The 57,671-nt window shown below is 58.5% G+C and carries 47 protein-coding genes and 7 pseudogenes (1 of these 54 running past the window's edge); 19 read left to right on the forward strand and 35 right to left on the reverse strand.

Features of this window, described 5'->3' with window-relative positions:
* The 5 genes from AC07Y2_RS00795 to AC07Y2_RS00815 form a co-directional block, all read right to left on the reverse strand.
* On the reverse strand, positions 1-255 hold the 5' portion of the coding sequence (locus tag AC07Y2_RS00795; protein ID WP_103385225.1) for a PqiC family protein. Its footprint begins 297 nt before the window's first position; 255 of the gene's 552 nt are visible here — the first part of the coding sequence; the start codon lies at positions 253-255; its stop codon lies off the left edge, out of view.
* Positions 256-271: 16 nt separating this feature from the next.
* Positions 272-1,927 carry a PqiB family protein gene (locus AC07Y2_RS00800; RefSeq protein ID WP_103385226.1) on the reverse strand — a complete coding sequence of 552 codons (1,656 nt, stop codon included), beginning with the start codon at positions 1,925-1,927 and terminating at the stop codon, positions 272-274.
* A gap of 113 nt (positions 1,928-2,040) precedes the next feature.
* Positions 2,041-3,342 (reverse strand): NAD(P)/FAD-dependent oxidoreductase, encoded by a 1,302-nt coding sequence (locus AC07Y2_RS00805; RefSeq protein ID WP_103385227.1) that lies wholly within the window; start codon positions 3,340-3,342, stop codon positions 2,041-2,043.
* Positions 3,339-4,427, reverse strand: a complete 1,089-nt coding sequence (locus tag AC07Y2_RS00810) for a polyamine ABC transporter substrate-binding protein (protein ID WP_039768596.1) — start codon at positions 4,425-4,427, stop codon at positions 3,339-3,341. The genes AC07Y2_RS00805 and AC07Y2_RS00810 overlap by 4 nt, the downstream gene beginning before the upstream one ends.
* A gap of 165 nt (positions 4,428-4,592) precedes the next feature.
* The gene (locus AC07Y2_RS00815) at positions 4,593-5,951 is read right to left on the reverse strand and encodes a glutamine synthetase family protein (RefSeq protein ID WP_007951306.1); all 1,359 of its coding nucleotides are present in this window, start codon (positions 5,949-5,951) and stop codon (positions 4,593-4,595) included.
* 161 nt (positions 5,952-6,112) lie between these two features.
* On the opposite strand from AC07Y2_RS00815, the gene AC07Y2_RS00820 reads away from it, so the two are divergent.
* Positions 6,113-7,021 (forward strand): helix-turn-helix domain-containing protein, encoded by a 909-nt coding sequence (locus AC07Y2_RS00820; RefSeq protein WP_103385228.1) that lies wholly within the window; start codon positions 6,113-6,115, stop codon positions 7,019-7,021.
* Positions 7,022-7,132: 111 nt separating this feature from the next.
* On the opposite strand, the gene AC07Y2_RS00825 is transcribed toward AC07Y2_RS00820, so the two are convergent.
* From AC07Y2_RS00825 to rfaH, 15 genes are all read right to left on the reverse strand, one after another.
* Positions 7,133-8,182 (reverse strand): acyltransferase family protein, encoded by a 1,050-nt coding sequence (locus tag AC07Y2_RS00825; protein ID WP_103385229.1) that lies wholly within the window; start codon positions 8,180-8,182, stop codon positions 7,133-7,135.
* A gap of 127 nt (positions 8,183-8,309) precedes the next feature.
* Complete coding sequence (locus AC07Y2_RS00830; protein WP_103385230.1) at positions 8,310-9,788, reverse strand: family 16 glycosylhydrolase; 1,479 nt, start codon at positions 9,786-9,788, stop codon at positions 8,310-8,312.
* Complete coding sequence (gene galE, locus AC07Y2_RS00835) at positions 9,788-10,843, reverse strand: UDP-glucose 4-epimerase GalE (protein WP_103385231.1); 1,056 nt, start codon at positions 10,841-10,843, stop codon at positions 9,788-9,790. The genes AC07Y2_RS00830 and galE overlap by 1 nt, the downstream gene beginning before the upstream one ends.
* A 29-nt stretch (positions 10,844-10,872) precedes the next feature.
* Positions 10,873-12,291 carry an oligosaccharide flippase family protein gene (locus AC07Y2_RS00840; protein ID WP_103385232.1) on the reverse strand — a complete coding sequence of 473 codons (1,419 nt, stop codon included), beginning with the start codon at positions 12,289-12,291 and terminating at the stop codon, positions 10,873-10,875.
* Between the two features lie 13 nt (positions 12,292-12,304).
* Positions 12,305-13,258: a glycosyltransferase family 2 protein gene (locus AC07Y2_RS00845; protein ID WP_074690534.1), complete on the reverse strand. Its 954-nt coding sequence runs from the start codon at positions 13,256-13,258 to the stop codon at positions 12,305-12,307.
* A 16-nt stretch (positions 13,259-13,274) separates the two neighbouring features.
* Entirely contained in the window at positions 13,275-14,588 is a 1,314-nt protein-coding gene (locus tag AC07Y2_RS00850; RefSeq protein WP_103385233.1) for an O-antigen ligase family protein, read from the reverse strand.
* A complete protein-coding gene (locus AC07Y2_RS00855) occupies positions 14,585-15,697 on the reverse strand; it encodes a glycosyltransferase (protein ID WP_103385234.1) in 1,113 nt (370 codons plus the stop codon). Before AC07Y2_RS00855 ends, AC07Y2_RS00850 begins: the two co-directional genes overlap by 4 nt.
* Entirely contained in the window at positions 15,694-16,773 is a 1,080-nt protein-coding gene (locus tag AC07Y2_RS00860) for a glycosyltransferase (RefSeq protein ID WP_103385308.1), read from the reverse strand. Before AC07Y2_RS00860 ends, AC07Y2_RS00855 begins: the two co-directional genes overlap by 4 nt.
* Before the next feature lie 2 nt (positions 16,774-16,775).
* Positions 16,776-17,480, reverse strand: coding sequence for a WecB/TagA/CpsF family glycosyltransferase (locus AC07Y2_RS00865; protein ID WP_103385235.1), 705 nt, complete (start codon positions 17,478-17,480; stop codon positions 16,776-16,778).
* Positions 17,481-17,493: 13 nt separating this feature from the next.
* Positions 17,494-18,834 (reverse strand): UDP-glucose dehydrogenase family protein, encoded by a 1,341-nt coding sequence (locus AC07Y2_RS00870; RefSeq protein ID WP_103385236.1) that lies wholly within the window; start codon positions 18,832-18,834, stop codon positions 17,494-17,496.
* A gap of 67 nt (positions 18,835-18,901) precedes the next feature.
* Positions 18,902-20,293: an undecaprenyl-phosphate glucose phosphotransferase gene (locus AC07Y2_RS00875; RefSeq protein WP_103385237.1), complete on the reverse strand. Its 1,392-nt coding sequence runs from the start codon at positions 20,291-20,293 to the stop codon at positions 18,902-18,904.
* 148 nt (positions 20,294-20,441) lie between these two features.
* Positions 20,442-22,754 carry a GumC family protein gene (locus AC07Y2_RS00880; RefSeq protein WP_039768574.1) on the reverse strand — a complete coding sequence of 771 codons (2,313 nt, stop codon included), beginning with the start codon at positions 22,752-22,754 and terminating at the stop codon, positions 20,442-20,444.
* 2 nt (positions 22,755-22,756) lie between these two features.
* Positions 22,757-23,290 carry a polysaccharide biosynthesis/export family protein gene (locus AC07Y2_RS00885; protein WP_039768572.1) on the reverse strand — a complete coding sequence of 178 codons (534 nt, stop codon included), beginning with the start codon at positions 23,288-23,290 and terminating at the stop codon, positions 22,757-22,759.
* A gap of 12 nt (positions 23,291-23,302) precedes the next feature.
* The gene (locus AC07Y2_RS00890; protein ID WP_039768571.1) at positions 23,303-24,463 is read right to left on the reverse strand and encodes an outer membrane beta-barrel protein; all 1,161 of its coding nucleotides are present in this window, start codon (positions 24,461-24,463) and stop codon (positions 23,303-23,305) included.
* Between the two features lie 37 nt (positions 24,464-24,500).
* Positions 24,501-25,037 (reverse strand): transcription/translation regulatory transformer protein RfaH, encoded by a 537-nt coding sequence (gene rfaH / locus AC07Y2_RS00895; RefSeq protein ID WP_039768569.1) that lies wholly within the window; start codon positions 25,035-25,037, stop codon positions 24,501-24,503.
* Positions 25,038-25,641: 604 nt separating this feature from the next.
* Here rfaH and AC07Y2_RS00900 point away from each other — a divergent pair.
* A complete protein-coding gene (locus tag AC07Y2_RS00900) occupies positions 25,642-26,619 on the forward strand; it encodes an NAD-dependent epimerase (RefSeq protein WP_103385238.1) in 978 nt (325 codons plus the stop codon).
* Positions 26,620-26,646: 27 nt separating this feature from the next.
* Here the strand turns inward: AC07Y2_RS00900 and tspO are convergent, their stop codons facing one another.
* The 7 genes and pseudogenes from tspO to AC07Y2_RS00935 form a co-directional block, all read right to left on the reverse strand.
* Positions 26,647-27,102: a tryptophan-rich sensory protein TspO gene (gene tspO, locus AC07Y2_RS00905; protein ID WP_103385309.1), complete on the reverse strand. Its 456-nt coding sequence runs from the start codon at positions 27,100-27,102 to the stop codon at positions 26,647-26,649.
* A 58-nt stretch (positions 27,103-27,160) separates the two neighbouring features.
* Complete coding sequence (locus tag AC07Y2_RS00910; protein ID WP_103385239.1) at positions 27,161-30,106, reverse strand: PAS domain-containing hybrid sensor histidine kinase/response regulator; 2,946 nt, start codon at positions 30,104-30,106, stop codon at positions 27,161-27,163.
* Positions 30,107-30,264: 158 nt separating this feature from the next.
* Positions 30,265-31,803: a cryptochrome/photolyase family protein gene (locus AC07Y2_RS00915; protein ID WP_103385240.1), complete on the reverse strand. Its 1,539-nt coding sequence runs from the start codon at positions 31,801-31,803 to the stop codon at positions 30,265-30,267.
* Between the two features lie 10 nt (positions 31,804-31,813).
* Positions 31,814-32,356 (reverse strand): DUF3833 domain-containing protein, encoded by a 543-nt coding sequence (locus AC07Y2_RS00920; protein ID WP_103385241.1) that lies wholly within the window; start codon positions 32,354-32,356, stop codon positions 31,814-31,816.
* A gap of 460 nt (positions 32,357-32,816) precedes the next feature.
* Positions 32,817-33,801: pseudogene (locus AC07Y2_RS00925) on the reverse strand (LLM class oxidoreductase).
* 508 nt (positions 33,802-34,309) lie between these two features.
* Complete coding sequence (locus AC07Y2_RS00930) at positions 34,310-34,672, reverse strand: response regulator (RefSeq protein WP_074690543.1); 363 nt, start codon at positions 34,670-34,672, stop codon at positions 34,310-34,312.
* 24 nt (positions 34,673-34,696) lie between these two features.
* Entirely contained in the window at positions 34,697-36,142 is a 1,446-nt protein-coding gene (locus tag AC07Y2_RS00935) for an ATPase domain-containing protein (RefSeq protein ID WP_166742306.1), read from the reverse strand.
* Positions 36,143-36,663: 521 nt separating this feature from the next.
* Between AC07Y2_RS00935 and AC07Y2_RS00940 the strand changes: the two genes are divergently transcribed.
* The 4 genes and pseudogenes from AC07Y2_RS00940 to AC07Y2_RS00955 form a co-directional block, all read left to right on the forward strand.
* The gene (locus tag AC07Y2_RS00940; RefSeq protein ID WP_039768560.1) at positions 36,664-37,485 is read left to right on the forward strand and encodes an ABC transporter substrate-binding protein; all 822 of its coding nucleotides are present in this window, start codon (positions 36,664-36,666) and stop codon (positions 37,483-37,485) included.
* The gene (locus AC07Y2_RS00945) at positions 37,482-38,327 is read left to right on the forward strand and encodes an amino acid ABC transporter permease (RefSeq protein ID WP_039768558.1); all 846 of its coding nucleotides are present in this window, start codon (positions 37,482-37,484) and stop codon (positions 38,325-38,327) included. Before AC07Y2_RS00940 ends, AC07Y2_RS00945 begins: the two co-directional genes overlap by 4 nt.
* Before the next feature lie 35 nt (positions 38,328-38,362).
* Positions 38,363-39,751, forward strand: coding sequence for an LLM class flavin-dependent oxidoreductase (locus AC07Y2_RS00950; protein WP_103385242.1), 1,389 nt, complete (start codon positions 38,363-38,365; stop codon positions 39,749-39,751).
* A gap of 345 nt (positions 39,752-40,096) precedes the next feature.
* Positions 40,097-40,174 (forward strand): annotated as a pseudogene (locus AC07Y2_RS00955) (transcriptional regulator); the annotation flags it as partial.
* A gap of 102 nt (positions 40,175-40,276) precedes the next feature.
* Here AC07Y2_RS00955 and AC07Y2_RS00960 read toward each other — a convergent pair.
* From AC07Y2_RS00960 to AC07Y2_RS00975, 4 genes and pseudogenes are all read right to left on the reverse strand, one after another.
* Positions 40,277-41,377 (reverse strand): low temperature requirement protein A, encoded by a 1,101-nt coding sequence (locus AC07Y2_RS00960; RefSeq protein WP_103385243.1) that lies wholly within the window; start codon positions 41,375-41,377, stop codon positions 40,277-40,279.
* Between the two features lie 158 nt (positions 41,378-41,535).
* Positions 41,536-42,063 carry a DsbA family protein gene (locus AC07Y2_RS00965; RefSeq protein ID WP_103385244.1) on the reverse strand — a complete coding sequence of 176 codons (528 nt, stop codon included), beginning with the start codon at positions 42,061-42,063 and terminating at the stop codon, positions 41,536-41,538.
* An 11-nt stretch (positions 42,064-42,074) separates the two neighbouring features.
* Positions 42,075-42,617: a redoxin domain-containing protein gene (locus AC07Y2_RS00970; protein WP_103385245.1), complete on the reverse strand. Its 543-nt coding sequence runs from the start codon at positions 42,615-42,617 to the stop codon at positions 42,075-42,077.
* A 36-nt stretch (positions 42,618-42,653) separates the two neighbouring features.
* Positions 42,654-42,932 (reverse strand): annotated as a pseudogene (locus tag AC07Y2_RS00975) (TolC family protein); the annotation flags it as partial.
* A 348-nt stretch (positions 42,933-43,280) separates the two neighbouring features.
* Here AC07Y2_RS00975 and AC07Y2_RS00980 point away from each other — a divergent pair.
* The 3 genes and pseudogenes from AC07Y2_RS00980 to AC07Y2_RS00990 form a co-directional block, all read left to right on the forward strand.
* The gene (locus AC07Y2_RS00980) at positions 43,281-43,580 is read left to right on the forward strand and encodes a hypothetical protein (RefSeq protein WP_039768521.1); all 300 of its coding nucleotides are present in this window, start codon (positions 43,281-43,283) and stop codon (positions 43,578-43,580) included.
* 128 nt (positions 43,581-43,708) lie between these two features.
* The gene (locus tag AC07Y2_RS00985) at positions 43,709-44,074 is read left to right on the forward strand and encodes a histone-like nucleoid-structuring protein, MvaT/MvaU family (protein WP_039768520.1); all 366 of its coding nucleotides are present in this window, start codon (positions 43,709-43,711) and stop codon (positions 44,072-44,074) included.
* 195 nt (positions 44,075-44,269) lie between these two features.
* Positions 44,270-44,776 (forward strand): annotated as a pseudogene (locus AC07Y2_RS00990) (amino acid permease); the annotation flags it as partial.
* Positions 44,777-44,928: 152 nt separating this feature from the next.
* Here AC07Y2_RS00990 and AC07Y2_RS00995 read toward each other — a convergent pair.
* Together AC07Y2_RS00995 and AC07Y2_RS01000 are read right to left on the reverse strand one after the other, a co-directional pair.
* The gene (locus AC07Y2_RS00995; RefSeq protein ID WP_103385246.1) at positions 44,929-45,249 is read right to left on the reverse strand and encodes a hypothetical protein; all 321 of its coding nucleotides are present in this window, start codon (positions 45,247-45,249) and stop codon (positions 44,929-44,931) included.
* Between the two features lie 291 nt (positions 45,250-45,540).
* Positions 45,541-45,799, reverse strand: a pseudogene (locus tag AC07Y2_RS01000) (short chain dehydrogenase); the annotation flags it as partial.
* 149 nt (positions 45,800-45,948) lie between these two features.
* On the opposite strand from AC07Y2_RS01000, the gene AC07Y2_RS01005 reads away from it, so the two are divergent.
* The 5 genes from AC07Y2_RS01005 to AC07Y2_RS01025 all read left to right on the forward strand — a co-directional run bounded on the left by AC07Y2_RS01005 (position 45,949) and on the right by AC07Y2_RS01025 (position 49,782).
* A complete protein-coding gene (locus AC07Y2_RS01005; protein WP_178082835.1) occupies positions 45,949-46,197 on the forward strand; it encodes a hypothetical protein in 249 nt (82 codons plus the stop codon).
* Between the two features lie 12 nt (positions 46,198-46,209).
* Positions 46,210-46,725 (forward strand): CinA family protein, encoded by a 516-nt coding sequence (locus AC07Y2_RS01010; RefSeq protein WP_011334202.1) that lies wholly within the window; start codon positions 46,210-46,212, stop codon positions 46,723-46,725.
* A gap of 260 nt (positions 46,726-46,985) precedes the next feature.
* Entirely contained in the window at positions 46,986-47,870 is an 885-nt protein-coding gene (locus AC07Y2_RS01015; RefSeq protein WP_064596678.1) for a manganese catalase family protein, read from the forward strand.
* Positions 47,871-47,931: 61 nt separating this feature from the next.
* Positions 47,932-48,861: a ZIP family metal transporter gene (locus AC07Y2_RS01020; RefSeq protein ID WP_011334200.1), complete on the forward strand. Its 930-nt coding sequence runs from the start codon at positions 47,932-47,934 to the stop codon at positions 48,859-48,861.
* Between the two features lie 120 nt (positions 48,862-48,981).
* Complete coding sequence (locus tag AC07Y2_RS01025) at positions 48,982-49,782, forward strand: alpha/beta fold hydrolase (protein ID WP_103385249.1); 801 nt, start codon at positions 48,982-48,984, stop codon at positions 49,780-49,782.
* Between the two features lie 89 nt (positions 49,783-49,871).
* On the opposite strand, the gene AC07Y2_RS01030 is transcribed toward AC07Y2_RS01025, so the two are convergent.
* Together AC07Y2_RS01030 and AC07Y2_RS01035 are read right to left on the reverse strand one after the other, a co-directional pair.
* Complete coding sequence (locus AC07Y2_RS01030; RefSeq protein ID WP_039768508.1) at positions 49,872-50,774, reverse strand: bestrophin family protein; 903 nt, start codon at positions 50,772-50,774, stop codon at positions 49,872-49,874.
* Positions 50,775-50,947: 173 nt separating this feature from the next.
* Positions 50,948-51,484, reverse strand: a pseudogene (locus tag AC07Y2_RS01035) (Npt1/Npt2 family nucleotide transporter); the annotation flags it as partial.
* On the opposite strand from AC07Y2_RS01035, the pseudogene AC07Y2_RS01040 reads away from it, so the two are divergent.
* The 5 genes and pseudogenes from AC07Y2_RS01040 to msrA form a co-directional block, all read left to right on the forward strand.
* Positions 51,479-51,835: pseudogene (locus tag AC07Y2_RS01040) on the forward strand (LysR substrate-binding domain-containing protein); the annotation flags it as partial. The pseudogenes AC07Y2_RS01035 and AC07Y2_RS01040 overlap by 6 nt on opposite strands.
* A 385-nt stretch (positions 51,836-52,220) precedes the next feature.
* A complete protein-coding gene (locus AC07Y2_RS01045) occupies positions 52,221-54,281 on the forward strand; it encodes an ATP-binding cassette domain-containing protein (RefSeq protein ID WP_050761185.1) in 2,061 nt (686 codons plus the stop codon).
* 87 nt (positions 54,282-54,368) lie between these two features.
* On the forward strand, positions 54,369-55,346 hold the full coding sequence (locus AC07Y2_RS01050) for an ABC transporter substrate-binding protein (RefSeq protein ID WP_309475026.1): 978 nt from the start codon (positions 54,369-54,371) through the stop codon (positions 55,344-55,346).
* A complete protein-coding gene (locus tag AC07Y2_RS01055; RefSeq protein WP_103385252.1) occupies positions 55,343-56,269 on the forward strand; it encodes a homocysteine S-methyltransferase family protein in 927 nt (308 codons plus the stop codon). Before AC07Y2_RS01050 ends, AC07Y2_RS01055 begins: the two co-directional genes overlap by 4 nt.
* A complete protein-coding gene (msrA, locus tag AC07Y2_RS01060; RefSeq protein ID WP_103385253.1) occupies positions 56,262-56,729 on the forward strand; it encodes a peptide-methionine (S)-S-oxide reductase MsrA in 468 nt (155 codons plus the stop codon). The genes AC07Y2_RS01055 and msrA overlap by 8 nt, the downstream gene beginning before the upstream one ends.
* The last annotated feature ends 942 nt before the right edge of the window (positions 56,730-57,671 follow it).

A 57,671-nucleotide genomic window follows, 5' to 3' on the forward strand; every position in this document is an offset into this window, starting at 1 on the left:
GCGCAATTCGTCGCTGAGGCTGGCGCCCCACCATTCGGTCTCGAGAATCGCCAGGCCGCTGTTGCCTTGGCGGATCACGATTTGTGGCCGGTCGACCTGCGGCGGCACGCTGATGCCTTCGATGGTGATTTCCGAGCCGGCGCGGCCGGTCATCGGTTGCGTCGGTGTCAGGGTGTGAAAGCTGATCGGGGCGCTTTTACAGGCGCCCAGCAGCAGACCGATCGCTAGCACGGTGAACTTCAGCTTTAAAGCCATGGGACAGCTCCTGTGCTCAATTGCGCGGCGGCCCTTTGAGGTCCAGCGGCGGGGCGTTGTCGGGGCGGCCGCGAATCAACGATTCCGGATGCCGGCCCAGATAATCGGACAGCTCACGCAGCGAACGGGACATGCGCCCGAGCTCGTCGAGGGTCTCGGTCAGTTGTTCGCGTTGCGGCGAGTCTTCGGCCAGGGTCGAACTGGCCGACTGCAGGGTCTTGCTCAGGTCGGCGAGGGTGTTCTGCACGCCGGGCAGGGTCCTGGCATTGAACTGGGTCAGGCCTTTGCGCAATTCCACGAGGTTGCTGTCGAGGTTGCCGGCAATCCGTTCCACCGGCAGTTTGTTGAGCTTGTCGATCATCGCTTCGAGTTTTTCCTGCAACTGTTCGAGGCTGCCGGGGACGGTCGGAACGCTGATCGGGCGAGCGGTGGGGTCAAACGCGACTTTTTCGGCTTTGGGGAAGAAATCCAGCGCGATGTACAACTGGCCGGTCAGCAGGTTGCCGCTGCGGGCCTGGGCGCGCAGACCGTTGTCGATAAAGGTGCCGATCAGGCGCACGGCGGCGGCTTCGTCGTCTGGATTGTGCTCGAGTACCTTGAGCATCTTGACGTGAGCCTGGCCGAGGCGTTGCGGGTAGATCACGATGCCGACGTTGAGCGGGAAGCTGCGTTTTTTCGGATCGAAGTCCAGGTTGACGCTCACTACCCGGCCGATTTCGATGCCGAGAAACTCCACCGGTGCGCCGACTTTCAGCCCGCGCAGGGCCTGATCGAAACGCAGGGTCAGGTATTGCGCCTTGCCGTTGGGCGGGGCGAGGGCGGTTTGCTGGTCGTCGAACAGGTCGTAGGTTCTTTCTTCGGCGGCGGCGACATCGTTGGGGCTGTACTCCGGCGCGCGGAAGGCGATGCCGCCCACCAGCAAGGTCGACAGCGATTCGGTTTTCACCGCAAAGCCGTTGGCGCCGACGTTGACGTCAATCCCGCTGGCGTTCCAGAACCGGGTGTTTTCCGTGACGTAGGCGTCGTTCGGCGCATGGATGAACACCTCGATGTTCACTCCTTTGCCATCGGCATCCAGCGCGTAGGCCACCACCTGGCCCACCGGGATCTTGCGGTAGTAGACCGGCGAGCCGATATCCAGCGAGCCGAGGTCCGAGGCGTGCAGGTTGAAGCGTTTACCCGGCTCGCCGTAGGTGATCGGCGGTGGATTCTCCAGGCCTTTGAAGTTTTTCGAGCGCGAGTTGGACTGACCGATGTCGGCGCCGATGTAGTCACCGGACAGCAACGTGTCGATGCCCGAGACACCGCCCGCACCGATGCGCGGCCGGACGACCCAGAACTGCGAGTCTTCGCGGGTGAAGGTTTCGGCCTGCTTGGCCAGTTTGATGGTGGCGTTGACGCTTTTTTGGTCGTCGCTCAGCTCGACGTCCGTGACCTGGCCGATCACCACGTTGCGGTATTTGACTTCGGTCTTGTTGGCGGTCAGGCCGCTGCCGGTCTTGAAGGTGACGGTGATGGTGGGGCCTTCCTGCATCAGGTTGTGCACCACCAGCGAGAGGCCCACCAGCACCGCGACGATCGGCACGATCCACACCAGCGAAATGCTGAAACGGCGGGTCTTGACCGGCGCCTGGCCGGGCGCTCGCGGTTGATCGGCGGCTGACGACTCCATCCATGACCTCCAGGGTGTGTTGGGCACTGAGCGTCAGGAACGCAAAAGCACTTCATCAATATAGAAGTGCTTCGCGATAGAGCAAATGCGCAGGCCGCTTTAACCGGGAAGCGTCATCCCAGCAGTTCCCGCAGGCGATACCAGAACATGCCCAGTGCCAGCAGTGGCGAACGCAGCGCCGGGCCGCCGGGGAAGGTCATGTGCGGCACGCTGCTGAACACGTCCATGCCCTGACTGTGACCGGCATGAATTGCTTCGCCCAGCAGCTTGGCGCACCAGTGGGTGACGTTCAGGCCATGGCCGGAATAGCCCTGGGCGTAGAACACATTCGGGTGCTGTTTCAATCGACCGACCTGCGGGAAGCGATTGGCGGTGATGCCGATCTTGCCGCCCCATTGATAGTCAATGCGCACATCCGCCAGTAGCGGGAACACCTTGAGCATCTTCGGTCGCATGTAGGCAGCGATGTCTGCCGGATCCCGTCCCGAATAATGGCAGGCACCGCCGAACAGCAAGCGCCGGTCCGCCGAAAGCCGGTAGTAATCGAGGCCGACTTTCTGGTCGCACAACGCCAGGTTCTGCGGAATCAGCTCGGCGGCGCGTTCCGCCGACAGCGGTTCGGTGGCGATGATGTAGCTGCCGGCGGGCAGGACCTTGCCGCTGAGTTGCTGTTCGAGTTCGTCCAGATGCGCGTTGCAGCCGAGCACGAGACTGCCGGCGCGCACGCTGCCGCTCCGGGTGCGGACTTGAACGGTCGAACCGTGGAGGATTTCCAGCACCGGGCTCTGCTCGAAAATCCGCACCCCGAGGGACGCTGCCAGCCGCGCTTCACCCTGCACCAGATCCAGCGGATGCAAGTGCCCTGAACCCATGTCGATCAGGCCGCCCTTGTAGACTCCCGCGTTCACCACTTGCTGACGAATCAGCTCAGGGGCAACCAGCCGCGTTTCATGGCGGTAGCCCAACTGCGCCAGGCTGTCCTGCTCGGCCTTGAAGGCTTCGAACTGCGCCGGGGTGTTGGCCAGCTCGCAGAAGCCCCAGCGCAGGTCGCACTCGATGGCGTTGTCGGTGATGCGCTGGCGCACCAGCTCCACCGAGTCGATCCCGGCCCGGTGCAGGTAGCGCACGCCTTCGCTGCCGACATGCCGGGCGAAGCCTTCGACGTCATGACCGATCCCGCGAATCAGCTGCCCGCCATTGCGCCCGCTGGCGCCCCAGCCGATGCGCCGGGCTTCGAGCAGAATTACCGAAAGCCCGCGCTGCGCCAGTTCAATAGCCGTGTTGACGCCGGTGAACCCGCCGCCGATCACGCAGACATCGGCGATCAGATCGCCCTCCAGTTGCGGATAAGGTGTGCTGGCCCGGGCCGACGCGGCGTAATAGGAGCGGGCGTGTTCCTGGGTGTACTGATTCATTTGTTCGACTTCACTTTGCTCCAGGACCGGGTCATCAGACGCATGATCGACTGGGGCGGGGTAGAGGAGATGTAGAGCTTGTCGAGGACTTCCTGGGATGGATAGACCTCGGGATTGTTGACCAGCTCCGGATCCATGTATTGCTTGGCCGCCGGGTTCGGGTTGGCGTAGCCGACCGAGGCGCTGACCTTGGCGATCACTTGCGGATCGAGCAGGTAATTGATGAAGGCGTGAGCTTCCCTGGTGTTGCCGGCGTCGGCGGGAATCGCCAGCAGGTCGAACCACAGGTTCGCGCCTTCCTTGGGAATCGAGTACGCGATGTTCACGCCGTTCTTGGCTTCCTTGGCGCGGTTGGCGGCCTGGAACACGTCGCCGGAATAACCGAAGGCCACGCAGATGTCGCCGTTGGCCAGGTCGGACACGTATTTCGAGGAGTGGAAATAAGTGATGTACGGCCGGATGCTCAGCAGTTTCTCTTCGGCCTTCTTGTAGTCCTCGGGTTTCTCGCTGCGCGGGTCCATGCCCAGGTAGTTGAGGATCGCCGGGAACACTTCATCGGCCGAGTCCATCATCGACACGCCGCACTGGGTGAGTTTCTTCAGGTTCTCCGGTTCGAACAGCACGGCCCAGGAATCGATGTGGTCGATGCCCAGCACTTGCTTGACCTTGTCGACGTTGTAGCCGATGCCGTTGGTGCCCCACAGGTATGGCACCGAGTGCTCGTTGCCCGGGTCGTTTTTCTCAAGCAGGGCCAGCAGTTTCGGGTCGAGGTTTTTCCAGTTCGGCAGTTGCGCGCGGTCCAGTTTGAGGAAGGCGCCGGCCTTTACCTGACGGGCGAGGAAGTGGTTGGACGGCACCACCACGTCATACCCGGTACGCCCGGCGAGCAGTTTGCCTTCGAGGGTTTCGTTGGAGTCGAAGACGTCATAGATCACCTTGATCCCGCTGGAGGACTGGAAGTCGGCGAGGGTGGTTTCGCCAATGTAATCGGTCCAGTTGTAGACGCTGACCTGGGGTTGGGCGAAGGCACCGGCACTGCATGCCAATGCCAGGGTGGCGGGAATCAGGGATTTCAACAGACGCATATCGACACCTCTTCGATTGATCTTCCCATGCTGATCGTTCCCACGCTCCGCGTGGGAATGCCTCAATGGACGCTCCGCGTCCGCTCTTGGGACGCAGAGCGTCCCGGGCTGCATTCCCACGCAGAGCGTGGGAACGATCGTTGGGTTGGGTTGTTTTTATTTTGGTTACACGCTCAGCAACAGGAACTCCCGCTCCCAGGAACTGATCACGCGCTTGAAGTTTTCATGCTCGGCGCGTTTCACCGCGACGTAGCCGCGCACGAACTTGCTGCCCAGGTATTGCGCGACGGTGTCGCACTCTTCCATCTGGGTCAGGGCTTCTTCGATGGTGATCGGCAGGCGCAGGTTGCGGCGCTCGTAAGCCCGGCCTTCGACGGCGGCGCTCGGTTCGATGCCTTCGACCATGCCGATGTAGCCGCACAGCAGGCTCGCGGCGATGGCCAGATACGGGTTGGCGTCGGCGCCGGGCAGACGGTTTTCAACCCGCATCGCCTCAGGGCCGGAGGTCGGCACCCGCAGGCCGACGGTGCGGTTTTCTTCGCCCCATTCGACGTTGACCGGTGCCGAGGTGTCCGGCAGGAAGCGGCGGAACGAGTTCACGTTCGGCGCGAACATCGGCAGCACCTTCGGGATGTACTTCTGCAGACCGCCGATGTGATGGCGGAACAGGTCGCTCATGCTGCCGTCGGCATTGGCGAAAATCGGCTGGCCGCTGGCGATCTCGACCACGCTCTGGTGCAGGTGCATGGCGCTGCCGGGCTCATCGCCGATCGGCTTGGCCATGAAGGTTGCGGTGACGTTGTGCTTGAGCGCCGCTTCACGCAGGGTGCGTTTGAACACGGTGATCTGGTCGGCCAGATCCAGTGCATCGCCGTGGCGGAAGTTGATTTCCATCTGCGCCGGGCCGTCTTCGTGGATCAGCGTGTCCAGGTCCAGGCCTTGCAGTTCGCACCAGTCGTAGACGTCTTCGAACAGCGGATCGAACTCGTTGGCGGCGTCGATGGAGAACGACTGACGACCGCTTTCGGCGCGACCGGAACGGCCCAGCGGTGCCTTCAATGGCAAGTCCGGGTCTTCGCAGCGCTGGGTCAGGTAGAACTCCATTTCCGGCGCCACGATCGGCTTCCAGCCTTTGTCGGTGTACAGCTGCAGGACTTTCTTCAGCACGTTGCGCGGCGACAGTTCGATCGGGTTGCCGAACTTGTCGAAGGTGTCGTGGATGACGATGGCGGTCGGCTCGATGGCCCACGGAATCACGTATACCGCATCGCTCACCGGCTTGCAGACCATGTCGATGTCGGCCGGGTCGAGCAGGTCGTAGTAGATGTCGTCGTCGACAAAATCCCCGGTTACCGTTTGCAGCAGCACACTTTCCGGCAGGCGCATGCCTCGCTCATGCAGGAACTTGTTGGTCGGTGCGATCTTGCCGCGGGCGATGCCGGTCAGGTCGCTGACCACGCATTCCACTTCGGTAATCTTGTGATCTTTCAGCCATGTGAACAGCTGATCGAAAGGGGCATTCATAAAGACCTCGTCGTTGGTTTTGTTGACGCGGGGGAACGCGATTTCATCTTTCGCAGGCTTCCCCTGTGGCGCGTTGACGACTATCTTGGGCGGGCCTTGCCGTTCCATCTATCCACTTTCAGCAGCACCAAAGTGCACCAAAAGAGTGCGCAAGGTTCCCCATGACGACGTGCAATCCGCTTCAGGTTCAAGCGTTCAACACCGCCGATGTCACCGAACAAATCCGCGCCACGCCGGGTTGGGTGCAGCATTACCAGCAGATGTCGCCAGGGCATTTCGCGGGGCAGATCCGCTATCTGGATTTGCAGGGAGTGGAGGTTTACGAAGAACAGATGAACACCCGGGTCGAGCAGAATTTCAGCGCGCCGCAAGGGGCTCTGGCGTTCTGTTTCGATCGCAGCGACAACGCGCTGTATCTGCTCAATGAAGAGAGCCGCAACATCTGGATCACCCCGGAGAACTACCAGGAAATCGCTGTGGTGTTCGGCCCGGAATTCGTCCAGCGCAACGGACTGGACATGGCCCGGCTGGAGGGTTTGTTCATGGCACCGCTCAATGGCGCGCAGAACGGATTGTTCAGTCGCTGGTTAAGCTCCACTCTCACGAAGTTGTCGCAAGCCCTTGATCTGCCGAGTAAAGAGGCACTGACTCAGCAGCTATTGGAGGACTGCCTGTTCATCCTCGACAACGCGAGCGTGTGTCTGGACGGCGGCGGTTTGCAGCGTCGCGCCGAGGAGCGAATCACCCTCAAACGCGTGGGCGAGTGGGCGGCGGATTCGCCGGAAGAAACCCTCAATCTGCTGGAATTATCGCGGGTCGCCGGGGTTTCCCTGCGCCAGTTGCAGCAGACCTTCAAGGCCTATACGGGGATGTCGCCAAGCCAATGGCTGCGCTTGCGCAGGCTCAACAGTGCGCGGCGCGAATTGCTCAAGCGTTCGCCCGCGGAGACCACCGTGGCGGAAGTGGCGATGAACTGGTCGTTCTGGCATTTGGGGCGTTTTTCAAGCAGTTATCGAGCATTGTTCAAGGAGTTACCGAGCGAGACGTTGAAGCGTTCATCGTCCTTGTAACGGGTGCTCTGCGCCACAAACAAAAAAAGGCGGGAGAGGTTTCGGTATTCACCGAAGCCTCTCCCGCCTCTTTTTCATCTGCCGATATTGCCAAGCCTGTTGCGTTACCGGCTAACCAACTCTGAGACGCTTGAAGGAGGACGAAAGGGATCTTTTCATCAGTCTGGCCATCGGGGTTTCTATTTCCTTATGGATGACATGGGACGCACCTATCATCAAAGCGATGGTGCCCCAGAGCAGCACGTGTGGATTGATGGTCGGATAAGCGATGTTGAAGATCATGAAGCCGATCATTTGATGCAGCAGGTAAAGCGGGTAAGTCAGTGCGCCCAATGCTGTCCAGTCGAACTTCCCCACGGCTGACGTCTTATGCGTCGCGATAAAAAGGAAGGTCATGAAAAACAGGGCAATGACGCCGCAGATGATCAAGGAGTCGTAGTCAGTCGAATATTTCAGTTCAATCGACTCGGCCCACTTGATCGCGTTGAAGCTGGCCAATGCCTGCGCGGCTGCCAGCAGGGAAATACGGGATTTGGTAAACCCCTTGTCCCAGATGATGTAGAACGTCGCGCCAGCGATGAAATAGGCCGCGTAGTCGGTGATCAGGACCGAGCGCAGTTTTTCGAAAGCAAAGACTTCCGCTGCGGCCGAGATCAGCAGCCAGAGTACGAGGAAGGTTTCTATTTTCTCTATCTTCTTGAAAGCCAGCAGGACGGCGATCATCAGGTAGAACTTTATTTCGACGAACAGAGACCAGTAGACCCCGTCTATGGGGGGCACACCGAGCAGGTCGCCTAGAAAGGTCAGGTTGATCAGGTATTGATAGAAATCGGCCGAAAATCGTGGCTGCCCGATGGCCAGCGTGATGAGAAAGGTGATCGTGCAGCACACCCAGAACGCCGGGCAGAGGCGGATGACCCGAGAAATGAAGAACACTTTGAGGTTGTTGCTCGAAGCGGTCATCAGGATCACGAATCCGCTGATCATGAAAAACAGTTCGACGCCCAGATACCCGTATTTGGCAACGTCAGCCAAAAGTGGATAGGGCATGACCGACATCTCACCCCTCGCATAGCCGCGAAACGCATAGTGAAAGATCACCACCGCGAACGCCGCAAGAAAGCGCAGCAAATCCAGTTCTGTCAGCCGTCGGTTGTTCATGTGCATGCGCTCCGGGGGTGTTCGCGCGAATTGAAAACTGACGACTGTGCCGAGTGAAAATCGACTCAAGGCGAAAGCTATGACGGTTGGGGCGGCTCATCGTCTGGCCCCAGGCCTGGTGTGAGGGTCAAGGATTGCGTTGCCACATGCGGATGTAATCGACTTCAAAAGTGGAGGGCAGGTCAGCATCGTCGACCACGCCGAACCATTTCCACATGGCCTCGCTGTCGAAGACGATCTGCATGGGGAAAAAGAAATAATGGTTCTTCGATTCTCTGACCAGCACACCATCGACGTACCAGCGCAGGGTATCGGGCTGCCAGTCGAAGCCGTAGACATGAAAGTCGCCGGCCAGCCGCCAGGGACTGGTCCAGGTGCTGCCGTTGGCTATATGTTCGGTGCTGTGCGGTGTGGCCCAGAGGTGGGCGTTCATGTTGTAGGCGCGGTCTGAAAGCGCATTTTTGGTCTTGCCGCCGATTTCAAAAATGTCGATTTCGGTGGCGTTGTCAGTCATGCCCGTCCAGGCCAGCCAGAAGGCGCTGGACGCTGCGGAATTCATGGGTTTGGCCCGCGCTTCGTAGTACCCGTAGAAGCCGCGTTCAAGGGTACGCACCATGGCTGAGGTGTAGTCCTTGAAGCCGAGCTCGACGTATTTCTGCGGCAGGGTTTCCCTGCGAAAGACAATGTTCAGGTTGCCATTGCCGACACTGGCGTTGCGCTCGGTGAACAGCGCCGGCTTGCGGCCCAGTGACTCATTCCCGACAGCATTGTTGACGTGCCAGCGTGTGCGGTCGAGGGTGGTGCCATCGAACTCGTCGGACAGCTTCGTGTTGAGCACCCATTGACCGGCATTGGCCTGATCGGACAAGGGCAGTTGGGCGTTGATGCGCGTCGGCAATGTCCCCAATGGACCGACGCGGGTCCAGGTGTCGGCATGCGTGGGGATGGCCACGGACCATTTGTCTGCCAGGTATTGAAAGGCGCGCTGGCGCTCGGCGAGCGAGGCGAATGGACGGTCATACACCAGCACTTCGGCGATGTCGCCGCGAAAGTTTTCCGAGTGACCGACGGCATTGCGCCCGACCCCGTAGGGGCCGATCGGCACGTCGTGCAGTTCAAGCACGGAAACCGTTGGCTCGTACTCCCCGGTTTGCGCCAGGCTGACCGCGAAATTCGGCAGCACGTTGTCGTTGCTGGCGGCCTGCGGGCGTGAACTGAACAAGCGTTGCCAGGGATCGACTCCGGCCTGTTCCGGCAACCGCCGGGACACGATCAGTACGGTCACAGATCCTTTAGCCGTGCGCAGGGCCCGGCCGAGTAATCCCGAATTGCCGTCGAAGCGCACCACCGCATGGCCATTGAGGCTGTTTCCTATCCACTGTGGCGGTGAGCTGGCGTCAGCGACCGTCGCGTCATTGGCCTTGCCGGATTTGTCGCTCCAGCGCTGGAGCCGGTTCTGCGCATCCAGGGTCATCGCGGATGAGTCGGCCGCGTCCAGCCACAACACGAGGCCGGTGGTCGGTACAGGCGCTGGCGCCTGCGCGGCGTTGCTTGCCAGCGCAACCGAAAACAGCACGACCAGCAGACATTCCTTGAGCATCGGCATCACTTCACCGCAACGGGTGCCGGAATCTTGAATGACGATTGATACCCCTGCGGATTGCACGACTGCCAGCGCCAGCTATCGGTGATCATCTGTTCCAGGCCGCGCTGCGCGCTCCAGCCCAGTTCGCGTCCCGCCTTGGCCGGATCGGCCCAGCACTTGGCGATGTCACCGAGACGTCGAGGGGCGAAGCGGTACGGAATGCTGATGCCGGTGATGTCCTCGAAACTGTGGATGATCTGCAGCACGCTGTAGCCGACGCCCGTGCCGAGGTTCCAGAAGTGAATGCCATTGTCGTGCTGCAGCACTTGCAGGGCCTTGAGGTGACCGATGGCCAGGTCGACCACGTGGATGTAGTCGCGCACGCAGGTTCCGTCCACGGTGGGATAGTCGCTGCCGTACACCGTGAGTTCGGGTATCCGGCCTATGGCAACCTGGGTCAGGCAGGGCAACAGGTTGTTGGGGCGGCCGCTCGGGTCTTCGCCGATCATTCCGCTTTCGTGGGCGCCGATCGGGTTGAAGTAACGCAACAATCCAACGCTCCAGCGCGGATCGGAGTTGCACAGATCCGTCAGCAACTCTTCGATCATGAGCTTGGTGCGGCCATAGGGATTGACCGGTTTGCCGGTGCCGAAATCTTCGGCAATCGGCGTGCGCGTCGGCTCCCCGTACACTGTGGCTGACGAGCTGAACACCAGCCGGAATACGTTATTGCGGGCCATCGCCTGACACAGGCCAAGCGTGCCGGCAACGTTGTTGACGTAGTAGTCCAGCGGCTTGCGCACGCTTTCCTCGACGGATTTGAGACTGGCAAAGTGCACGACGGCGTCGATGTCGTATCGGCTGAAGATATCGTCGAGCAGGACCGGGTCGCGAATATCGCCCTTGATGAAGTCGACCCGGGTCAGGGTCAGTTGCTCGAGGCGCCGGATGCACTCTCGACAGCTGTTGCACAGGTTGTCGAGCACCAGCACCTTGTGGCCGGCGTTAATGAGGGCCAGAGCCGTATGCGAGCCGATGTAGCCGGCACCGCCAGTAATCAACGTGGTTTTGCGCATGGTGAGGCCTTCCTGTCTCAGGGCTGAACTCAGCGGGAGGTGAAAACCGATTTGAATTCCTGTGGCCAGTGCGGGTGCAGGGCGCTGTAACCCACGGCATAACTCAGTGCGCCGAGTACGACGCTGCCGATCAAATGCAGGTAACCCTGGAGACCCAGCTGCGGTAGCACCAGCAGCACGGTTGCCGCCATGACCAGGGAAGCGATCACGCTGCGGTAACTGGCTTCGAAAAAGCCGCGCCAGCTGTAGCCGATCGCCGTGTTCAGGCCGCGGATTTGCAACGGCGTGATGACCAGCATGCGCGCCAGCAGAGCGACGGCTGCAGCCATGCCGCCGTACAGGTTGCCGAGGGCGTAGACCAGCGCCAGGGCCAGCGCGGTGGTCAGCACTTCAGCCTTGATCGTGAGGTGGCTGCGGTTGACCGCCACCAGTGCGGTGGTGGCGTACATGGCGCTGTTGCCGATGGCGGCGGTGCAGGCCAGCACTTGCAGCAGCGGGATGGCCTCTGCCCATTTGGCGCCGAAGATCAACAGGATCAGGTCGCTTGCGGTGAGTGCGAGTCCGATGAACAGGGGCGTCAACAGAAAGCCGCTGACGGCGGTTGAATCGCCAACGATCCCGATCAATCGTTTGGGCTCTGCGCTGCGCCGGGAGAACGCCGGCAGCGCGTAGCTCAGCAAGCCGTTGTAGATCGCGGTGCGTGGCAGTTCGATGATGCGCATGGCCATGTTGAACATGCCGACCGCGTTCGCGCCGGCGGTGATGCCCAGAACCACATTGACTCCGCGCTGCAGGGTTTGCGAGCTCAGCGCGTTGACGGCAACCGGTGCGCCTGACCTCAACAACTCGCGCAGGATCGGGCCGTCGATGTGAAAGGGGATGTGGCGTGGGTCTGCGCGCATCAACACAATGATCGACACCAGTTCCATGATCAGCGCCTGGGCAATGACCGCCCACGCACCCAGTCCCCAAAGCGCCACGGCAATCCCGCCGACACCACCCGCCACTTTGCCCAGCAACGTGCGCGAAGCCAGCATCTTGAAGTTACCGCTGCGGCGCATCTGCGCCACATAGACCCGCGCCATCATGGTGAACAGGATCTTTATCGAGGCTATCGCCGTCATCCATTGCAGCAGCGGGTCGGGGGTGTACAGCATGACCGCGCCGGAAATGACGCCAATGCTCGCCAGACTGACCAGCACCGCCGCCCAGTAGGCGGTGCTGATGTGCTTGTCCTCCAGTCGCTCAAGCCGGACCAGCGGGTCTTCGAGCACTGACGAGTACACCAGACCGATCAACTCGACGATGGCGATGATTACCGTGCCCACACCCAGCTCGGCAGGCGACAGCAGCCTGGCGTAGGCGACAAAGGTAATCATCGACAGCAGGATCAGGCCGAATTTCTCGGTGAAGATCCAGGTCAATGTCGTCAGACGGTGGTTGGCCATGGCGGATACCGTATCAATGAGCCGTGGTTGACGCCGTTGCCTTGCGCAAGGTTCTGGCGCGGGCATACAGGTAGCGCAAGGTCGGTTTGCCGCTGGCGAAGATCAGGGCCTGCCAGGAGCAATCCAGCATTCGCCGGTACACGCCGAGGACCTGGTCATGCTCGCCACGTCGGGAAAACGCCTCAAGAAAATCGGTGTGGTTGCCCAGCACGAAATCGATCCGCTGCTGCCGGGTCAACTGCGCGCCGTAACGGGCGAGGTACACCTCGATGAAGCGGATTTTGTTCTGGTAGTACTTTTTCGGATTCGCGGTCATGTTGCCGCCATTGACCGTGCGCTCCAGCAGCACCTCCGGCACCGTGTGGATCTCCCAATGCTCGGCGATCCGGGTCCACATGAAACGGTCTTCGGAATAACGCAGGCTGGCATCGAAGCCGCCGAGTTGCATGATCACGTCACGCTTGACCAGCGCGGTGGAAACGCCATTGACGACGTTGGCGTGGATGAAATCGTAGAAATGCCGGCCGTTCTTCAACCGGTCGTCCCGCTGACGTCTGCCATCGCTGTAATTGACCTGCGCATAGCAGTCGATCAGCCCCACCGGTCGACCCTGTCGCGTGAGCTCGTCATACAGTGCCAGTTGTAACTCCAGCTTTCGCGGATGCCATTGATCATCGGCGTCGAGCATTGCCACAAACGTCTCTTCAGAGTGGCGCATCCCATGATTGCGGGCGCTGGCCTGGCCTTCGTTGGTTTGCTGCAACAGGGTCAGGCGAAACGGCGCGGCGAAGTCTCGAACCCGTTGTGGTCCGTCATCGGTGGACCCGTCGTCGATGACGATGACGTGATCGGGCAGTCGGGTTTGCCGGGCCAGGGAGGTCAGTGTCTGCTCGATGCTGTCGGCGCCGTTGTACATCGGGATGATGACGCACACCGAATCTGCTGAAGGGGAGGATTGGTTGGGCACGGTGATTCTCCTTGGGTTACGCGCGGGCGGAATCGCGCGGTAGTGCGCGGCCCGACGAGCGCTGACGCAGCGCTGCCGGTGAGGATTCGGGGTAGGTCGCGTGGTGGTGCCGGAAGGTCAGGGCCAGGGTGCAGAACACCAGAAACTCGGCGGAGCGGTAGTTGGGAATCACGTACGCCACATAATTGGTGACGGCGAACAGGCCGATGATGACCAGCGCACTGGCACGAAACCGGGCTGCCTGATTCGCCGTCACCGCGCGGTATTGCTTGAACAGTGCCTCACCCAACATCAATGCCAGCGCCGTCAACTGGATGAGGCCGCCGTTGAGCAGGGTCTCCATGTAACCGCTGTGGGCGTTGCCGATGTAACCCCAGCGGGTGATGAACGCATCGGCATCGGGACTTGCCCAGAAGGCGCCGAAGCCGTAGCCCTTGAGTAACTGGCTGTCGATGAAAGGCGCGAGCAGTTCCCAGATCAGGGTCCGATCGGTCAGTGACGGATCGCGCCCGGCCATTTCCAGCAGCACCGCAAAGTTGCTGTACAGAAACAGGCAAACCAGCAGGTAAAGGAGGGTGCATCCGAGGAACAGCAACTGTGAGCGATTGATGCCCAGGCGGATCATCGTGAGGAAGTACCAGTAGCTGATCGTGCCGGAAATAATCAGCGCTACACCGGTGGCTGACTGGGCAAGCAGGATCGCGACCAGCGAAAAGAACGAACAGAAGAGCGCCCAGCGATTGCGCTGCCGGATCATCGGCAGCAACAGCATGATGGCGATCGCATTGAGTCGGGCGCCGGCATTCTTTTCGGCGAAAACGCCTTTGAACGCGCCGTCGCGAATGCCCCCGGAGAGAAACGCCACTTCAGGCATGACCACGGCGAGCAACAATCCGATCAACGCCGCGATGCCGATAGCGCAGCCGAGCATGAAGGCGATTTTTTCAAGGGAGTAGTTATAGGCAATGAAGCCTGCAAAAAACACCACGCCGAGCAGGGCGATAAACCGCTTGAGACTGAGCATCGGGTCGTGGGACCAGCCGATCGATGCGATGACACAGAGCAGGAACACCAGCAGAAAGAAATTGCTGCGATAAAAGGTCTTGCTGAGGAACACCTTGTTGCGGATGAAAAAGAACAACGGCACCAGCAACGTGATGAGGCCGCAGATCTGATTGGCGACATTGCCTTCGAGGTCCTTGTTGATATCGCCGAAGCTCGCGGCACTGCCCAGACCCAGGACAAAGGTAATCACCTGGATGTAGAACAGGATGCCGAACAGCGTGAAGGCGTCGCGCAGTGTCGAATAGCGGATCGTCAGGGGGCTCATGATGACGGGTCTCCAACCAGTGCGTTGAGGTAGGTCTGCACTGCACTGGCACTCATGAATCGTGCGGCCGCATCAAGGCGTGATTGACGCTGCAGATCGCGGGGTATGGACAGTTGCTCGGCGATGGCCTGCGCCAGGGCGATCGGATCATCGACAGCAACCAGCGGCGCCACCAGACCGCCGAGGAGGATGTCTTGCGGACCATGGGGGCAGCGGGTCGCCACCACCGGCGTACCCGTGGATAACGCCTCGACCAGCGCGTTGGGGCTGCCCTCGAAACGCGACGACAGCACGAAGCAATCGGCTGCGGCCACTTCTGCCAGGGGATCGTTGGCATAGCCCGGCAGATCGAAGCGTTCCGCCAACCCCAGCTGTTTCGCCTGTTCAAGCAGTTCGGCCCTGAGGACGCCTTCGCCAAAAATGATCAGGCGGGCATGCTGATCCGGCAGTGCGGCGAACGCTGTGATCAGCGTGTCGAAACCTTTTTGTGGCGCCAGACGCCCCACGGCGACGATCACGGTGCCGGACTTTTCCAGCAGCCAGCGGTGGCGGGGCGGTCCCTGTGTCTTCTCGCGAAAGTCGTTGTCGAGCACCGGGTTGTCGGCAATGGTCACGTCCCGGCGTCGGGCGAGGGTGGTATCGACCAGATCCTGGGCGACGCCGCGCGAAACACAGATCACCGGATTGGGAATCAGCCGATACAGCAGCGGCGCCACCCGATACGCCATGCGCACCATGAAATCGGGGTTCACGTGCCGGTCATGGGAAAAAGCATTGCGCTCGCTGACGTGCAGCCGGGCCAGCGTGCCGGACAGTGCCGCCGCGATGATCGCCACCACGTTGACGTGGGTGAGGGCTGCCAGCTGGGCGTCAAAGCGATTGTCACGCAGAAATCGCGTGAGTGCCGGCACCGCACGGACGCTGCGCGGGCTGTGCAATTCGACTTTTTTCACACGCGGATCGAGATGCGCTGCGTGAAGGCCACCGCCGGTGAGCATCAGCAAGGTCACGTCGTTGCCTGCATCCACCAGCGCTTTGGCCAGGCGCGCCATCATTTTTTCAGCACCGCCGGCGCTGAGGTCATGGAGGATGATCAGTAACTTTTTCATTGATTCCAGACCTGGTAGTACGCCTGCGCCGCGTACTGACTGGTGTACGGGCGCAGGGTGGCAGTGAGCGTCTCTTCGCCGGGGGCGATGGCATGACTTGAGATCAGGTTGCGCAGCATTCCCTCGGCCAGTGCCTGTACATCGTTGACGATCACCAGTTGACCGAGTCGGCCGTGGTCCAGCAGTTCTCTGGGCCCGGTCTCGCAATCGCAGGCCAGCACCGGCGTGCCCAGCGCCAACGCCTCGATCAGCACGGTCGGCATGCCTTCTTGCAGCGAACTCAGAATGAACAGTCGGGCGTGCCTGAGCACGGGATAGGGATTGCTCATAAACCCGCTGAAATGCACCCGTTGTGCGATACCCAATTGCCTGGCCTGGGTGACCAAGGCTTCGCGCAACGGGCCATCGCCGACGATCACCAGATCCGGCAGCGCGGCGCTGCGCAGCGCCAAGGCGTAGGCATCGAGCAGCAGATGAAACCCTTTGGGTTCGACCAGACGCCCCAGGCTCAGCCAGTAGTTGCGGGGCAAGTCGGCGGGCCGGGGCGCCCGGGCGGCTTGAAACAGTTGATCGGTGACGACCGCGTTGGGGCAATAACGGATGCGCTGTCGCCCCCAGGGCACGGCGTCTGCGAGGGTCTGGCGCAACGCCGAGGACACCGTCACCACCTTGCCGCTGCCACACAGGTACAAGGCGTAGAGAAAGCGCAGGCTTGAGGGGCCGGTTTTCTGTTCGCTGCAATCGAGGGTCGCATGGCGGCTGTAGATGACTTTGCAGGCACTGCCCAGGGTGGCGAACCACGTGCAGAGGTTGGCCTGCTCCTTGGCGGAAATGAGATGGGTGACACCTTCGTGCCGTATGAGCCGGCGCAGCAAAACGATGGACTTGAACAGGCCGACGAGGCCGTTGCCGCCACCGCTGTAGCATTGAATGTCCCGGGTGTCGGGCATGTCTGCGTTCATGACGAAAAAACTCACCCGCCGACCGTCCTTGAGAAACTGCTCGGACAGCCGCTGCTGAACGCGCTCGACGCCACCGCCGGGCTTGAAATCCTTGAGGGTAAACAGGATGTGCATGGTCATTCCCCAACGCTGATGGCGACTTTGTGTCGAACGATCATGTTCAGCAGGTGCAGGAAGTTGCTCGGGTAATCGATGAGGTAGCGTTTGATCGTGTGGGGCTCGCGGTACATGCGATAGAACGCGCGCAAGTGCAGGCGATTGATCAACGCCGGGTAGTACTGCCGCGTGGCCAGAGCTTCCTGGCGGATGAACCCGCCACAGCTGAAGGCGACCCCGCGAAAGCCTGCGCGCAGGGCATCCTGCTCGAACTGCTCTTGCCGTCCGGCGCCCAGGCCGACGATCAGAATGTCCGCTGCGCTGCGACAGATGTCGTACCGAATGTCTTCGGCCTGGGAAGCGTCGAAATAACCGTTGTGATAGCCGGCGATGCTCAGTTGCGGATAAAGGCTCTTGATCTTGCTGATGAACAGGTCGAGTTCGGCTTGTCGGGCGCCGACGAAATAAACCCGTTTGCCCTGTTGCTCGGCGCTGCGCAGCACAACGTCGGCGATCGAGGTGAAGTCGAAGCTGACCCGGCCAATCGGTCTGCCGGTGATGCGAGACATGAAGGTCGACATCAGCATGCCGTCGCAAAAATAGGCAACGCTGCTCGGGTTCTGCTCGAAAAAACTGCCGATCGAGGCAAAGTTGATGAAGGAATAGGCCTGGTTGGCCTCCAGCAATTTCGCCGAGTACTGCCCGACTATTTCCAGTTTGAACATGGCGCAGCTCCTTTCAGAGGACTGAAGGGGTCTGCCGACCCACGGAGACGTAGGTGAACCCACGTTTGCTCAAACGCTGCGGATCGAACAGATTGCGCCCGTCGAAAATCAGCGGCTGTTTGAGCAACCGGCTGAGCTGGTCGAAATCCGGCGCCCGGAACGATTGCCACTCGGTGACGATGATCAGGGCGTCGGCATTTTTCAGCGCCGCTTCCTTGGTGCCTGTCAGCGTCAGGTCATCGCGCGAGCCGTATAGGCGCTGGGCCTCTTCCATGGCTTTGGGATCAAACGCCTGCACGCTGGCGCCCGCTTGCCACAAAGCCTCCATCAGTACCCGGCTGGGGGCTTCGCGCATGTCGTCGGTGTTGGGTTTGAAACTCAGCCCCCACAGGGCAAACGTCTTGCCGCGAAGGTGACCGTCGAAGTGATCGAATACCTTGCGATAGAGACTGGCTTTCTGTTCCTGGTTGCGCGCCTCCACGGCCTTGAGCACCCGGGCGTCAATGTCGACACCGTTGGCCGCCTGTATCAGCGCTTTCACGTCTTTGGGAAAGCACGAGCCGCCGTAGCCCAGACCTGGGTAGATAAACTGGTAACCGATGCGCGGGTCGGCGCCGATGCCGTGGCGCACTTTTTCAATGTCGGCGCCGAGCCTTTCGGCGAGGCAGGCCATTTCGTTCATGAAGCTGATTTTGGTCGCCAGCATGCAGTTGGCGGCGTACTTGGTCAGCTCGGCGCTGCGAACATCCATGACGATGATTTTTTCGCGGCTGCGATTGAACGGTTCATACAGTTCGCGCATGACCTCTTCGGCACGCGGGCTGTCGGTGCCGATGATGATCCGGTCCGGACGCATGCAGTCCTCGACCGCGCAGCCTTCCTTGAGAAATTCCGGGTTTGAAACCACGTCGAACGTCAGATCGCCGCGACCGTTGTCGGCCAATACTTGCTCGATACAGGCTCGCACCCGATCGCCCGTACCGACGGGCACGGTGGATTTGTCGACGATGATCTGGTGCCGATCCATGTTCAGCGCGATGGTCTGCGCCACGCTCAGCACGTATTGGAGATCCGCCGAACCGTCTTCGTCGGGCGGTGTGCCGACGGCGATCAACAGCACATCGCCATGGTGAACGGCGTCCACCAGGTCTGTGCCGAACCGCAGCCGGCCGCTTTGGTAGTTGTCGCGCACCAGGCTTTTCAGGCCCGGTTCGTAGAGCGGCAGCGTGCCCTCTTTCAATGCCTCGACCCTGCCGGCGTCGACGTCGACGCAGAGCACGTTGTGCCCAACCTCGGCCAATGCAGCACCCTGGACAAGGCCTACGTAACCAATACCGAATACGCTCACATTCATGGTCGAACCTCAGATCGTGGTGACGGTTATCAACGGTCGGGCAGGGGACGGCAGAGTTGGGGCGGGCTTAGTAGATGTTTTTCGAGAACAGGGTGAAGGGGGTCTTGATGAGGATTTTGATGTCGAGCCACAGCGACCACTGGTTGATGTAGTTGAGGTCCTGGGCGACGCGCAGCTGCATCTTTTCCACGGTCTCGGTTTCGCCACGATGGCCGGTGATCTGGGCCAGCCCGGTGATCCCCGGCTTGAGGCGATGCCGGGCCATGTAGGCGCGCACCTTGCCGGTGTAATAAAGGTTGTGGGTGACGGCATGCGGACGCGGGCCGACCAGCGCCATGCGGCCGGACAGCACGTTGAACAGTTGTGGCAATTCGTCGATGGAACTGCGGCGCAGAAAACCGCCGATCGGCGTCAGGCGATCATCGTTGCGGGTGGCCTGCCGAACCTGCTGGTCGTCGTGGACGTGCATCGAGCGAAACTTCCAGACCTTGATCACTTCGCCGTTGCAACCGTGACGGTTCTGCTTGAACAGCACCGGGCCGGCGGAGGTCAGCTTGACGGCGATGGCCACCACCAGCAGCACCGGGCTGAGCAGAATAATCGCCAGGGCGGCGAGGCTGCGTTCAAACAGATCCTTGCAAAACAGGCTGGCAGGGTGCGAGCTGATCAGGCTCTCGTTGAGGTAGATGGCCGGCATTCGCTCGATTTCCGAGATCGAATGGTTGAGCAACACCATGCTGCCGAAATCCGGGATCCACACCACGTCGACGTTCATGTCCAGCAGGTCGATGTAGAGCGCTTCGATGGTGGCGGCATGGGCCATTGGCAGCACGATATAGACACGACGCACTTCCAGGCCCGTGATGATCTCGCGGATGGCGGAAACGTGGCCGAGCAACGGCAGAATGCTGGGTGCAGGGCCGCAGCTGTCCTCGGCGGCAATGAAGCCCAGCACCAGCGCGCGGTTCGGTCGGGACAGTTTTTTCGCCAGTTCATGGGCCGTCGGGCAGGTACCGATGATCACCGAACGGCGTCCGTTGCAGACCTTGCGTGAATACAGGCGGGCCAGGTAATGCAGGGGCAGAAAGCTCAAGGCCTGAACCACGAAACCCAGCACCGCCCAGACCATGATCACCTGGCGTGAATAAATGGCGCTGGTCTGGGTGAAGAACGCAATCGCCGCCAGTACGGCCAGCAGGGTCAACCACCCGGCCAGCAATCTGCCGAGCCCGACCAGCAGGCCATGGCGCTTGTGGTAGACCTGCATCACGCTGTAGATCGGCACCGAGCCGAGCACCGTCAGAATGATCAGGATCCGGTATTCGCTGGTCAGACTGCCGACGCGCCAATGCACGAGCAATATCAACAGCGTCGTCACCAGCGACAGCGCGCACAGCCACTGGCCCCAGAACGTCAGGCCTCGGCGGTGTGTCATGTGAGCGGTATAGAGCGATGTCATGGGCTTAACCTCGAGACAGCATTCATGCATCAGCGCGAATCGAGCAGGCACGGCGTGCCTCCCGATGGCTTTTCCGTAGCTCGGCGGAGGTGAAGCGAGTGGTGCGTTGGCAGAAGAGGGCGTAGCGGCGGGCGTATGCGCCCGATGGTTACCTGGGCGCGAAATCGTAGTTATAGAACGCCCGGGAGTGGTGGTAGCCGTACTTGCGCGCCTTGCGCAGGTCGACCTGGTTGAGCACCGTGCCGAAGACCGGCACATGGCTTTGTTGCAACATGGCAATCCCTCGCTGAACCTGGCTGATCGAGGTGCTGTCAGCCTTCACGACATAGATCACCGCGTCCGAATGTTTTGCCAGCAGCAGCGCGTCACTGATCATCTCCGCTGGGGGAGAATCGATGATGATGTGGCGATAACGTGACCTGAGCGCTTCGAGCATGCGCGCCATGCGCGGCGAGCTGAGCAAATCCTGTGGCGGTGGCTGAACCGGGTTGAGCGGATCGCCAGGTGACGGCAGGCGCGGCGCAACGAACATATCCAGCGACGGCGGCAAGACCTTCCCGGCCGGCAGCATGTCCAGATTGCCCACTGAAACAATGCAGTCTTCAAGCCTGGCCGTGCCGGCAATGACATTCGCCAGTCCGGGGCTGTCCGGCGGAAAATCGAAGTTCAGCGACAGGGTTGGCTGACGCATGTCGGCATCGATCAGCAGCACGCGTTCCAGCGGTGTCAGCGAACTGGCGAGGTTGGTGGCGATGGTGCTTTTGCCCTCGCCGGCAACCGTGGAGGTCACGAGCACCACTTGTGACGGTTTTTCGCTGCTTTGCAACATCAACCAGGTGCGCAGGTTGCGAATGGTCTCGGAAAAACGCGGGTTGTCGTTGTCCTCGAACAGGCGCGCCAGTTGCCGACGACTTTTCTTTATCACCAGCGGCACGACGCTGAGCAGTGGAACATTCAACACGCTCTCGATCGATTCATCGGTTTTGAAGGTATTGCTCAGACTCTCGAAGAGCAGTGCCAAACCGACGCCGATCACCGCCGCAATCAGCCCGACGATCGCGACAATCAATGTCTTGCGCGGTTTGCTCGCGTCGACGGGAACGATGGCCGGGTCGACGATGCGCACTTTCGTCGAGTCCATGTCGGCGGTGGCCGTGGTTTCTTTCAGGCGTGTGACGAAGGTTTCATACAGCGCGCGCGTGCTGTCGACCTCACGCTGGAATTCGCGCAACTGGAACTCTTTGCGCGCGATGTCCTGGATTTGCGCCTTGTTGCTGTTGAAGGATTGACGCAGCGACGCTTCACTCGCCGTGGCGAGCTGGTATTGCCGCTCGATACCGGCCACTACTTGCTGCACCTGCAATTGCAGGCTGGTGGTGGCGGTGCGCAACTCGGTTTGTGCGGAGATCAGGCTGGGGTGCTTCGGACCATAGCGCCCGGCCAGTTCATCAACCTTGGCCTGGGCCACCGCGCGATCGGCCTGGAATTTCTGCACCAGGGGGTTGCTCAAGACCGCCGGCACGCTGGACAGTCGGCTCAGATCGCCGTTGCCCAGGGCCTTCGCCTGCCGGTACTCGCTCTCGGCTTCAGCACGGTTGCGTCGGGCGTCGACCATGCGGTTGCCGGTCATTTCCAGTTCGTTGGCGCTGATGGTGGCAACGCCGCCAACATCCACCAGACCTTGTTCTTCGCGGTAACCCTGCAGCTTTTTCTCGGCCGCTCGCAGGTTGTCGCGCAGCTTGATCAGACGCGTGTTCATCCAGGCCGTGGTGGTTTGCGACGATTTCTCGCTGGTATCGAGCTGGCTGTCGGTAAAGCCCTGAGCCAGTGCGTTGGCCGCCGCCGCTGCCAGAACAGGGTCTGGCAACTCGACTTCGATTTCGAGCAACTGGCTTTTGCCAACGAACTTGACGCTGGTGTGCAGCATGAGGTTCTGCGTGACCTGATTGAAGACGTCTGCTTCAGTGAGTGGCTCTTTCTTTTGCGGTAGATATCGACCTAGCCCCGGGATCCATTGATCAAGGTCCAGATCGGCCAGCCATTGGCGCGGCGCAAACCAGGACTTTGGCTGCTGGCGCGGATCGGTGACCGGGTGAGTCGTCAGCCCGAGTTTTTTCACCGCGCGTTCGGCGAGGTCTCGCGATTGCAGGAGCGCCTGCTGAGTCTGCAAGTAATCTGTGGCGTTGCCGCCTGAGTCCTTGACTTGCTGGAACGACATCAGCGGAGGTGTTTTGTCGTTGAACAGCAGGGTGGTGCTGCCAATGTATTGCGGTGTGATATTGGAGACCACCACGGCCGCCAATACGCAACTGAGCAGCACCAGCCAGCCGATGCGCCACTTGGCGCGCCAGATGATCCTCCACAGATTGAGCAGATCCAGGGTGTCCTTGTCTTCGGCGTGCTGCGGATGCAGATGCGCTTGAAGAGGACGTTCGACGTAGTTGCTTGGGCTGTTGTCCATGATCAGAAAAAGCCTTGTGCAATGGAAATGGTGTCGCCGGGGGCGATCGTGGTGCTGCGTGAAATGTTATCGGTGACGCTTTCGCCACTCTCGCTGCGCAAGATGGTCACTCGCTTCATCGAGGCCCGCTCGGTCAAGCCACCGCCCAGTGCAATGGCTTTTTCCAGTGTCAGTCCGGGCACGAACGGATAGCTGCCGGGCTTTTTCACTTCGCCATTGATGTAGAACGAGCGGTATTCAATCTGGCTGAGACTGACTTTCGGGTCGATCAGATAACCCTGCTTGAGCCCGTCGACGATGATTTTCTCGACCTGGCTGGGGGTCAGTCCCTTGGCGGAAATCTCTCCCAGAAACGGATAGGAGAAGGTGCCGGCATCGCTGAGTCGGATCTTTTTGATGCTCAACTCCGGTTCACCGAAAACGATGATTCGCAACACGTCGCCGGCAGCGAGTTTGTATTGCGTGGCAGGATCTGCCGCATGGACGTGAGGCAAGAGAAACAACGCGAACAAAAGGACAAGTGTGCGAGTGTTCATGTCGAGACCCTCTTAAAGGCTGACGTTGAAGCTGATCTGGAACACGTTGCGGGTGAAGCTTTCGTTGTCGGCATCGGAATCGTTGTCGCGATATCGATAACCCAGTTCAATATCCAGCCAACGGCGCATGGCGTACACCACGGCCAGGTTGTAGTCCTGAAGATTGTCGGTACGGCTTTGGCCTTCGTAGACATAACGCCCGTAGCCGGCCTGTGCCACCGTGGTGATCCGTTCGGTCCAGCCGTGACGCCAGCCGACCTGGGTGAACGTGGACTTCACGGCATCCGCGCCGTCGTCACCCTCGGCGAGGGCCTGGCGAGCGACGAAGGTGAATGTCGAATAGGTCCGCGGTTTCCATTGCAGATCGACTTGCCAGGTCGGGTTGTCGAGGTCTTTGGATTCGCTGTTGTCGAAGTTCTTTTTCTCGTAACCGACGCGGACTTTACCCGTCGTGCGTGCCGTGAAATCCCATACGGCACCGGCCATGACGGCGTCGGATTTACTGCTGCGCGGGCTGTTGGCCTGCTGGTAATCAAAGTCGGTGTGGTTATATTCCACCAGACCCCGGGTGTTGCTGCCGATGCGGTGATACCAGGTGCTCGTCAGGGCAGTGGTATTGCGTTCCTTGTCGTCGTTAATGCCATCGGCGTTGTCGTAGCGCAGTTGTGCGTAACTGGCCCCGAGATCGATTTGGTTGTCAGCGCTTTTCGCCCCGAAGGTGTAGAGACCGCCCACCCGTTTGTTGTTGAGCTTGTCGTTGATGCCTTCGACCGCCGTCGATTCCGTGCGCTCCCATTTCCGGTACTCGGCGTCGAGCTTCAGACGATGCCGGTCAGTGAACTCCATGATGCTGTCGGCACGCACGCGTTGTGCCGTGTTCGAGGCATCCGACTCGTCGTGATAAATGTAGCGAGTGGGTTGCCAGATCAGTCGCGTGGCACTGTTGCGATCCTCGGCCTTGAGCTCAAAAGAAGGCGCCAGCTTGGTGACCATGGAGGACTGTTTGCTGTTTTCCAGTTCGCGAAAGTTGTCGTCATAACTTTCTGAAAACAGGAACGATGGCGTGAAGTCGAATCCATACACATCAATGGCTTGCGGATTGATGCTCCAGGCCATTTCGGGATAGAGACAGGCCATCATCAGCGCGACAGGGCATCGTGACTTCAAAGCCATGTTATAGCTCCTGAGCAAGGGCATATAAGGCAAGTCGTTAGTTGTAGGGGTGAAAACCGGCTTGTTGTCGTTCAATCACGCTGAGTGGCAGGCAGACCGGCTGCTCACGGTTGAGAAACTGCAGGAGGATCATCACGCGGTCGGTTCCGTGCAATCCGAGGAACACGCCCTCCAGTGGCGCGAGCGGGCCGCTGACAATCTGTAGATTCTCTCCGGGTTTCAGCGCTTCATCCGGCCCCGACGTCATTGATTCGATGCAACGCGTACGCAGATGCTCGATGACGTGCTCAGGCACGGTCGCGGGACCATGATTGAATTCGACAAAGCGACTGACCCCTCGGGTGGAACGCAAGGGTGCCCAGTTGTCGTCACGACTGAGCTGGATGAACAAATATCCAGGAAAGAGGGATTCGTGCACTCGCTGGCGTTTTCCGCGAATAATGCGCTCGCTGACGAGTTGGGGATGAAAGACCACGTAATTCTGTTGAAGCAGATTGAGATGAGCACGCTCATCCTGACGTGGCTTGCATTGCAAAAGGTACCAATTTGGGTGGTCCGAGCTGATGACTGGCATGCTGGTAAACTCTGTAATGATCGAAAGTTTATGGCAGGCAGAAGCTCTATTGAGGGCTAAGTAAGGGCAGTCAGCGAAAGTGCTTTTTTATTATGGGTTATTGAAGTGTTTCAAACATGAATCACAAAGTGTTTCATTGGTGTGCATCGAGCAGTGAAGTTTCGCTCTGTTATGCGGCACCTCTGGAGGAATCATCGGTTCAACTTTTTAGAGGGCAAAGCTACCGCACGGTCTGTTCATTCAGGCTTAAGGTTAGGTAACTAAGTAGTTGTCCCTGAAGCGACAGGGCGCGAGTAAGTAACTGCTCGCGCCCTGCAAAAAAAACAACCTTGGTAGTTATCGGCCAGTCTTTCTGGTCTGTCAAACGTTAGCAGTCAAAAAACACGCCATCCATCCAGTAATGCTTTTGCCGATGGATAACTAACTGTTTTTTAATGACTTATTCTTTTGGCTGAACGGTAGAAACTTTTTCTGCCTGTTATGGTCGCGACTATTATTTAGATCGAAAGCTTTCCCCACTATTGGGTGCCGTTATAAAACCTGGACTGAATAAGTCATCCAGCGCTATAACTTATCGCCTGTCGGCTTGTGTGGAGCAGGGATTATGACCGTTCTTGTTACAGGCGCTGCGGGCTTTATCGGGTATCACGCGGTCAAACAATTGGCGCTGCAAGGCCAGGAAGTTGTCGGTATCGACAACCTTAACGATTACTACAGTGTGGATCTCAAACGGGCTCGGCTTGAACAGTTGAGCAGTCTGCAGAGTTTCAGTTTTGAAACACTGGATATTGTCGACAAGCCTGCCTTGATGGCGTTATTCAAAGCGCACGATTTCACCGAGGTGGTGCATCTGGCCGCTCAGGCGGGTGTGCGCTATTCGCTCGACAACCCGGATGCCTATGCGCAATCGAACCTGGTGGGGTTTCTGAATGTGCTGGAAGCCTGCCGACATTATCCGCCCGCGCATCTGATCTACGCGTCGAGCAGCTCGGTATACGGGGCCAACAGCAAGTTGCCATACAGCGTCGATGATGCGGTCGAGCACCCTGTCTCGCTGTATGCCGCCACCAAGCGCGCCAATGAGCTTCTCGCCGACAGCTATTGCCATCTCTACGGCTTGAAGGCCAGCGGCCTGCGCTTTTTCACGGTTTACGGGCCCTGGGGCAGGCCGGATATGGCGCTGTTCAAATTTACCGAAGCCATTCTTCAGGGACGACCGATCGACATCTACAACCAGGGTCAGATGGCGCGGGACTTTACTTACGTCGATGACGTTGTCGAAAGCATCGTCCGCCTGTGTCTGAAACCGCCAGCGCCGGAGAAGGAGGCGAGTGGCGTCAACCGGATTTTCAACCTGGGGCGCGGCAAACCGGTCGCGTTACTGGATTTCGTCGACTGCCTCGAACAGGCACTGGGCATAAAAGCCCAGCGCAATCTGTTGCCGATGCAGGCAGGCGATGTCATCAAGACCTGGGCTGATGTTTCGGCATTGGAACAATGGATCGGGTTTTCTCCGCGAGTGGAAGTTGCAGAGGGTGTGGCGCAGTTTGTGAGTTGGTATCGCCAGTACTATCGAATTTGAGCGGTGCTTCATGCGCCTGGAGTACGGTCATGAGGCGAGACCCACCCGGTTGTTGCGCATGATCGAAAAATTAAGCGCCGCAGCGACACACAGCCAGGCCAGATAAGGAAACAGGATCAACCCGGTGATCACATCCAGGCGCAGGGCCAGGACCACCATCACGGCGACGACCAGCCACAACAGGACGAGAATAATCATCGCGGCAACGATCCGCTGCGCACCGAAAAACACCGGCGTCCACAGCGTGTTCAGGGCAATCTGCGCCGCCCACAACGCCAGGACCATTTCGCTGCCGGGAATCATGGTCAAGCGATAGCCAACCCAGGCCAGCAGCAGATAAATCGTCGTCCAGGCCACCGGAAACACCCAGTTGGGTGGCGTGAACTTCGGTTTGTTGAGCTGCGCGTACCATTGGCCGGGCTGGAAAACCATGCCGGTGGTTGCCGCCGCACCGCACGCGATCAGAAAAATCAGGAAAGTCACCATTTCACACTCCTTGGCCGCAGCCCGTTTGCCTGGTTTGTTCCGCCGCAGCGGTCGTTCATTCGGATCTTGAGCACATCAGTTCACTGACCCGCGCCACCAGCGTGTCGACCGCGAAGGGCTTGGTCAGCACCTGCATGCCCGGGCCCAGTTGGGCGGCGCCGATTACTGCGTTCTCCGCGTAACCGGTAATGAAGAGGGTCGTCAGGTTCGGGCGGATCTCCCGGCCGGCGTCGGCCAGTTGCCGGCCGTTCATGCCACCTGGCAGGCCGACATCGGTGATCAGCAGGTCGATATGCACGTTTGATTGCAATACTTTCAGCCCGGCAACGCTGTCGCCTGCCTCAAGCAAGTTGTAGCCGAGATCGCCAAGCACATCGGTCAGCAGCGCGCGCACCGTCGGCTCGTCGTCCACCACCAGAATGGTCTCGCTGGCCTTGGGCACCACCGCCGGTGCGATGTGCTTGTCATCGTGGCTCTGCACGGGATCGCCACGGTGACGAGGCAGGTAGATGCACATCGTGGTGCCCCGGTCGACCTGCGAGTGCACGCGCACCTGGCCGCCGGACTGTTTGGCGAACCCGTAGATCATCGACAAGCCCAGCCCCGTGCCCTGGCCCAGCGGCTTGGTGGTAAAGAACGGGTCGAAGGCCTTGGCGATGACATCGGCCGACATGCCGGTGCCGGTATCGGTGACGCACAGGCACACATACTCGCCCTCGGGCATGTCCAGCGCGCCGGCGATCTCGGTGTCGACGATGCGATTGGCCGTCTCGATGGTGATGCGTCCGCCATCGGGCATTGCATCGCGCGCGTTGATACACAGATTGAGCAGCGCGTTCTCCAGTTGACTGGCATCCACAAGTGTCGGCCAAAGCACGGGCGAGCCAATGGTTTCCAGGAGAATGCTCGGGCCCACGGTGCGCTGGATCAGCTCGGTCATGCCGGTCATCAGCGTGTTGACGTCGGTCGGTCGTGGATCGAGGGTCTGGCGTCTGGAGAACGCCAGCAGGCGGTGGGTAAGGGCGGCGGCTCGCTTGACCGCGCCCTGTGCAGTCACCATGTATTTGTCGACTTCGCTCAAGCGGCCCTGACTGATCCGCGCGCCCATCAACTCCAGTGCGCCGGAAATGCCGGCCAACAAGTTGTTGAAATCGTGAGCGAGGCCTCCCGTCAGCTGGCCGACCGCTTCCATCTTCTGCGACTGACGCAGTTTTTCCTCTGCCTGCATCAACTCGGCGGTGCGCGATGAAACCCGTTGCTCGAGGGTGTCGTTGAGCGAACGCAACGCGGCAAGAGCCCGGTCGCGCTCCGCCTCGACGGTGCGCCGCTCCTCGACGTCGATCAGCACGCCGGGAAAACGCAGGGGAACGCCGTCATCTGCACACTCAACGCGTCCGTTGGCTTCGATCCACTGGAATCTGCCGTCCTCGCGCCGTACACGGTACTGGTGGGAATAGGCGCCCCCACGGCCAATGGCTTCGTCGATTGCCGTGGTCAGGCTATCGCGGTCGTCGGGGTGCACGCTGGTGATGACTTGTTCGAGGCTGAGGCCTTCGCGCCCCAGTGCCGGGTCGAGGTTGAACACCTGGGCGAAGCCTTCGTCGATGGCAAAACGGTCGGTCAGCAGGTCCCAGTGCCAGGTGCCGATGATGGCGCCGGCGGCAAGGGCCAGTTGCACTCGTTCGACGTTTTCCCGGGCAATTGCCTCGCTGGCGCGCAAGCGTTCCTCGGCGGCGCGCCGCTCGGTGACGTCGTTGAACAGGATCGCGATCTGCCGGTCGGCCGGATCGCCGACCCGCACCGCGCGTACATCGAACCAGCGTTCAAAGGTATTGGCGTAATTTTCGAAGTTCGCCGGTTCCCCGGTCTTGGCCACGTGGCCGTAGGTTTCGAACCAGAAGCGTTCAAGATTGGGCGCGAACTCGGTGACCCATTTACCGCGCAGGTTGACCCCGCACTGGCGCTCGAAGGCCGGGTTGGCCTCGACGAAGTAGTAGTCGACAGGCTCGTCGTTGGCGTCGAATTTGACTTTGACGATGGCAAACGCCGACTCGATGGTTTCCAGAATGGTACTGAAACGCTCTTCACTCCGGCGCAACGCCGTTTCGGCACTGCGCGAGCGCGTCAGGTCAAGCATCGCGCCGATCATGCGTTCGGCCTGGCCGGCGGGATTGCGAATCAAGTGGCCGCGATCGAGCACCTCGGCGTAGGAGCCGTCCTGACAGCAGAACCGATACTCCGCGCTCCATGTCGTGCCGTCGCCTTCGATGGCGGCGCGGATCGATGCCTGCACCCGCGCCTGATCCTGCGGATGGATCCGCGCGAATCGCCAGTCGCCACTGGGATCAACATTCTCCAGCGGGAACCCGTACGCCTGTTGCAACGCCTGGTTCCAGATGATCTGGTTGGTTTGCAGGTCCCAGTCCCACACCGCATCGCTGGTGGCCATGACGGCCAGTCGATAGCGTTCTTTTGTTTCGATGATGGCGCGCCCGTAGAGATGCTCCTGAGTACGGTCGCGGAGTATTTTCACGAAACCCAAGTGAGTCTGGTCTGCATCGTAAAGCGGCATCAGCTCGCCAGAGGCCCAGAATCGCTCGCCGTCCTTGCGCAAATGCCATCGCTCATCGTAGGCACGGCCTTCGACAAGGGCGCGCTGCATTTCCTGTTCGACCCGGCCGGCGGCGCGGTCCTCAGGTGTGAAAAAGCAGGCCGCGCTCTGGCCGCGAACCTCTTCGGCAGACCAGCCGAGCACGTTGGTCGCGCCGCAGTTCCACTCGGTGATGTACCCGGCAAGGTCGGTGACGACCATGGCAAAATCCACGGCACTTTCGAATACCGCCCGCTGCCGCGCTTCACTGCGGGCGAGCGCGGCTTGACTGGCGTGCAGTCGCGCCGTGATGTCGCGCTCAATGTCGACTTCATTGCTCTGCAGCGCGGCGCGTAATCGCTTGACCTCGCATTCGAGCGCTTCGCGACTAAGGTGTTTGAGGGTGTCCATCTCACCTTCTTGGTCAGGTTTTTCATGGGGTGGGTAAGCCCGTCAGGTGCAACCATCAGCGCGAAGCGGTGTGGCTCTGTGGTTGCTCATCCGTTGACAGGTTGCGTCGTCGTTAAGTTTCACTGATGAAGCAAGGTCGCTTCGGGTGAACGCTGATTTCAAATCGAATCGCCGTTATCCAGGCGCGCCAACAGTGCCTGGCCGCGTTGCCAGAGTGCCTGTTGCCTGGTTTGCGGCATGCGGTCGAGGTTCCTGTACATCATGGCCATGCGCTGATTGCCGCGCAGCAGTTCGCCGTGGCGCATCAGGAAATGCCAATACAGCGCGTTGAATGGGCAGGCATTGTCCACCGTGCTTTCGCTGACCTTGTACGCGCAACCGCGGCAGTAATCCGACATGCGATTGATGTACTGGCCGCTGGCGCAATAGGGTTTGGAACCGAGATAACCGCCATCGGCGTGCATGACCATGCCCAGGGTGTTGGGCAGCTCGACCCAGTCAAAGGCGTCCATGTAGATCGCCAGATACCACTCGCAGATCTGGCTCGGCGCGATGCCGGCGAGCAGGGCGAAATTGCCGGTGACCATCAGCCGCTGAATGTGATGCGCGTAGGCGTGTTGCAAGCTTTGCCCGATGGCGTGGCGCATGCAGTTCATTTGCGTGTCACCCGTCCAGTAGAACTCGGGGAGCGGCCGGCTGTTGCCAAAAGAGTTGCCCAGCGCGTAATCCGGCATCTTCAGCCAGTACACGCCCCGCACATATTCCCGCCAGCCAATCAGTTGCCGAATGAAGCCTTCGGCGGCATTGAGCGCAACGCTGCCGGCCCAGTACGCCGACTCCACATCACTGCAAATTTGCCGCAAATCCAGTAGGCCAATGTTGAGCGCTGCGCTGATGCGCGCATGAAACAGGAACGGCTCGTCACTGGCCATGGCGTCCTGGTAATCGCCAAACCCCGCCAGGCCATAATCGAGAAAGTACGCCCAGAGTGCCTGCGCATCGGCATGGGTGACGGGATAGTTGAAGTCATCAAGCGCACCGTAGTGCTGGCTGAAGCGCGCCTTGACCAGTGCCAGCACATCGAGGGTGATGGCGTCGTTATTGAAGCGTACCGGGTAGGGCGCTTTGACGCCTTTGGGCAGGGCCTTGCGATTCTCGGCATCGAAGTTCCATGCGCCGCCCACTGGCGAGCCGTCACCATTGAGCAGCAAGCGGCTCTTGCGCCGCATCTCACGGTAGAAAAACTCCATGCGCAGCTGTTTCTTGCCCTCGGCCCAGGCGGCGAACTCTTCGCGACTGCACAGAAAACGCGTGTCGGCGTGCCAGTGAATCGGCAAGCCGGATTCCTTCATCGAAAGCTCCAGCCGCCAGTCGCCACACTCGGTGATGTGCACTTGCTCGGCCTGCAACAGCGCTTGCCAGCGATTTAGTTCACCCGGCACCGAGCCGCTGTTTTGCGGGTCATCCAGGGTCACGTATTCAACACGTATGCCTTGGTCTCGCAACGCCTGAGCGAAATGGCGCATGGCGCTGAAGATCAGAGCAATCTTCTGTGGATGGTGGGGCACATGGCTGGCTTCTTCCATGACCTCGACCAGCAGCACCGTATCGCGCTCCGCATCGAGTGCCTGTAAGGAAGCGAGGTCGAAGGACAACTGGTCGCCCAGGACCAGGCACAAGCGGCGGGTAGTATTCATTTTTTGCGGTTCATTGGCTTGCTTCGGTGCTCTGGCGACGGAAGAACAAGGTCACCTGGCCGACCTCCACGCCGAACTTGGACATGCGGGTGCGGTTGATCAACGTGTCCTCGTCCATCAGGTACATCCAGTCGTCCATGCTCATTTCATAGGTCGAATCGTCGACCGGTACGTTCAGCCGATAGCGCCAGTGAAATGTGTTGCCCGCCATCTGGCCTTGGGCAACGCCGACTACATCGCCAGCGCGACCGCTCCAGCGTCCCTGGCCCTCGGGCGTCAATGTCCATACGCGGTGCTGGCGGGTGCCATCGCTGTACAGAAAGCGCTCGTCAAGTATCAGGTTGTTGCCTTCGCGACGGCTGACGATATTGACTTCGAAACGCTTGGTCACTTCGCCGCTGCGCTTCTGAAACATTCCCCAGGCCTTGACGGGCTGGCTGAAAAACCGATGCAGATCCAGGGCTGGTTGTTGATCGGCATAACGGGCGACGTCCACGCTGGTGCAGCTTGCGATGCTGAGCATCAGTGTCAGTAACAGCAGTAATCGCGTCATTGCCTTACTCCCTGATTGCAAAGGTGTCGAAGGCCAGGTTCGAACCATTTGCTTGTACGGTGGGCTGGACATGTACAGGTTTATCGTTTTCCCCGGCTGGTCTTGACGCTCGACTTTTGACGACGTCAACGAGAGTCTTACGGCGATGGCCGGCTTTGTTTTTCTCGCGGCAGCGCTGTACGTGAGGGCAAGCCATCGCGAAATAGTTGTACGTGGTTGGATGGTCTGTATAGGTATAAATCAAGATAGGCTGAAAAAAACCATCTGACAATATTTCTTCCCTCACGCAGGGCGCTTGCTGCGCCTTAACGCGATGCCGAACGTTTTGCCCTGGAAACAGCGGTTGGTCTGTCTGCCGGGCGAGCGCTGGTACTGGGCAATATCCAGCGCAGTGAACGCCGGCGCCGTGAGGCGCAGGATGCTCAGTGAGCATCCTGCGGGGATAGGAGTGGCCGACAGATCAATGCGCTGTCGGACTTGGCTGTGCACCGAATTGCGCAATGATGTGAGTACCCAGCTCCTCAATAACCTCCGCTGCCGGGCGCTTTCCGTATTTGAGATTCAGGATGACGTGATCGACGCCGATTTCCTCAAGCGACTCCAGCAAAAACCGCAAATGGTAGCGCCCGAGTTTGAACCCCAAATGAATGCGAGTGGGTGGCGTGGACGGGTTTTCATCAAGGTCGATGTAAAGCGACTGAGTGAAGGGCTTATAGACGGAACCACATTGCTTCGTGACCTCCAGCCGCCAATCTTCCACGACCAGTCTCTGCATGTTCGGTATGCGTGGATAGTTGATCCATCCGTTGCTTTCGCGCGCGATCCAATCCAGTGACTGACGGCTATTGCCGGTCACGAGCATTGGAATGAATTGGGTTGTCGGTTTCGGAATCAGATCCGCGCCGCGCATTTCCCCGGCGCTCCAGTGGATGGGTTCGAAACTGGTGCTGTGGGCTCGGCGAATCACCGCGTAGTGCTCGCGAAAGATATCCCCGCGCCTTTCGGGATCGACGCCAAAAGCCGAGAACTCCACCGGGCGGTCGCCGGACGCCACCCCAAGAATAAAGCGACCTGCGCTCAACTGATCGACGCTGGCTGACGCCTTGGCCGTGTGCAGGGGATGGTGCAAAGGGATGGCGATGGAGGCGGTGCCAAGCGCAATTTCCGATGTATGGGCGGCCATATAACCCAGGTAGACCCAGGGGGCGAAGACTTGGCCGACATCGCCGAATCCGGGATCGCGAAGCGGCACGTCACGAAACCAGAGCGCGCTGAAGCCCAATGCCTCGGCCCGTTTTCGCCAATGCGACCTGGTTGAGCATGCTCGGCGTGTCGCCGTCGAAGGCCTCCATGGGAAAGAACAATCCAAGGCTCAAATGCCCCGGCGTGAAGGTTCGGCTGAACCCTCGATGCTGCTGATAAGGAATCGTGCTCGGCCGATACATACTGATTTTCCTCAGTGGCAGAACGTGAACAGCGCCCCGTTGCCAGAGGTGCTGCGGCATCGGTCGCTTGGGAACGACAGGTGGGGGGACTGAGTGCAGCTTTGCCCATTGCGCCGTACTGCCGGTCGGGTGGACCGGATTGAGGAGCCAGTTGCTGGCGATATGCGCGGGCAGGTCCGGATGGGTGATAAGCGGACGGTAAAAGGAATCCTCTCCCGGCTCGATACCGTCAACTCGGAAACGGGCCCAGAGGTTACCTCATCAGCGTAGGCGGTATTGCCGTGTTGCGCCATTGTGCCTCGCACATCGTGGGAGACCTTTGCGACTTCAACCGATCACAAGCAGGTGGCAGGATTACGATCCATCGAGTCCCACTCGACATGACTTCGGTCATTGGGCGAATCATCGATGAATCTCGAGCGGTTCCAGCAAAGGGTGAAAGCTGCATGCCATCAGGCATGCAGGGCCGAGCGGGCAGGTTCAGTCTTGGAGATGGATTCAATCCGTTTCATTTTGCAGCCAGCAGTCGCTTGGCGGTAGCAAGGATTGAATCGATATTGAAAGGCTTTTCCAGGACAGCATTGAACAAGTCCGATCTCTCCATGCCGAGGTGGGCTTGTGCGCCGCTGATCAGAATGATGGGCAAGAGATGCGCTGAGGGCAGGGCGCGGACGGCCGTGGCGAATTCGAGTCCGTCCATTACCGGCATCATGAAGTCGGTAATGATCAGGTCAGGGCGCTCTCGCTCAAGTACCTCAAGCCCTTTTTTGCCATTGCTGGCCTTCACGACCATGAAGCCTTCATCCTCCAGCGCAAAGCCGAGAATGTCAGCGATCAAATATTCGTCGTCGACAACCAGGATGGTGGTCATGAGAATGCAACCTGAATAGAAGACCTAGGAAAATGAACCTGGCAGGGCTGCAGGATTAGGAACTGGCGGTTCATTTCTTGAAGCCTTTTTCAGATCAACGTCCTGGTCACGGATGACCACTTCAAATCGCGAAGGGTCATAAGAGCTATCTCTGACTTTAAGAATGGAAATGGTTCTGCTTAGTTCAGAGTCATTCTCGAAGAACCGCATCAGCATCAGATTGTCGACGATGCTGGACAGGTCAGAGTTTGGTGAACTGATCTCGGAGCCGAACAGATCTCGCATCTCCCAAGAGGCAAACACGGTCACGCCCCTGGAACGTAATTCGTTCATGAGGGCACTGTAAAAGTCAGTAATTCGGGCTGGATTCGTCGAGACGCGCGTCATGCCGCTAAGGCTGTCGATGAATAAACGCTTGATGCCCTTTTCTTCGACGATGCTCAGCAACCTTGAGCCCAGGCCGTCCAGGAGACCTTCGGTGGTCGGTTGCCACGCGATGCTCAACGCACCGCTTTCTTCCATGCCTTTGATGTCGATTCCTAGTGACTGGCCCTTCAGGCGTAACCGCTCCGGGCTTTCATAAAAGCCAAAATGCAGGCCCGGTGCCTTCACCGTCGACTCACCCAGGAATTTAAGACCTAGGGTTGTCTTGCCTATTCCTGACGGGCCCATGACCAGCGTCACGCTGGAACTGTGCAGCCCGCCACCCAGTATCGTGTCCAGAGAATGTATACCGCTGGGGATGCGCGTCATGTTGGCGCTGTCGGGCGAAGAGGGGTGGCTGTAGAGGCTTTCCAGGCGCGGATAAACCACCAGACCGTTCTCGGTGATTTCGCACTCGTGAAGCCCGGTCAGTGCCGCGCTGCCCCGGGTTTTACGCAGTTGAATACGACGTACCGAGCGGGTGCCATAAAGCTCCTCTCCCATTTCGATCACGCCATCCACCATGGTGTGCTCGGGGCTGCCGTCATCCAGTCGGGAACTGGTGAGAAACAACACGGTGCATCCAGCAAATGCAGCGTGCCCTTGCAATTCAGAGATGAACTTCTTGGTGTCGATGGGCGAGTCGGCTTTAGAGCGTGCGTTCAGCAAGCCGTCGACAACCATGACTGTGGCCTTCTGGCGGCTGATCTCACGCCTCAGCAGTTTTACGACTTCATCCAGACCTTCATTTTCCAGCGTATCGAATGCGCTGACGAACTGGATTTCAGCGCCAACTTTGGAAGCGTCGTAAAAGCTCAAGGTGGACAGAAACTGAAAAAGCCGGTCATGGGATTCGGCAAGCAGTGTCGCTACCAGAACACGGCCGCCATTGCGCGCATGATGGAATCCAAGTTGGTTGGCGAGGATCGTTTTGCCCGACCCTGGACGCCCCTGAATAATGTAGGAAGCGCCTGAGACCAATCCGCCCTTGAGCAGAGCATCCAGGCCTTCGATTCCACTCTGAAGGCGATTTAACTTTTCCACTATGCGACCCTGATCTTGAAATCATGCTGTTAAACCGAATGTACGGGATGCTAACGCCATTTGTGTGCCGGAGCTATCTGCACTTCACTGACGTTTCAGGCAGCAGTGCCGGTAAAGCTATTCATTCGCCGCTGAACATGCGTTGGAGCAGCAACGCAACTTACTCAACCTGGTTGCACACTCTTTTCCACCCTGGGCGGCTCCAGCAGTGTCAGCGGATGAACTACGCTCCTGAAACAACCCCCGCAGATTGAAGAAAACAGTACAAAGGGTCGATATGACCAGAAGGCTGGAGGGAACCAACAGGCCATTCTTCAGGATCCGGTTTCCCTGATGTTCATTGCCCGGAGTACGCTCCGTGAGAAACCAGCAGCGATGAGCCTTGGAGATGAAGGCTTTGCCTGATGCTGGCGGCTGGATCTCATATAGCCTAAGCGTAGCTTTTTATTCCCAAAACGAAGTTCATATTAATTTTATAGTGCGTTTTAATCTAACCAGGCATTTCCTGATTGGAGCATTCGCACTTGAAGATCCCCACACATTTGACACTTGGCCTGGCGCTCGCCGTCAGTTGCGCGGCAGCCTTCGCCGGGCCCACCCTCGATCGCGTGACGCAAAAAGGTGAGCTCACCGGTGTCCTGATGGAGAGTTACCCGCCGTTCTCTTTTCTCAATGACCAGAACCAGCTCGACGGCTTCGATGTGGATGTCGCTAAAGCTGTGGCCGAGCGCCTTGGGGTCAAGCTGAAACTTGAAACACCTTCCTGGGACGTGATTGCCGCGGGGCACTGGAACGGTCGATACGACATCTGCGTGTGCTCGATGACACCGAGCAAGGCGCGGGCCGAAGTGTTCGACTTCCCCGTGGAGTATTACCAGTCACCGGCGGTGATCGTGGTCAATGCGAAGGACAAGGACATCGTCACTGGCAAAGATTTGTCCGGCAAAAAAGTCGGTGTGATCAGTGCCTCGACTTATGAGGCTTATCTGAACAAGGACCTGGTCATTGAAGGCGCCGAGGACAAACCGTTGAGCTATCCGTTCGACAATGTCCAGATCGCCCCTTACGACAATGAAACCGTTGCCTTCCAGGATCTCGCACTGGGTACCGGCGTGCGCCTGGATGCCATGGTCACCAACCTGATCACCGCGCGCGAACGAATCGCTCAGGATCCGCGCTTCAAGATCGCCGGAGATCCACTGTATGCCGAACCGAACGTCGTGGCGGTCGAGAAGGGTGATCCGCAATGGAATGCGAAAGTCACCGAGGTCATCGCACAACTCAAGACTGACGGCACGCTGAGCAAAATATCCCGCAAGTGGATCGGTTCTGATATCAGCCAATGACAGCCATCAATCCGCATCCGGCCAAAGCGGCTGTCAGCCCGCAAAAGCAGCCGCCACTGACACGTCAGCTGTTCGGTTTTCGCACGCGCCTGTATCTGACGTGGGCGGCGCTGTCGGGTCTGGGCGTGTGGTTTTTCATGCGCTTCGATCTGAAGTTTTCGATCATTGCGGAAAAGTTGCCCAACCTGGTCGGCCTGCATCTGGGCCCGAACGGGTTTTTGCAAGGCGCCGCGCTGACGATATTCCTGTGTTTCTGCTCGATCTGGTTTTCGTTATTGCTGGGCTTTGTCACCGCGTTGGCCAGGCTGTCGAGCAGCGCCGTGGCGTTTGGTATCGCCAGCTTCTACGCCTCGTTTTTTCGCGGCACGCCACTGTTGATCCAGATCCTGTTGATCTATCTGGGGCTGCCGCAGTTGGGTGTGGTGCCAGGCGCAATCAGCGCCGGGATCATCGCGCTGTCGCTCAACTACGGGGCTTATCTCAGTGAGATTTTTCGTGCCGGCATCCTCGCGGTTGCCCCGGGTCAGCGCGAAGCAGCCGCCGCACTGGGCCTGAGGCCGGCCGCGACGTTCATCCATATCATCCTGCCGCAAGCCATGCGCACGATCATTCCGCCGACCACCAGCCAGTTCATTTCGATGCTCAAGGACTCGTCCCTGATTTCGGTCATGGGGGTTTGGGAAGTGATGTTTCTGGCGCAGTCGTACGGGCGCTCGTCCTACCGTTACATTGAAATGCTGACCACCGCAGCCGCCATCTATTGGCTGTTATCCATCGGTCTCGAACTGATCCAGCATCGCCTCGAACGCCATTACGGCAGGGGCTTCAAGCATCAGCGCTGAGCCATTCCGTTGAATGATTTCTTGCAGGAACCAAGATGTCCGATCCCAAACCTCTGCTTTTTGCACTCTATGAACAAGCCAGTGTCGGGTGCGGCGGTGCGCCGAGTCTGTGGACGCACCCGGCTGACGAACGCCTGGCGATCAACTCGCTGGGCTACTGGTCAAACCTGGCGCGGATTGCCGATCAGGCGCACCTCGATATGTTGTTCTTTGGTGATGTGCTGGGCTTCTACGATGTGCTGGGTGGCAACGCCGATGCGGCAGTGAAATGGGCGGTGGAAGCACCGGCCAACGATCCGTTGATGATCATTCCAGCGTTGGCGGCCGTGACGGAAAACCTGGCGTTTGGTGTCACGGTGACCACCAGTTATGAGCACCCGTTCACCTACGCCCGGCGCTTCAGCACGCTTGATCACCTCACCAATGGGCGAGTGGGCTGGAACATCGTCACCTCTTACCTGTCCAGCGCCGCCCGCAATTTCGGGCTGGAGCAAATGATCAAGCATGACGATCGCTATGAACGCGCCGAGGAGTTTCTCGATGTGGTGTACAAACTCTGGGAAGGCAGTTGGGCCGACGACGCCGTGGTTGCCGACAAGGCCCGCCAGCTGTATGCCAGAGGCGAGCGGGTGCGACCGATCAATCACGAGGGTGCGCACTATCGCGTGGCCGGGCCGCACCTGACCGCTCCGTCCCCGCAGCGCACCCCGTTGCTGATTCAGGCGGGCTGGTCGGGACGCGGTCGAGAGTTCGCCGCCAAGCATGCGGAACTGATCTTCATCGCCAAATCCAACCCGCAGGAAATCCGGCAGGGCCTGGAAGACATCTGGGCCCAGGCTCAGGCGCGTGGGCGTCAACGTGAAGACGTGAAATCGTTGACGGTGTTGCGCATCGTCACGGCCAAAACCGAAATCGAAGCCCAGCGCAAATACGACGAGCTGCAAAGCAACTATCACTTGCAGGCACAACTGGTCAGTTACGCCGGCGACACCGGCATCGACATCAGCCGCTACGCCGACAGCGATGCACTCTCGACGCACACCGAAGGCCTGACCTCATACGTCATGCGCCCCGATGGCAGTGGCAAGCCGCTGACGGCGGGTGATGTGAAAAAGCGCTTCGCCAGTGTTACCCGTGGCAGCGACCTGATTCTCGTCGGTACACCGCAGCAAGTCGCCGAGCGCATCGAAGAACACGCGCGAATTTCCGGCACCAGCGGCTATATGCTCAACCCATTGCTCAGCCCAGGCAGCCTTGAGGACTTTGTCGAACTGGTGATTCCCGAACTGCAAAAGCGTGGGCTGTACCGTACTCAACCGCAAAGCGGCACTTTCCGCTCGCGGTTACGGGCAGATCACTCCAATCACCTGCCTGACTCGGCCTATGGGGCTTCGTTCCGCTTCGACAAGGCGCTTTATGGCTGATGGCAGGCGTTGCCGGCGAACACCAGCCACCATTGATATAAAACTGCTGAGCCGTTTGCGAATCCACGGCGTGGATATTCGAAGATTGTGTTGTCATCCAACTAGCTCCTTAGAGGACTGATGGGGGCTGTTAACCGCAGGGACGGAGGGAGGTCAGAGCAACGCCGGGGCACCGGTATATCGGGTGCCCTGTGGTTTGAATAAGCTAGCAAAAGGGCTCAGTCGAAATATGCCGTTCTTGAAGTCGGCAAGGGATAATCTGCTGTATCTCAGGGGCTGACGTTGCTTCTGTGCGATCGAGCATCAAAGCTGATAGTCAGGTATTACTCACATCGATATTTTTTCATGTCTAAACTTGCCGAATTCCGCCAGCTCGAAAAACACCTCGCCGAACAGCTCCAGGCCCTCGAAGCCCTCAAGGGCGTCTGGCTGTCATTGACGATCCCGACAGCCTCGACGTGATGCCGACGATGTCTGTCAGCAGAACTGATGCACCTGCGAGCTCCATGCTCGAATAATAAACATTTAACGATATCTGAAATTCAACAAAACATAACAGATCATGGTTGCTGTTAGTCCGATCAATATGTACTCGATGCGGGGCAGGAATATAAATAGCCCTGCCAAAGACAACACGATCAAGGTGTTTTGCAGTATGTACTTCCTTATTTTAGGTACGGCTACGAAATAGCCATATTGCTTGCCCAGGAAAAACAAGGTCATGCCGATGATTGACATAATCTGAAAATCGCGTATCACAATGTCGTTCAGGATTGCATGTCTAATCAAATTGGCGAGGAGGGCCAGCCCTATAAATAGAAAGAGGTGCGAGTAGATCAAAGAGTGCCCGCTCATACTGCTATCATTTTTGCTCAGCAGGTAAAAGCTATCAAAATAGATCCACCAGATACTGCAAATCATGATAAAGCCGGTGATTGCTGCCATTACATTATAAAGATCCCATTGAATGCCGGATAATCCTCCAGCAAGGCTAATGACTGACTCACCCAATAAGATGAGGGTGAGTAAACCTAGTCGTTCAACCAAGTGTTCCGTATGTGCTGGCAAAGGCTTTGATTTGCTCCAAAAAAATACAGGCAGCAGAATATCAAGAAAAATCCCAATGTAAGCGACAACGTAACGCACAGGTGGGTCAAAAAGAATGGATGTAAGACTAACCATCGCGCTAACTAACAGGGCAAAGCCAAGCCTGGAGGATAATTCGCTGCGGTAATCGATTTTACTGATGGATGAAATGTACATGATGCTGATGATGGCACGTATTCCAAAATAGCAGGAAATAACAAGCGGATAGTTTACTCCTGATTCCTCCCCGATCCGTGCAGACAACACAATCAGCAGCAACATTATAAATAGTGTGGCCAGGCGGTGAAGGCTGCTGTCGGTATCAAACCTGTTGGAGTAAATCGTGTGGCTGGACCAAACCCACCACAATGGAACAAAAAGCAGGATAAATGTCCACAGTTGCTCTTGTTCAAAATGGCCCTGGTGAACATGTCCGAGAGTGTGCGTAACCTTGCCAATTGCAACAACAAAAATCAGGTCAAAAAACAACTCTAACCATGTGGCGTGTCGATTTTTTTCATAATACTTCAAGGATTTCATTCGCTGCTGGCTCCGTATCGGCGGTCTGTATATGGCCAAATGGCGAGTGCGTGGCAGCGAGCCAATTGGATCGGGCAGATGCTGCCGTTCAACAGCCGTACATGCCGCCTCGATTACGGTTGGGAACTATCAGGCGAATTGATTATCCGGCCATTTCGTCAACTCACCAACGAACGCTCAATCATCTGACTCATTTCGGCGAACTCTGGAACCCCGTCATAGCGAAGCCCGTCAATGTAAAACGCGGGGGTGCCGTTAACGCCGCTCCGTACGCCGCCATTAAAGTCGGATTTTATTTTGGCCAGGTAAGTGCCTTCCTGCAGCGCAACATAAAGTTCTTCACTGGAGAGACCGTGTTTTAGAGCGATGGCCCGAAACAGTGGCATGCCCAATCGATCTTGATTCTCATACAGTTCGTCGTGAGCCTCCCAGAAGAGTCCTCGACTCCCTGCATATTCAGCGGTGACTGCTGCCCCCATGGCGTGCGGATGGGCGGTGGTCAGGGGAAAGTTACGGAACACGAAGAGCAAATCGTTGCGAAAACGCTGTTGGAGATTTTTGACGACCCAATACGCTAAACCGCAATAGGGACATTCATAATCGCCAAATTCCACCAAGGTGACTTTGGCATGCGCGCTTCCCTGGCGATGGTCGTTGGCACTTACCGGCACTTTGAGAGTGGCCATGTGATCACCTGTTAATTTTTGGTTGGCGTGCTTTGTGGCGCGTTCGCCAGTGCATCCAGCGCATCCAGAATGCCGTCCGCCCCTGGGTTGATTGCCATTGGTGAGATGTAGCTCCAGGTGATCACTCCCTCCTTGTCAATCACGAACAGTGCCCGCTTACAAACGCCCAGGTGGGAGTCGTACGCTCCATACCGTCGCGCCACAGCTCCTTTGGGCTCAAAATCGGCCAGCAGGCTGAAGTGGAAATTCCGATCTTTGGCAAATGCCTGATGACACCAGGCGCTGTCGACTGAGATGCCCAGGAGCGTCGCACCGTATTCTCTGAATGTGGGAAGCAACTGGTTGTACAAGGTCAGTTGATCGCCACAAACCGAACTCCAATCGGCGGGATAAAACGTCAGTATCACGGGATTTCCCTTCAGCTCGCGTAGCGACAATTGCTGATCGGGAGTCGCATACAGTAAGAAGTCGGGCGCTACGGTGCCGGCTGGCAGCGGCTCCTGAACCAGGTCGTCTTTCGTTTCCTCTGCATCACCAAATTCTGAAGTGTTCATTGCTTGAGCCCTGATAGATAGGAGTTTGGGGTCTACTCAGGGGGGGATGCGACTTGCCCGGCGGGGATAACTCCATCCACCATAAAGGGATTTATAAGAGGCAACGCTGCCACGATCTCAGCCTGAGCCTGAGTGTTTTCGGCAGCAAGACGTTCATATTCCGCGTCCAGAAGCACGACGACGCCCGCCGTGCTTTCGCGGTATTGAATTGAGGGCCAGGTGGGGAGAGCAGCGACAGGATTCGCTCTGGCTCACCAATGACTATAGTCGCTGTTGTCGCTTGTCGTAGTCGCCAAACGCGTTTTCGGTTTCCTTGGCAAGGCCTCGCGCGCTCGCTCTGTTGCCATACACCTTCGCGGTAAACGCCTGGTCATCTCATTACTGATCGATTCGCCCCGGCGAATTCGCAGCTCAAAGCGCTGCTCGATCACTCTGGTGATTCCATAGCCTCAATTGCTGATGAGTGGGTGATTTACCACCGGCGGTATTTCTGATCATGAAATCGATGTTCTTTGCGGGTTTGGCTGAGGTGCAGGAAGGGCTGGAAGCGGACGAACGGGATGGTGTCGTCATCATCGGCAATCGCAGTGAACGGCCTTCACTTGGAACGACCCCTGGGCCCGTCAGTCTATCTGTATCTACTCATTGGTAAGGTACAGCGCAATGGATAAGACAATCACTGTCGATCAACTGGCTACCACCGACCTCAGATCAATCAACGAAATATGGCTCGGCGAAACTCATACTCAACTTTGCCTATGGCGAGGTGAACAAGTCTTTACGCACGAGATGATGAGTGAGGGCACCCACGATCAGAATATCCAGCGCCTGTGCCTGCAGCTGGTCGACCCTGACGATCAAGCCGCAGTTGCCAGCGTTGAATTGATGGTGCGCGAACAGCTCAAAAGGATAGGGAAGGAAGGTGAGTTTTATCCGGCTGAGGAGGCGGATACTCATCGATAAGACATTCACAGGAAATCAATTCAAGGCCTGTTGAGGCTGTCCAGGTAAAGACCCAGCGCCAGTCCTTGTAAGTGCGGTCCGTGATTTATGGTGTAACCTTCAGCTATTACCCACATCGAGATTTTTTCATGTCTAAACTTGCCGAATTCCGCCAGCTCGAAAAACACCTCGCCGAACAGCTCCAGGCCCTCGAAACCCTCAAGGGTGATGCTGGCCTCAAGAAAGAAATCGAGTTCGAAACGAAGCTGCGCGACTTGCTCGCAAAATACGGCTACAGCCTTAAGGACGTGATCAACCTGCTTGATCCGCAAGCAGGTCGTCGCGCTCCAGCCGCCGGGTCCAAAGCCGGCAGTCGCAAGCCTCGCCAGTTGAAGGTCTATAAAAATCCGCACACTGGGGAAGTTGTTGAAACCAAAGGCGGCAATCATAAAACGCTGAAGGATTGGAAAGCAGAGCACGGCTCCGACACTGTGGAGTCCTGGCTGACCAAATGATTTTGGTTTGAACACAAAAGGGCCTGATTACGGCCTTTTTTTGTTTTCGATTTTTAGCTACTTGAGAGGAATTCCTTAGCTCTAATCAGGGTGTACGTGAGGCACCTTTTACTTGTCACCTTGGCAAGATATGTGAACTTTAGTGATACGCGAATTTCCATTGATTGAGAGTGGAGCCGCCTGACTTCCAGCCCGGTTCGGGCGTCAGGTTTGAACATCCCGCCTCGCGTCTTTGCCTTTATTGCATTGGTCGCGGTAGCCAACGGTGCACTTCTAACCATGATAATGGCCAGCCGCCTTACTTATGGCATGGCCTGCCTTGGACTTTTGCCGAATGCCTTGAGCAAGGTGCTGCCTCAACGACGCACCCCGTGGATAGCAGTGATCGCTACCACCCTTGTGGCAATCGGGCTCACGCTGACGGGGACGCTAGCCACACTCGCTGAAACGGTCGTCCTGCTCCTGCTGTTCGTATTTCTCAGTACCAATTTGTCCGTGTTGATCCTGCGCCGTGACGAGGTTGCGGAAGATCACTTTCGAGTACCTACGTGGGTTCCGCTACTTGCTATCGTCTCGTGCCTGGTACTGCTTGGTCAGCAAAGTCTGGAAACCTGGATGCGTGGAGGCGCGTTGATCCTGACAGGCATGCTGCTTTTCGCCTGTGCAAGAGTGGCACTGCCGGCGCCAGTGGAGCCTGGCTAGGCTTGCAAGCGCTTTCCCTGTCTACCGCAGCGTTAACTTGGCTAAGTTATACAAGTGCCAGGGCGAGCGGTTGTATGGGTGCATTCAATGCCTTGGATCGGCGGTTGTGAGCAACACTGGAACTTCATCAGAATCCCGCCTTACGCCGAGAGTTAATCAGGCTCTTGGAGCGAGCTGAACCATTCGGCATAAGGGGAATTGATGACCAGCCGCCGGTTGAAGTCCGGGCTTCCATCAGCCCACCAGACAGGCCCCCGTTCCCCGAGGGCCACTTTGGCCATTTGTACCTTTTCCCGAGCGCGCTTCAGTTGCGAAGCGTCTTGCGAACCCTTGGCGTTCTTGACCTCTCGTCGAGCGGCCATAAGCGTATCGACAAGACGCTGGCGCACATCTTCATCCAATGATGGGTTGGAACATCGCCATAGCTGGCCTTTGACAACAAAGTAGCGACCGTCTGGTGTCACTGGATGCATTCCCGTCTCCGACCGTTCAAAGAGCACTTCTCCAAAAATTCAGCAAGGACGGCTATCTCGGTTTTCGGGCAGGAAGGCGATTGGCTTGTTTGACTCCAAGCAGTATTCCCAGTACTAGCGCGGCGCCTGCCGCCAGGAGTATTGGATACGGATGTTTACCTGACATCCGGACGCCCTCGACTCCGGGTTGATCGCTTGCCGGGGCAGGTCGATGTCGTGATGACGATGGAGTAAGACGGCTTGGACTGGCAGTGGGGTCGGCGTCTGCCCTGTACGGCATTTCGTTCAAGGGCAATCGCGCACCGTCCGCGAGAGTCAGGGTGAGGTCTTCGACAGTGCCGGCGAGTCGATCGGGAAACACCGGCTCACCCGTGGGATCAAGCTCATCGTAATAAAATTGCTTTCCTTCCAGCCAACCGATGGCCGTCATCAATTCCGGGCCAAGGTAATATTTTCCGTCGAGGAAGAAACCCGGGAAATGTCGTGTGCGTTCGAGACTGTCTATGGTGTAGCGCTCGCCTGCCTTCATACCGGTTGCTGGATCGATCATGATGAAATCCTCAGATTCGCTGGTGTTGCGATAGAGGACGGGGCCTGGCGCAACGTTCCATCGAGATTACCGAAGGCTGTTCTTCGTCAGACCTTTTGAACCTAATTCGAAAACTGTTGCTCAACCGGGAAATGTTCGGGGTGGGTGAAATGAATGCTTTCAAGAATCAACTGACGCTTGAGCAGGAATCCAGATTGAAAGCCCTGGATGCCTGGCATCTTGCATTGGAGAACCGAGCGTTACGGATGGAGTGTCCCGATGCCTATCACGAGGAGCTGTTGCGCCAGTCTGATGAGATGCATCGGTTGGGTATGTTGAACGATACCGAATGGCGTGACCTGCGAAGGGGGGCAGATGCAGCCTATCTGCGTGCCGTCGCTGGTGAGGATTACCACTGAGGTCATCAGCTCATGTCTATTGCCGACGACACTGTTCACTACCTGCGCGCCAATGGTTTGGTGCTCACCACAGCGGAGTCGTGTACCGCCGGTAAAATTGTGACGCTGTTATCCGAGGTCGAGGGTAGTGGCGAGTTCATCGAGTGCGGGTACGTGGTGTATTCGCCTCAGGCGAAACAACGCCTCCTGCATGTCAAACCGCAGACCATCGAAACGTTCAACCTCACCAGCGTGGAAGTCGCGCGTGAAATGGCAATGGGCGCATTGCGCGACAGTACCGCCAACGTTGCCGTTGCTACAACGGGCATTCTCGGCCCGGACGATGTAGACGGTATCCCGGCTGGCACGATCTGCTTTGCCTGGGCGTTTCAGGTAGCTGATGAGTGTTGCGTGTTCAGTCACCAGCATCGCTTCTGCGGCGGACGCTGTGAAGTACAGAAATACGCCACCGAGTATGCGTTGCAGTACTTGACGCGTTTCCATCAGCGAGTTCTGCAAGGTGAGAATGGTGAGCCCGATGAGCGATGAGCGAAACCGTCCCCACTTGCGTAGCCGGAATTATCCAATACGCGAGGACATGGCCTATCAGTTGAAAGTCTGGATCTCCGTTATTGTCCAGGAAGACTGACTCGCAGGTTTCTAACAGCAAAGGGAAATCAGCACCCGTTGGTCGACAGGGCAGAAGGTTTTTGAAATTAACCCCGGCGCATTTGCTTCAGATGAATGTGGGTTGGCATTCGGTCTATTGCCGAGTGAACGGCAGCCCTGATGCACCTGAGGAGAATGTCATGTTCCTACATAACAAACGACTTCAATACACCGTGCGCGTTGCTCAGCCCAATCCGGGGTTGGCCAATCTTCTACTGGAACAATTCGGGGGAGCCCAAGGGGAACTCGCTGCAGCTTCACGCTACTTCACACAGGCGTTGGCCGAAGATGATCCAGGCAGAAAGGATCTCCTTATGGATATTGCCACCGAGGAGCTCAGCCACCTTGAGATCGTCGGGTCGATTATCGTGATGTTGAACAAGGGCGCCAAAGGGCAAATGGCCGAAGGTGTCGAGGAAGAGGGCGAGTTGTATCGCGCTATCAACGGGGCCGGCAACGATTCCCACATCACAAGTTTGTTGTACGGCGCCGGTGCTCCCTTGACCAACTCGGCAGGCGTTCCCTGGTCGGCGGCTTACGTCGATACCATCGGCGAACCGACTGCAGACATGCGCTCCAATATCGCCGCTGAGGCCAGGGCGAAGATCGTCTACGAGCGTTTGATGAATGTCACAGATGATCCGGGTGTAAAGGAAGCCCTCGGATTTTTGATGACCCGTGAAATCGCCCATCAACTGTCTTTCGAAAAAGCACTGCACGCCATCCAGCCTAATTTCCCTCAGGGCAAACTGCCGGGTATGCCTGAATTCACCAACGTTTACTTCAACATGTCTCAGGGCGAAGGCAGCACCCGCGGGCCGTGGAACGAAGGGGAGGACTGGGAGTTCGTAGAGAATCCAGCGCCGGCGGTGGATGGAGGCGAGGGCACCGCGACTGTGCAATTGAGCGCCGAGGATGAAGCGTTGCTCATGGACATGAAAGCCAGGACGATGTCCGACCCAGACAGCAATCCGATCACGGGTGCGGACCTGGGGGCGGGTGTGCAAGGCGAACCACAACCTTAATGACGCGACCGCACGCCGAAGGGCGTGCGGTTTTTCCAACTCAAGAAAACAGGAGGGTGCGATGTCCGAGCCGTTGACCTCATCTGGCGCAACACTTCGCTCACGGTTTGTTCGACTCTCAAAATCCGGATGGGGCGGGTTAGCCTTCTGGTCAATTCTGATTGGCGTGACGCTTTGCTTGCTGATCAGCGGGTACGGCGCCTTCGTCGGCGCCAACAAACAAAATCTGCACTTTGCATTTCTCGGCGGCATGTCAGGCTTCGCTGCGACGGCCATAGGTGCGTTGGCAGCGATTGCGTTACGCGATATCGCCGCCAGAACGCAGGACATCATGCTCGGCTTCGCTGCCGGGATGATGCTGGCCGCCAGTTCGTTTTCGCTCATTCTTCCGGGCATCGAAGCCGCCCAGGCGCTGTACGGTAACCAGTTGCTCGCAGCCTGTGTCGTCGTTGCAGGATTGGGATTGGGGGTAGCGCTGATGATCGGTCTGGATCGCTTCGTGCCTCACGAACATGAGAAAAGCGGTCGCCGTGGGCCCGAGGCGCAGCGCATCAATCGTGTATGGCTGTTTGTCCTGGCAATCACGCTGCATAACTTGCCGGAGGGGATGGCCATTGGAGTGAGCTTTGCCAATGGCGATATGAAGGTGGGATTGCCGCTAACCACTGCCATCGCCATTCAAGACATTCCCGAAGGCCTGGCTGTGGCGCTTGCGTTACGCGTGACCGGGATTTCAGCGCTTCGCGCTGCGCTTATTGCGGTGGGCTCAGGGTTGATGGAGCCCATTGGCGCGATCGTCGGCTTGGGGGTTTCGAGCAGCTTCGCATTGGGATATCCCATAGCGCTCGGTCTGGCGGCGGGCGCGATGATTTTTGTGGTGTCCCATGAGGTCATTCCCGAGACCCATCGCAACGGTCATGAGACACCTGCGACCTTGGGGTTGATGCTCGGTTTCGGGGTCATGATGTTTCTCGACACGGCTTTGGGTTGACCCTTTACCTCCCATCCATCATTGGACGGCGTGGTTGAAGAAACTGGAAGCAAAAATCCGACGGTAGGCGTCGCGATCCCACCTGCACTGCCTTTCAATTACGTGCAGCAAGGAGAAATCATGACAACGCACAGGCTAACAACGAAGGGCTTGCAGTTGAACGTGTCGATCTGCGGTCAAGGCTCTCCGCTGCTTTTGCTCAATGGTTTGGGTGGTTTGATTCGTACCTTCGATCCGCTGCGCAATGAACTTGACGACTTCATGACCATCACGCTGGACGTGCCCGGAGTCGGCAAGTCGCAAATGCCCCGTTGGCCCTTTCGCCTGCCACGCCATGCCGACGTGATTGCCGGGATGCTTGAGCAATTGGGGATCGACCAGGTCGATGTGTTCGGTGTGAGTTGGGGAGGTGCATTGGCTCAGGAGTTCGCTCTTCGTTACCCGAGCAGGGTACGCAGGTTGATCCTCGCGGCGACCTCTCCCGGCCCATTGCTGTTGATGAAGCCTGCAGACGTTATGGATTTTTTCCGCAAGAGTAAAAACACCAAAACGCACCAGCAAGAAAGATCCGGCCATTCAGTTCAGACGCTGCTGCGTTTCGGTGTGATGAAGGGCATGCTCTCTGTTAATCCGCGAACCTACTATTTCCAGCTCGCAGCCTTGATCGGATGGACAAGCCTGCTTCGATTGTCCCGACTGCTTCAACGCACGCTGATTCTTGCCGGCGACCGCGATCCGTTAATACAGGCGTACAACGGCCATGTCCTGCGCCGCACAATTGGACGTTCAGAACTTCGCCTTCTGAAGGGTGAGGGACATTTCTTTGTGGTGACCAGCGCTGGACGAACTGCCGTCCTGGTCCGCGAATTTCTTTGCCGCCCTTACGACGATGAAGAGAAGGCACCGAGGATCGCGAACTGAAACACCAAGGCTGGCCTGGAGCGCACACGCTCGTCTCATCAATAGTCACTCTGTACCTGATGCTATCACGCTGATGCTGAAGCAGCGCCTCACGCGTGCTCCTCAAGCCTGCGCACATCACCCAACGAATCACGTTGCATCGACTGCAAGTTCTTTTCAATGGTTTCGCACAGTGCTTCCATTTGAATCTGGTGTTCGCTGTGGCGAAACGGGCTTTGCAGATCGGTGCCGATGCGTTCGATGGCCAGCAGCATGAATCCCACCACGGTCGACGCCAGCGGCGTGAACCAGCCCAGGGATTCGACCAGTCCCACCGGCACGATCAAGCAGAACAGCGAAATAAACAGCCGCGGAAAATAGACGTAAGGGTAGGGCAGCGGGGTATTGGCGATCCGCTCCATGCCGCCCTGACTGTTGGACAGGTCGACCAGCGTCGACTCAAGCCGCGCCAGGCGAATACTGTCCAGATGCCCGGCCTTGTATTCCTTGGCGAGCAAAGTCGCGGAGCCGGTGAGGATATCGTTGGCAAAGTTATTGGTCGTGCCACTGCGGGCGAACTCTTCGGCGGGAATGAACGCCCGCACCTCGTCGGGACAAGGCTGGCCTTGCAGATGCGCGGCGAGGCAATTCACATACGCGACGTGGCGGCGCAGCAGGGTGGATTTGACCGGATTCACCTCGCCGCCGGCATCGTCCAGCAGCGTCAGCACCTGCCGGGCGAAGCTGCGGGAGTTGTTGATCATCGCCCCCCACAACGTCCGCGCTTCCCACCAGCGGTTGTAGGCGCTGCTGTTGCGAAAACTGATCAATACGATCAACGCCGAACCCAGCAACGTCAGCGGCATCAGCGGCAGGTTCAGCTTGGCGTTAAGGAACAGCATGAAGTCGACGGTGACGGCGATGTCCCACAGCAGCAACCAGAACAGAGACCAGCCCACGTAGCCCAGGGTCTTGATGATCAGGCGGTATTTTTTGACGATGGCAGCTTTCAAACGGAAACCTCGTGGCGAGCAGTTTGCTTAAACGCTTAAGCTCGGACGATGCCTGGCACCGGCAGTTCCCTGGTGAAGCAGCCAACCGTCAGTCAATCTGCGAATGCAGAAGGGAACGGACAGAGCGACCGAGCAAAAAGTTGTTCGTCCGCTCTCTCAAAGACTCTTGAACACTAGGCGGGGGGTTGCCGCGCTGCCGACACACTGGATCGTCGGTCCGCCCGCTCGCCGAGCCGCCATCCCAGCAGACCCCATAGCAGTGCACACAACGCGCCGACCAGCGCTGCCATGCCTGCACCTTGGCCGACCGCGTCCAGCGCGCTTTTCGCCCAGGCGCTGATGGCGTCACCGGCGCGGTAGACCACGGTGTCGATGACGTTCTTTGCCTTGTACTTGCTTTCGGCATCGAGCGGGGCAAACAGCATCTCCCGACCTGGGCGAACGAGGGCGTACTCACCGATGCGGCGCACGATCATCAGCGCGGCGATCAGGCCAAAGCCGGGCGCGAAGATCAGCCCGACAAACCCCGCGCACATGACCAGCGGGACCATTGCCAGCAACACGCCGACACCTAGCTTTTGGGCGACGCGTCCAGTGATGAACAACTGACAGAGCAAGGCGCCCGCCTGCACGACAAAGTCGATGATGCCGAACACGCGCACCTGCGACTCGCGGTCCGGGAAGTGGTCGGCGACAACACGTGCCTGCTCGGGCATCGATTCGAGAGTGGAAAAGTGGGCGTGTTTGAGTTCCACCGAGACGGCCGTGTTGTGCGTATCCCGCCTCAAGGACAATTGCTGACGTCATCGCACGATTTGAAAATCCAATCGGCCATCAACGGGCTGGGCATCGTGTATACCTTCGAGGATTTTCTGCGCGAGCCGCTATCCGATGGTCGACTGGTGCCGATTCTCGAGGACTGGTGGCAGGCCTTCGACGGTCCTTTTCTTTACTACCACGGGCGCCGTCACATGCCTTCGCCGCTCAGGGCGTTTGTAGATTTTCTGCGGGCCGAGCGGCAACTCGCAGAGAGCTCAAGCATCTTCAGCGCCGTGTCGTAAGGCCTGCATCGACCGCAACCTGCGTGTCCGCTCAGGGTCAATCCGCCCCAACGAACACTGCAGCAACCCAAGGCCGTACCATTTCCATGCTTCTGGCGGTGACGCCAAGACCTGCGCGCGTCGCTGCTTTGATGCCAATGGGAAGACCTAAGCTCATTCCAAAAAGATATTTATTTAATCTTTTTAAGATCGTTTAGCTTTTAGCAAAGGAAACGTGCAGCGTCTCGCTTGCGGCGTTTTTTTGCCTCAGGCCAGCCCTGTCCGCGGTCATGCCTGAGGCTCCTGTCCATTTTTTCTACCCTGAACGGCCACATATCTGGCCGTCAGCGGTTCGTTGCCCGGAGCCCTCGTGACACTTATTCAAACCTCTTTGGCAACGGTACAGATCGACTTGCCTGAACGATTGGCCCCACCCATCGACGATAGCGCCGAGGAGGGCGATGTTGTCCTCGAACTGCGAGGCGTCACTAAAGCTTATCTGCGCAAAGGCGGATCGCCGTTGCCGGCTGTCAACCATGTCAGCTTGAAGGTTCGACGCGGCGAAGTGCTGTGCCTGATGGGCACCTCCGGCAGCGGCAAATCGACCTTGCTTCGCCATATCAATCGTTTGATCGAACCCACCAGCGGTGAGGTCTTGATTGAAGGTCAGGCTATCAGCGGCCTGAGCCACAAAGCGTTGCGGGATTTGCGCTCGCGGCGAATCGGCATGGTGTTCCAGCATTTTGGTCTTTTGCCCCATCGCACGGTGCTGGACAACGTTGCGCTGCCTCTGGAGTTGCGCGGCGAATCCGAGGCCGTCCGGCACGCAGCGGCCACCCGACAGTTACAGGCGATGGGCCTGGAGGGATGGGGCGAGCATTATCCCCACGAGTTGTCCGGCGGTATGCAGCAACGGGTCGGACTTGCGCGGGCATTGGTGACTGATCCGGATATTCTCCTGATGGACGAGCCTTTCAGCGCACTGGATCCGACCATCCGGCGAGACCTGCAAAGCCACTTTTTGGCCTTGGTACGCGAGCGCGGGATCACCACGTTGCTGGTCACCCACGATCCTGCCGAAGCGGTACGTCTCGCTGACCGGATAGCGGTATTGCGCCAGGGACGTCTGGTGCAGTCGGGCACCCCGAAACAGCTGCTCGAGACGCCGGCCGATGCTGAGGTCGCGGATTTTTTCCGCGATTGCCTTCCAGCCGCACCGGTATTGCACGATGCCGGTGGCGCGGTACGTCAGGTTCCCGAAACGGCACCGAAGGAGCAACCGGTTCAGCCGGGCTTGCGCGGCTGGCAAGCCCTGTTGCTCGGGCCGGCAGCGCTGGCGGCGCGGGGCCGAGGCGGGTTGTTCTGGCTCGGGTTCGCCGCAGAACTCGCGGCCCTGGCCACTGCGGTGCAGGGCATTACGAGCGCATCCTGGATATCGGTCGTGGTGGGATTGGCCGTGCTGGCGGCCAGTCGTTTCACCGCGTATTCACTGGGCCGTCAACCGGTGCGGCGCGCCGTTTCGAGTTGGACGTTGCCGCTGGCGGTGCTGCTGGTCAGTCAGGCATTGGTGATCTGGCGGGTGTTGACGCCCGATACCACCCAGGCGCTTTTGCAGTTCCCGGCCAGCCGCCAGGCGCTATTACTGACTGCACAGAGTGTGGATGACTTTATCGGTTGGTCACAGGTGACGTTCGAGAGCGCTTTTGTCGGCGTGATCGTTGCGGTTCGCACGGTCATTGAAGGAATCGAATCCCTGCTCGGTTGGCTGCCCTGGCCGGTTTGCGCGCTGGCGCTGGTATTGCTGGCATGGCGCTCGGCGGGCCTGGCCCTGGCGCTCACCAGCAGCGCAGCGTTGTTGTATATCGGCCTGTTCGGGTTTTGGGAGCGGACAATTGCCACGCTGGCGCTGGTTGGTTCGTCGGTGCTGATCGCACTGGTGATCGGCGTACCCACCGGCATTCTGCTGGCGAAGCGGCCATTTGCCCGCAGGCTGCTCACGCCTTTGCTGGATGTCATGCAGACCCTGCCGACCTTTGTCTATCTGATTCCCGCTGTGGCGTTCTTTTCGGTAGGCAAGACCCCGGCGGTCATTGCGACGGTGATTTTTGCCCTGGCACCGATGATTCGTCTGACGTCCCTGGGTATTCAGGAAGTCCCGAAGGATGCCGTGGAAGCGGCAATCGCCCATGGAGCGAACCCTTGGCAAACCCTGGTGAAGGTGCAACTGCCGCTGGCGCGAAGATCCCTGTTGCTGGGGATCAATCAGACCATTGTCATGAGCCTGTCGATGGTGGTGGTTGCTGCCCTGATCGGCGCTGGAGGACTGGGTTACGACGTCATGACGGCGTTGCGCAATATCAAGGGCGGCGAGGGCGTGCTGGCCGGCGTGGCGATCGTGCTGTGTGCATTGATCCCCGATCGAATCATTCAATCGAGCTTGCGCAAGCAAGACCATCTGCATAACTGAACTGTGAGACTTATCGTGACAAAACATCTATTGCGTAACCTGAGTGCGGTTGCAGTGCTGGCTTCCCTGATCGTGCCGGCCAGCGTGATGGCCAAGGACAAAATTGTCATTGGCGAGCAGAACTGGACGGGGGCTATCGCCATTCAACACATTTTGGGTGAGGTGATCAAAACCCGTCTGGACGGTGATGTGTCGTATCTCGCCGGGGACGTGCCGGTGCTTTTCAGTGCGGCGGCCAAGGGCGACGGTTCTGTGGATGTGCTGACGGACATCTGGCTGCCCAATCAGTCGGCGGCGTGGGCCAAGTACGTCACCGGCGGCACCCGCTCACTGGTGCCCAATGCTCACCCTTATGCCGGCGAACAAGGCTTCTACATTCCCGGTTATCTGCAAGACAAGTACGGCGTCAAATCGATCTACGACCTGAAAAAACCGGAAGTGGCCAAGCTCTTCGAGCCAGTGGGCGGCGGCAAGGCCGAACTGCTGGTGGGGCCGGCGGGCTGGGAGTCGACCTATATCGGCCAGATCAAGGCCAAGGATTATGGCTTCGCCGATAAATTCGAATCCGTGTCGACGGAAGCCTCGGTGACCTACGCCAAACTGGCCTCGGCTTACAAGGCGCAACGGGGCGTGGTGTTCTACGCTTACACCCCTGACTGGATTTTCTCGGCCTATGATCTGCGTCGTCTGGAAGAGCCCGCGTTCGATGGCTACGCCCAGGACAACAAAAAAGAAGATCCTCTCTACAAGGCGGATGGCTGCTGGAAATTCGTCAGCCCGACCGTCGATCCCGACTGGCTGAACAAGAGCCACATCACCTGCGCCTTCCCGGATGCCAAGGTGTACGTCCTGGCTTCCACAGCACTGCAAAAGCGCGCGCCGAAAATTGCCGAGTTCCTGCACAACTTCTCCATCGACCCGGCACAGTTGAACGGACTGATCCAGAAGATCGAAAAGGAGAAACAGCCAGCAGACGTCGCCGCCAAGGCCTGGGTTCAAGCCAACCCTTCTACTGTTGATCAGTGGTTTGCAGGGCAGGCGCAGCAAGTGAGTTCAGCCCAATGACCAGAGCGAACGTACGTGTACTCGATGGTGGCATGGGGCGCGAGTTGAAGCGAATCGGCGCGCCGTTCCGTCAACCGGAATGGTCGGCCCTCGCGCTGATCGAAGCGCCTGAGTATGTACTGCAGGCGCATCAGGCGTTCGTGAAAGCGGGCGCCCGGATCATCACCACCAACAGCTATGCGGTGGTGCCTTTTCATATTGGCGATGAGCGATTTGCCGAGCAGGGAAGAGCGCTGGCTGAGCGCGCCGGACGACTGGCGCGGCAGGCCGCCGGCGAAAGTACCGATCCGGTCACCGTGGCCGGGTCGTTGCCGCCGGCACTGGGGTCGTACCGGCCGGATCTGTTCGATCATCAGCGTTCAGTAGCGATCCACCGCGAACTGATTGCCGGATTGCAGGCGCACGTCGATGTGTGGCTGGCCGAAACGCAAAGCTCCATTGCTGAAGTGCGTGCGGTGGCCGAAGCCCTCGGAACGAATCCCGCGCCACTCTGGGTATCATTCACGCTGTTGGACGAAGATGGCCGGGAACCGCGATTACGTTCAAACGAGGCTGTTGCCGATGCGGTTCGCGTGGCGGCTGAGCTGGGGGCCAAGGCGGTGCTCTTCAATTGCAGCCAGCCGGAAGTGATGGCCGCGGCCTTGATTGAGGCACGCGCTGTGATTGAAAACCTGGATCATCCTGTCGAACTGGGGGTTTATGCCAATGCTTTCCCCCCTGTCAGTGCCAAAGCCGAGGCCAATAGCGATTTGTTGGAAATTCGGCGCGATCTGGGCCCCGAGTCCTACCTGGACTGGTCGAAATCATGGGTTGCCGCAGGGGCCAGCATTGTCGGCGGATGCTGTGGAATCGGCCCGGAGCATATCGCCCAGTTGCATTTGCACCTGCACTATCAAAAGGGTGAGGAGGCCGCGCATGAGTGATTTTTCAGGCGACGTTCTGTCAGAGCAGGCGACATTCGGTGCCGGCTGCTTCTGGGGGGCGGAAGCCTCATTCCGGGCATTGCCGGGTGTGCTCGACACCCGCGTCGGGTTCGCGCGGTCAGACTTGGGCGATGCCACCCTGATCGAAGTCGTGCAAGTCGACTTCGACCCCCGACTCATTTCCTACAGCCGTCTCGTCGAGCACTTCTGGACACTGCACGATCCAACGTCAGTCGACCGGCAGGGTGCGGACGTCGGGGCGAAATACCGTTCCGCGCTGTTTTTCAACAGTGCCGAGCAGTCCCGACTGGCACTTGTCGCCAGGCAGCAGCTGGATGCCAGTGGCCAGCTGGGCAAGCCAGTGGCTACGGTGATCCTGCCACTGGGTGAGTTTCAAAAGGCAGATGAAGAACATCAGCGCTACCTTGAAAAGCATGGTGGTAGCGCCTGTTCCATTTGATGCATAGGCAACGCTTTTGCCGTCTGGGCCGGGGCGTTGCAATTGCTCGGCGAGGTACTGGCCGCGGGGACGCGGATCGATCTGCGGAAAAGTGCCGTTTCAGCTTTGCCGATTCTGGCGACCAGGTTGTCGGCTTGACGGCCGCTTTGGAGCCAGATGGCGTAACCGTCGAGAAAGCCAGAATCTCCTCGCAATAGAAAGCCTGGATCGCTCGCAGGTGCGCGGAGTGCTAAAGCACCAGAACACCAATGCCCTCAACGACCAACCCTATGGCTGATCTAGAAAGGAACGGATTAACGGGTTCAGCGCTGGCGCACACTCCTCTGGGACCCAGTGGCCACATCCAGGCAAAACGTGTGCTTCAACATTAGTAGCGTATCGTCGAATATTCTCAGGCTGCCGGGCTCCGAATCCGCCATTGCCACCCCCGCCAACGGCGAGAACCGGCATGGTCACTTTGGTCGTCGCTAATTTCTCGTTCTGCGCAATCGAACGGGGAAGTGCGCGGTAATACTCAAATGCGTGGTGGAAGGTCTGAGGCTTTGAGTATGAGCGGACGTAGCTGTCTATCAGTCCATCCGTGAGCGCTACCAAGCTTCTATGCTGCATTCGGCAGCAAAGGAGCTTTTTTTTCGGATGCATTGAAACGCTATTCAGCCACGGTGGTGCCATTGGACCGGTTCTTGATCCCGGGCAAGTCACCTAGCGCTGCCCTTAGCGAAATGCTTATTGCTGCGGCGCGTGCTTATGCCGCCCATCCTCAGCGGCGAGGCTGCTTTATTCGGTTGCACTGCAATCAGACGCCCGCTGCTTGTTGAATATCTTGTGATTGGTGCTGCTGGCGGTGAGGCGGCCTTAAGGATGCTCGAACTGTCGATGAAGAGTCGCCCCAATTAAGCCTTCTCCGGGCATTAAAAAATGCTAAAGCACTTTTCCGTTCTG

Source organism: Pseudomonas sp. GW456-12-1-14-TSB6, from assembly GCF_059424205.1.

Coding starts and splice junctions, on each gene's coding strand:
- AC07Y2_RS00810 (WP_039768596.1), bottom strand. CDS start 4,427: ATGCGTCTGTTGAAATCCCTGATTCCCGCCACCCTGGCATTGGCATGC.
- AC07Y2_RS00900 (WP_103385238.1), top strand. CDS start 25,642: ATGACCGTTCTTGTTACAGGCGCTGCGGGCTTTATCGGGTATCACGCG.
- AC07Y2_RS00865 (WP_103385235.1), bottom strand. CDS start 17,480: ATGTTCAAACTGGAAATAGTCGGGCAGTACTCGGCGAAATTGCTGGAG.
- AC07Y2_RS00860 (WP_103385308.1), bottom strand. CDS start 16,773: ATGCACATCCTGTTTACCCTCAAGGATTTCAAGCCCGGCGGTGGCGTC.
- AC07Y2_RS00950 (WP_103385242.1), top strand. CDS start 38,363: ATGTCCGATCCCAAACCTCTGCTTTTTGCACTCTATGAACAAGCCAGT.
- AC07Y2_RS01010 (WP_011334202.1), top strand. CDS start 46,210: ATGTCTATTGCCGACGACACTGTTCACTACCTGCGCGCCAATGGTTTG.
- AC07Y2_RS00985 (WP_039768520.1), top strand. CDS start 43,709: ATGTCTAAACTTGCCGAATTCCGCCAGCTCGAAAAACACCTCGCCGAA.
- AC07Y2_RS00915 (WP_103385240.1), bottom strand. CDS start 31,803: ATGAATACTACCCGCCGCTTGTGCCTGGTCCTGGGCGACCAGTTGTCC.
- AC07Y2_RS00920 (WP_103385241.1), bottom strand. CDS start 32,356: ATGACGCGATTACTGCTGTTACTGACACTGATGCTCAGCATCGCAAGC.
- AC07Y2_RS00930 (WP_074690543.1), bottom strand. CDS start 34,672: ATGACCACCATCCTGGTTGTCGACGACGAATATTTGATCGCTGACATT.
- AC07Y2_RS00855 (WP_103385234.1), bottom strand. CDS start 15,697: ATGAAAAAGTTACTGATCATCCTCCATGACCTCAGCGCCGGCGGTGCT.
- AC07Y2_RS00830 (WP_103385230.1), bottom strand. CDS start 9,788: ATGCCGATGCTCAAGGAATGTCTGCTGGTCGTGCTGTTTTCGGTTGCG.
- AC07Y2_RS00970 (WP_103385245.1), bottom strand. CDS start 42,617: ATGAACACTTCAGAATTTGGTGATGCAGAGGAAACGAAAGACGACCTG.
- galE (WP_103385231.1), bottom strand. CDS start 10,843: ATGCGCAAAACCACGTTGATTACTGGCGGTGCCGGCTACATCGGCTCG.
- AC07Y2_RS00825 (WP_103385229.1), bottom strand. CDS start 8,182: ATGAACAACCGACGGCTGACAGAACTGGATTTGCTGCGCTTTCTTGCG.
- msrA (WP_103385253.1), top strand. CDS start 56,262: ATGAGTGATTTTTCAGGCGACGTTCTGTCAGAGCAGGCGACATTCGGT.
- AC07Y2_RS01020 (WP_011334200.1), top strand. CDS start 47,932: ATGTCCGAGCCGTTGACCTCATCTGGCGCAACACTTCGCTCACGGTTT.
- AC07Y2_RS00875 (WP_103385237.1), bottom strand. CDS start 20,293: ATGACATCGCTCTATACCGCTCACATGACACACCGCCGAGGCCTGACG.
- rfaH (WP_039768569.1), bottom strand. CDS start 25,037: ATGCCAGTCATCAGCTCGGACCACCCAAATTGGTACCTTTTGCAATGC.
- AC07Y2_RS01015 (WP_064596678.1), top strand. CDS start 46,986: ATGTTCCTACATAACAAACGACTTCAATACACCGTGCGCGTTGCTCAG.
- AC07Y2_RS00820 (WP_103385228.1), top strand. CDS start 6,113: ATGACGACGTGCAATCCGCTTCAGGTTCAAGCGTTCAACACCGCCGAT.
- AC07Y2_RS00995 (WP_103385246.1), bottom strand. CDS start 45,249: ATGCATCCAGTGACACCAGACGGTCGCTACTTTGTTGTCAAAGGCCAG.
- AC07Y2_RS00815 (WP_007951306.1), bottom strand. CDS start 5,951: ATGAATGCCCCTTTCGATCAGCTGTTCACATGGCTGAAAGATCACAAG.
- AC07Y2_RS00880 (WP_039768574.1), bottom strand. CDS start 22,754: ATGGACAACAGCCCAAGCAACTACGTCGAACGTCCTCTTCAAGCGCAT.
- AC07Y2_RS00805 (WP_103385227.1), bottom strand. CDS start 3,342: ATGAATCAGTACACCCAGGAACACGCCCGCTCCTATTACGCCGCGTCG.
- AC07Y2_RS00870 (WP_103385236.1), bottom strand. CDS start 18,834: ATGAATGTGAGCGTATTCGGTATTGGTTACGTAGGCCTTGTCCAGGGT.
- AC07Y2_RS00840 (WP_103385232.1), bottom strand. CDS start 12,291: ATGGCCAACCACCGTCTGACGACATTGACCTGGATCTTCACCGAGAAA.
- AC07Y2_RS00910 (WP_103385239.1), bottom strand. CDS start 30,106: ATGGACACCCTCAAACACCTTAGTCGCGAAGCGCTCGAATGCGAGGTC.
- AC07Y2_RS00890 (WP_039768571.1), bottom strand. CDS start 24,463: ATGGCTTTGAAGTCACGATGCCCTGTCGCGCTGATGATGGCCTGTCTC.
- AC07Y2_RS01055 (WP_103385252.1), top strand. CDS start 55,343: ATGACCAGAGCGAACGTACGTGTACTCGATGGTGGCATGGGGCGCGAG.
- AC07Y2_RS00960 (WP_103385243.1), bottom strand. CDS start 41,377: ATGAAATCCTTGAAGTATTATGAAAAAAATCGACACGCCACATGGTTA.
- AC07Y2_RS00980 (WP_039768521.1), top strand. CDS start 43,281: ATGGATAAGACAATCACTGTCGATCAACTGGCTACCACCGACCTCAGA.
- AC07Y2_RS00945 (WP_039768558.1), top strand. CDS start 37,482: ATGACAGCCATCAATCCGCATCCGGCCAAAGCGGCTGTCAGCCCGCAA.
- AC07Y2_RS01005 (WP_178082835.1), top strand. CDS start 45,949: ATGAATGCTTTCAAGAATCAACTGACGCTTGAGCAGGAATCCAGATTG.
- AC07Y2_RS01050 (WP_309475026.1), top strand. CDS start 54,369: ATGGCCAAGGACAAAATTGTCATTGGCGAGCAGAACTGGACGGGGGCT.
- AC07Y2_RS00850 (WP_103385233.1), bottom strand. CDS start 14,588: ATGAGCCCCCTGACGATCCGCTATTCGACACTGCGCGACGCCTTCACG.
- AC07Y2_RS00800 (WP_103385226.1), bottom strand. CDS start 1,927: ATGGAGTCGTCAGCCGCCGATCAACCGCGAGCGCCCGGCCAGGCGCCG.
- AC07Y2_RS00965 (WP_103385244.1), bottom strand. CDS start 42,063: ATGGCCACTCTCAAAGTGCCGGTAAGTGCCAACGACCATCGCCAGGGA.
- AC07Y2_RS01025 (WP_103385249.1), top strand. CDS start 48,982: ATGACAACGCACAGGCTAACAACGAAGGGCTTGCAGTTGAACGTGTCG.
- AC07Y2_RS00885 (WP_039768572.1), bottom strand. CDS start 23,290: ATGAACACTCGCACACTTGTCCTTTTGTTCGCGTTGTTTCTCTTGCCT.